This window comes from Ruegeria sp. BE10, assembly GCF_056538905.1.
Map to the genome: position 1 here is coordinate 277,907 of NZ_JBQFTX010000004.1, position 57,671 is coordinate 335,577.

The 57,671-nt window shown below is 54.0% G+C and carries 55 protein-coding genes (2 of these 55 running past the window's edge); 38 read left to right on the plus strand and 17 right to left on the minus strand.

Features of this window, described 5'->3' with window-relative positions:
- The 12 genes from dctP to ACR0M2_RS11855 all read left to right on the plus strand — a co-directional run.
- A protein-coding gene (dctP, locus tag ACR0M2_RS11800) for a TRAP transporter substrate-binding protein DctP (protein WP_480705197.1) crosses the window boundary here: on the plus strand, positions 1–785 show its 3' portion. Its footprint begins 226 nt before the window's first position; the window shows 785 of its 1,011 coding nt (coding positions 227–1,011); the start codon falls outside the window, past its left edge; it ends in the stop codon at positions 783–785.
- Positions 786–815: 30 nt separating this feature from the next.
- Positions 816–1,391, plus strand: coding sequence for a TRAP transporter small permease (locus ACR0M2_RS11805; protein ID WP_170414485.1), 576 nt, complete (start codon positions 816–818; stop codon positions 1,389–1,391).
- A complete protein-coding gene (locus ACR0M2_RS11810) occupies positions 1,388–2,683 on the plus strand; it encodes a TRAP transporter large permease (RefSeq protein WP_170473842.1) in 1,296 nt (431 codons plus the stop codon). The genes ACR0M2_RS11805 and ACR0M2_RS11810 overlap by 4 nt, the downstream gene beginning before the upstream one ends.
- Positions 2,683–4,575, plus strand: a complete 1,893-nt coding sequence (locus ACR0M2_RS11815) for a bifunctional sugar phosphate isomerase/epimerase/4-hydroxyphenylpyruvate dioxygenase family protein (protein ID WP_480571343.1) — start codon at positions 2,683–2,685, stop codon at positions 4,573–4,575. Before ACR0M2_RS11810 ends, ACR0M2_RS11815 begins: the two co-directional genes overlap by 1 nt.
- Positions 4,572–5,408 carry a citryl-CoA lyase gene (locus ACR0M2_RS11820; RefSeq protein WP_480571346.1) on the plus strand — a complete coding sequence of 279 codons (837 nt, stop codon included), beginning with the start codon at positions 4,572–4,574 and terminating at the stop codon, positions 5,406–5,408. Before ACR0M2_RS11815 ends, ACR0M2_RS11820 begins: the two co-directional genes overlap by 4 nt.
- A complete protein-coding gene (locus ACR0M2_RS11825; protein ID WP_480705199.1) occupies positions 5,398–6,585 on the plus strand; it encodes a Gfo/Idh/MocA family protein in 1,188 nt (395 codons plus the stop codon). The genes ACR0M2_RS11820 and ACR0M2_RS11825 overlap by 11 nt, the downstream gene beginning before the upstream one ends.
- Positions 6,575–7,249, plus strand: coding sequence for a hypothetical protein (locus ACR0M2_RS11830; RefSeq protein ID WP_480705201.1), 675 nt, complete (start codon positions 6,575–6,577; stop codon positions 7,247–7,249). Before ACR0M2_RS11825 ends, ACR0M2_RS11830 begins: the two co-directional genes overlap by 11 nt.
- Positions 7,242–8,432 carry a Gfo/Idh/MocA family protein gene (locus ACR0M2_RS11835; RefSeq protein WP_480705203.1) on the plus strand — a complete coding sequence of 397 codons (1,191 nt, stop codon included), beginning with the start codon at positions 7,242–7,244 and terminating at the stop codon, positions 8,430–8,432. The genes ACR0M2_RS11830 and ACR0M2_RS11835 overlap by 8 nt, the downstream gene beginning before the upstream one ends.
- Before the next feature lie 154 nt (positions 8,433–8,586).
- Positions 8,587–9,501, plus strand: a complete 915-nt coding sequence (locus ACR0M2_RS11840; RefSeq protein WP_480705205.1) for a sugar phosphate isomerase/epimerase family protein — start codon at positions 8,587–8,589, stop codon at positions 9,499–9,501.
- Positions 9,482–10,891 (plus strand): aldehyde dehydrogenase family protein, encoded by a 1,410-nt coding sequence (locus tag ACR0M2_RS11845; protein ID WP_480705207.1) that lies wholly within the window; start codon positions 9,482–9,484, stop codon positions 10,889–10,891. The genes ACR0M2_RS11840 and ACR0M2_RS11845 overlap by 20 nt, the downstream gene beginning before the upstream one ends.
- Positions 10,891–12,672, plus strand: coding sequence for a thiamine pyrophosphate-binding protein (locus tag ACR0M2_RS11850; RefSeq protein ID WP_480705209.1), 1,782 nt, complete (start codon positions 10,891–10,893; stop codon positions 12,670–12,672). Before ACR0M2_RS11845 ends, ACR0M2_RS11850 begins: the two co-directional genes overlap by 1 nt.
- Positions 12,673–12,789: 117 nt before the next feature.
- Positions 12,790–13,011 carry a hypothetical protein gene (locus ACR0M2_RS11855; protein WP_170553409.1) on the plus strand — a complete coding sequence of 74 codons (222 nt, stop codon included), beginning with the start codon at positions 12,790–12,792 and terminating at the stop codon, positions 13,009–13,011.
- A 497-nt stretch (positions 13,012–13,508) separates the two neighbouring features.
- Here ACR0M2_RS11855 and ACR0M2_RS11860 read toward each other — a convergent pair whose 3' ends face one another.
- From ACR0M2_RS11860 to ACR0M2_RS11905, 10 genes are all read right to left on the minus strand, one after another.
- Positions 13,509–14,663: a Gfo/Idh/MocA family protein gene (locus ACR0M2_RS11860; protein ID WP_480705316.1), complete on the minus strand. Its 1,155-nt coding sequence runs from the start codon at positions 14,661–14,663 to the stop codon at positions 13,509–13,511.
- Positions 14,663–15,718 (minus strand): sugar phosphate isomerase/epimerase family protein, encoded by a 1,056-nt coding sequence (locus tag ACR0M2_RS11865; protein WP_170553415.1) that lies wholly within the window; start codon positions 15,716–15,718, stop codon positions 14,663–14,665. The genes ACR0M2_RS11860 and ACR0M2_RS11865 overlap by 1 nt, the downstream gene beginning before the upstream one ends.
- A 27-nt stretch (positions 15,719–15,745) precedes the next feature.
- Entirely contained in the window at positions 15,746–16,804 is a 1,059-nt protein-coding gene (locus tag ACR0M2_RS11870) for a LacI family DNA-binding transcriptional regulator (RefSeq protein WP_480705211.1), read from the minus strand.
- Positions 16,805–16,811: 7 nt separating this feature from the next.
- Entirely contained in the window at positions 16,812–18,434 is a 1,623-nt protein-coding gene (locus ACR0M2_RS11875; protein WP_480705212.1) for a dihydroxyacetone kinase subunit DhaK, read from the minus strand.
- Positions 18,435–18,445: 11 nt separating this feature from the next.
- Positions 18,446–19,438: an ABC transporter ATP-binding protein gene (locus tag ACR0M2_RS11880; RefSeq protein ID WP_480705214.1), complete on the minus strand. Its 993-nt coding sequence runs from the start codon at positions 19,436–19,438 to the stop codon at positions 18,446–18,448.
- The gene (locus tag ACR0M2_RS11885) at positions 19,431–20,528 is read right to left on the minus strand and encodes an ABC transporter ATP-binding protein (RefSeq protein ID WP_480705216.1); all 1,098 of its coding nucleotides are present in this window, start codon (positions 20,526–20,528) and stop codon (positions 19,431–19,433) included. The genes ACR0M2_RS11880 and ACR0M2_RS11885 overlap by 8 nt, the downstream gene beginning before the upstream one ends.
- Before the next feature lie 2 nt (positions 20,529–20,530).
- Positions 20,531–20,719, minus strand: a complete 189-nt coding sequence (locus ACR0M2_RS11890; RefSeq protein WP_480705218.1) for a hypothetical protein — start codon at positions 20,717–20,719, stop codon at positions 20,531–20,533.
- The gene (locus ACR0M2_RS11895) at positions 20,716–21,654 is read right to left on the minus strand and encodes a carbohydrate ABC transporter permease (protein ID WP_010442361.1); all 939 of its coding nucleotides are present in this window, start codon (positions 21,652–21,654) and stop codon (positions 20,716–20,718) included. Before ACR0M2_RS11895 ends, ACR0M2_RS11890 begins: the two co-directional genes overlap by 4 nt.
- The gene (locus ACR0M2_RS11900; protein WP_170332156.1) at positions 21,651–22,598 is read right to left on the minus strand and encodes a carbohydrate ABC transporter permease; all 948 of its coding nucleotides are present in this window, start codon (positions 22,596–22,598) and stop codon (positions 21,651–21,653) included. The genes ACR0M2_RS11895 and ACR0M2_RS11900 overlap by 4 nt, the downstream gene beginning before the upstream one ends.
- 79 nt (positions 22,599–22,677) lie before the next feature.
- Positions 22,678–23,997 carry an ABC transporter substrate-binding protein gene (locus ACR0M2_RS11905; RefSeq protein WP_480705220.1) on the minus strand — a complete coding sequence of 440 codons (1,320 nt, stop codon included), beginning with the start codon at positions 23,995–23,997 and terminating at the stop codon, positions 22,678–22,680.
- A 387-nt stretch (positions 23,998–24,384) separates the two neighbouring features.
- Here ACR0M2_RS11905 and ACR0M2_RS11910 point away from each other — a divergent pair, with 387 nt between their 5' ends.
- The 4 genes from ACR0M2_RS11910 (at position 24,385) to ACR0M2_RS11925 (ending at position 29,100) form a co-directional block, all read left to right on the plus strand.
- A complete protein-coding gene (locus ACR0M2_RS11910) occupies positions 24,385–25,164 on the plus strand; it encodes an MOSC domain-containing protein (protein ID WP_480705222.1) in 780 nt (259 codons plus the stop codon).
- Between the two features lie 231 nt (positions 25,165–25,395).
- On the plus strand, positions 25,396–26,853 hold the full coding sequence (xylB, locus tag ACR0M2_RS11915) for a xylulokinase (protein ID WP_480705224.1): 1,458 nt from the start codon (positions 25,396–25,398) through the stop codon (positions 26,851–26,853).
- Entirely contained in the window at positions 26,850–27,797 is a 948-nt protein-coding gene (locus ACR0M2_RS11920; RefSeq protein WP_480705226.1) for an aldose epimerase family protein, read from the plus strand. The genes xylB and ACR0M2_RS11920 overlap by 4 nt, the downstream gene beginning before the upstream one ends.
- Position 27,798: 1 nt before the next feature.
- Positions 27,799–29,100, plus strand: coding sequence for a cytochrome-c peroxidase (locus ACR0M2_RS11925; protein WP_480705228.1), 1,302 nt, complete (start codon positions 27,799–27,801; stop codon positions 29,098–29,100).
- Here the strand turns inward: ACR0M2_RS11925 and ACR0M2_RS11930 are convergent, their stop codons facing one another.
- Both ACR0M2_RS11930 and ACR0M2_RS11935 read right to left on the minus strand, forming a co-directional pair.
- A complete protein-coding gene (locus ACR0M2_RS11930) occupies positions 29,101–30,612 on the minus strand; it encodes a CRTAC1 family protein (protein ID WP_480705230.1) in 1,512 nt (503 codons plus the stop codon). It lies immediately after the preceding gene.
- Entirely contained in the window at positions 30,602–31,819 is a 1,218-nt protein-coding gene (locus ACR0M2_RS11935) for an ROK family transcriptional regulator (protein WP_226689166.1), read from the minus strand. The genes ACR0M2_RS11930 and ACR0M2_RS11935 overlap by 11 nt, the downstream gene beginning before the upstream one ends.
- 151 nt (positions 31,820–31,970) lie before the next feature.
- Between ACR0M2_RS11935 and xylF the strand changes: the two genes are divergently transcribed.
- The 4 genes from xylF to xylA all read left to right on the plus strand — a co-directional run bounded on the left by xylF (position 31,971) and on the right by xylA (position 36,472).
- Positions 31,971–32,990 (plus strand): D-xylose ABC transporter substrate-binding protein, encoded by a 1,020-nt coding sequence (xylF, locus tag ACR0M2_RS11940; RefSeq protein WP_155150139.1) that lies wholly within the window; start codon positions 31,971–31,973, stop codon positions 32,988–32,990.
- Between the two features lie 63 nt (positions 32,991–33,053).
- Positions 33,054–34,352, plus strand: a complete 1,299-nt coding sequence (locus ACR0M2_RS11945) for a sugar ABC transporter permease (protein WP_170332141.1) — start codon at positions 33,054–33,056, stop codon at positions 34,350–34,352.
- Positions 34,352–35,155 carry an ATP-binding cassette domain-containing protein gene (locus ACR0M2_RS11950; protein ID WP_170351985.1) on the plus strand — a complete coding sequence of 268 codons (804 nt, stop codon included), beginning with the start codon at positions 34,352–34,354 and terminating at the stop codon, positions 35,153–35,155. The genes ACR0M2_RS11945 and ACR0M2_RS11950 overlap by 1 nt, the downstream gene beginning before the upstream one ends.
- A 9-nt stretch (positions 35,156–35,164) precedes the next feature.
- Positions 35,165–36,472, plus strand: coding sequence for a xylose isomerase (xylA, locus tag ACR0M2_RS11955; protein ID WP_170362199.1), 1,308 nt, complete (start codon positions 35,165–35,167; stop codon positions 36,470–36,472).
- Between the two features lie 903 nt (positions 36,473–37,375).
- On the opposite strand, the gene ACR0M2_RS11960 is transcribed toward xylA, so the two are convergent.
- Positions 37,376–38,710, minus strand: coding sequence for a tetratricopeptide repeat protein (locus ACR0M2_RS11960; RefSeq protein WP_480705232.1), 1,335 nt, complete (start codon positions 38,708–38,710; stop codon positions 37,376–37,378).
- Positions 38,711–38,809: 99 nt separating this feature from the next.
- On the opposite strand from ACR0M2_RS11960, the gene ACR0M2_RS11965 reads away from it, so the two are divergent.
- From ACR0M2_RS11965 to ACR0M2_RS11980, 4 genes are all read left to right on the plus strand, one after another.
- Complete coding sequence (locus ACR0M2_RS11965; RefSeq protein WP_170350274.1) at positions 38,810–39,028, plus strand: hypothetical protein; 219 nt, start codon at positions 38,810–38,812, stop codon at positions 39,026–39,028.
- 25 nt (positions 39,029–39,053) lie between these two features.
- Positions 39,054–40,520: a guanitoxin biosynthesis MBL fold metallo-hydrolase GntH gene (gene gntH, locus ACR0M2_RS11970; protein ID WP_425082620.1), complete on the plus strand. Its 1,467-nt coding sequence runs from the start codon at positions 39,054–39,056 to the stop codon at positions 40,518–40,520.
- 14 nt (positions 40,521–40,534) lie between these two features.
- Positions 40,535–41,515, plus strand: coding sequence for a CobW family GTP-binding protein (locus ACR0M2_RS11975; RefSeq protein ID WP_480705234.1), 981 nt, complete (start codon positions 40,535–40,537; stop codon positions 41,513–41,515).
- Positions 41,516–41,680: 165 nt separating this feature from the next.
- Positions 41,681–42,445, plus strand: coding sequence for a transporter (locus ACR0M2_RS11980; protein WP_480705236.1), 765 nt, complete (start codon positions 41,681–41,683; stop codon positions 42,443–42,445).
- 455 nt (positions 42,446–42,900) lie between these two features.
- Here the strand turns inward: ACR0M2_RS11980 and ACR0M2_RS11985 are convergent, their stop codons facing one another.
- Complete coding sequence (locus tag ACR0M2_RS11985) at positions 42,901–43,455, minus strand: TetR/AcrR family transcriptional regulator (protein WP_170351294.1); 555 nt, start codon at positions 43,453–43,455, stop codon at positions 42,901–42,903.
- Between the two features lie 126 nt (positions 43,456–43,581).
- Between ACR0M2_RS11985 and gntH (ACR0M2_RS11990) the strand changes: the two genes are divergently transcribed.
- The 3 genes from gntH (ACR0M2_RS11990) to ACR0M2_RS12000 all read left to right on the plus strand — a co-directional run bounded on the left by gntH (ACR0M2_RS11990) (position 43,582) and on the right by ACR0M2_RS12000 (position 48,013).
- Positions 43,582–44,775 (plus strand): guanitoxin biosynthesis MBL fold metallo-hydrolase GntH, encoded by a 1,194-nt coding sequence (gene gntH, locus ACR0M2_RS11990; RefSeq protein ID WP_480705237.1) that lies wholly within the window; start codon positions 43,582–43,584, stop codon positions 44,773–44,775.
- Positions 44,776–44,928: 153 nt separating this feature from the next.
- On the plus strand, positions 44,929–46,737 hold the full coding sequence (locus tag ACR0M2_RS11995; RefSeq protein ID WP_480705238.1) for a hypothetical protein: 1,809 nt from the start codon (positions 44,929–44,931) through the stop codon (positions 46,735–46,737).
- 19 nt (positions 46,738–46,756) lie between these two features.
- Positions 46,757–48,013, plus strand: a complete 1,257-nt coding sequence (locus tag ACR0M2_RS12000) for a HupE/UreJ family protein (RefSeq protein WP_480705240.1) — start codon at positions 46,757–46,759, stop codon at positions 48,011–48,013.
- A 135-nt stretch (positions 48,014–48,148) separates the two neighbouring features.
- On the opposite strand, the gene ACR0M2_RS12005 is transcribed toward ACR0M2_RS12000, so the two are convergent.
- Together ACR0M2_RS12005 and ACR0M2_RS12010 are read right to left on the minus strand one after the other, a co-directional pair.
- Positions 48,149–49,015, minus strand: coding sequence for a DMT family transporter (locus tag ACR0M2_RS12005; RefSeq protein ID WP_480705242.1), 867 nt, complete (start codon positions 49,013–49,015; stop codon positions 48,149–48,151).
- A 340-nt stretch (positions 49,016–49,355) separates the two neighbouring features.
- Entirely contained in the window at positions 49,356–49,814 is a 459-nt protein-coding gene (locus tag ACR0M2_RS12010) for a MarR family winged helix-turn-helix transcriptional regulator (protein WP_170351589.1), read from the minus strand.
- Between the two features lie 97 nt (positions 49,815–49,911).
- Between ACR0M2_RS12010 and ACR0M2_RS12015 the strand changes: the two genes are divergently transcribed.
- The 10 genes from ACR0M2_RS12015 to ACR0M2_RS12060 all read left to right on the plus strand — a co-directional run bounded on the left by ACR0M2_RS12015 (position 49,912) and on the right by ACR0M2_RS12060 (position 56,997).
- Positions 49,912–50,868, plus strand: coding sequence for a catalase (locus tag ACR0M2_RS12015; protein ID WP_480705244.1), 957 nt, complete (start codon positions 49,912–49,914; stop codon positions 50,866–50,868).
- 152 nt (positions 50,869–51,020) lie between these two features.
- Entirely contained in the window at positions 51,021–51,917 is an 897-nt protein-coding gene (locus ACR0M2_RS12020; protein ID WP_480705246.1) for a catalase, read from the plus strand.
- Positions 51,918–52,022: 105 nt separating this feature from the next.
- Entirely contained in the window at positions 52,023–52,442 is a 420-nt protein-coding gene (locus tag ACR0M2_RS12025; protein ID WP_170362191.1) for a group III truncated hemoglobin, read from the plus strand.
- Positions 52,439–53,182 (plus strand): DUF2189 domain-containing protein, encoded by a 744-nt coding sequence (locus ACR0M2_RS12030; RefSeq protein WP_480705248.1) that lies wholly within the window; start codon positions 52,439–52,441, stop codon positions 53,180–53,182. Before ACR0M2_RS12025 ends, ACR0M2_RS12030 begins: the two co-directional genes overlap by 4 nt.
- Positions 53,179–53,469, plus strand: a complete 291-nt coding sequence (locus ACR0M2_RS12035; protein ID WP_480705250.1) for a TehB-like domain-containing protein — start codon at positions 53,179–53,181, stop codon at positions 53,467–53,469. Before ACR0M2_RS12030 ends, ACR0M2_RS12035 begins: the two co-directional genes overlap by 4 nt.
- Positions 53,459–55,081 carry a cytochrome-c oxidase, cbb3-type subunit I gene (ccoN, locus tag ACR0M2_RS12040; protein ID WP_170351580.1) on the plus strand — a complete coding sequence of 541 codons (1,623 nt, stop codon included), beginning with the start codon at positions 53,459–53,461 and terminating at the stop codon, positions 55,079–55,081. The genes ACR0M2_RS12035 and ccoN overlap by 11 nt, the downstream gene beginning before the upstream one ends.
- A 6-nt stretch (positions 55,082–55,087) precedes the next feature.
- Complete coding sequence (gene ccoO, locus ACR0M2_RS12045; protein WP_170378521.1) at positions 55,088–55,819, plus strand: cytochrome-c oxidase, cbb3-type subunit II; 732 nt, start codon at positions 55,088–55,090, stop codon at positions 55,817–55,819.
- Positions 55,816–55,983 carry a cbb3-type cytochrome c oxidase subunit 3 gene (locus ACR0M2_RS12050; protein ID WP_170351576.1) on the plus strand — a complete coding sequence of 56 codons (168 nt, stop codon included), beginning with the start codon at positions 55,816–55,818 and terminating at the stop codon, positions 55,981–55,983. The genes ccoO and ACR0M2_RS12050 overlap by 4 nt, the downstream gene beginning before the upstream one ends.
- Positions 55,974–56,846: a cytochrome-c oxidase, cbb3-type subunit III gene (gene ccoP, locus ACR0M2_RS12055; protein WP_480705252.1), complete on the plus strand. Its 873-nt coding sequence runs from the start codon at positions 55,974–55,976 to the stop codon at positions 56,844–56,846. Before ACR0M2_RS12050 ends, ccoP begins: the two co-directional genes overlap by 10 nt.
- A gap of 25 nt (positions 56,847–56,871) precedes the next feature.
- Positions 56,872–56,997, plus strand: coding sequence for a hypothetical protein (locus tag ACR0M2_RS12060; RefSeq protein WP_264187355.1), 126 nt, complete (start codon positions 56,872–56,874; stop codon positions 56,995–56,997).
- 33 nt (positions 56,998–57,030) lie between these two features.
- On the opposite strand, the gene ACR0M2_RS12065 is transcribed toward ACR0M2_RS12060, so the two are convergent.
- Complete coding sequence (locus ACR0M2_RS12065; RefSeq protein ID WP_170347428.1) at positions 57,031–57,495, minus strand: RrF2 family transcriptional regulator; 465 nt, start codon at positions 57,493–57,495, stop codon at positions 57,031–57,033.
- Between the two features lie 106 nt (positions 57,496–57,601).
- Here ACR0M2_RS12065 and ACR0M2_RS12070 point away from each other — a divergent pair, with 106 nt between their 5' ends.
- Positions 57,602–57,671, plus strand: partial view of a cupredoxin domain-containing protein gene (locus ACR0M2_RS12070; RefSeq protein WP_480705254.1) — the 5' portion only. It continues 440 nt past the right edge of the window; only the first 70 of its 510 coding nucleotides appear in the window; the start codon lies at positions 57,602–57,604; its stop codon lies off the right edge, out of view.

The window sequence follows — 57,671 nt, forward strand, 5'->3', positions numbered from 1 at the left end:
AAGGCACTGAGTTGGATGCTATCAGTCGCGGTAACCTGGAAATGTCGATCACCTCGGCGCAGGAACTGGCCCAGTTCTTCCCCGAGTTTTCGATCTTTACCGCAGGCTATGTCCACCAGGACGCCGCGCATCAGGTGGCTGTCTTCAACGATCCCTTGATGGATGCCTTTAAGCAGAAGGCCGAAGAAGAACTGGGCGTTAAACTGCTGTCGGTCATGTATCTGGGCCGTCGTCAGGTGAACCTGCGTCAGCCCAAGGATGAGTTGACGGTCACAACTCCGGCCGATCTGGACGGCGTGAACCTGCGGATGCCGGGCACCGATGCGTGGCAGTTCCTTGGCAAAGCGCTGGGTGCCGCACCGACACCAATGGCCTTCTCCGAGGTTTATACCGCGCTGTCGACCGGTGCCGTTGACGGCCAGGACAACCCATTGCCGACTGTGGTTGATGCCAAGTTTTACGAAGTGACCAATCAGATCGTCCTGACATCGCATCTGGTCGACCTGAACTATATCGCCATCGGCAAAGAGGTTTGGGACGGTTTGACCCCGGAACAACAGGCAAAAGTTCAGGAAGCGGCAGATGCTGCGGCTGAATCGGGGCGCCAGAAACAGCTGCAGAAGGAAGAGGACCTCGTCAGCTTCCTCAAGGAGCAGGGCATTGAGGTCTACGAACCCGATCTCGCAGCGTTCCGTGATCAGGTACAGACCATGTATCTGGAAAGCGAATTTGCCGGGTCATGGCCGGATGGCGTTCTCGAGCAGATCAACGCTCTGGGCAACTAAGGCCACTTGGACAAGGGAGGGAGAACCACAATGAAAAAATTCATCAAGGGGTTCTCCCGATTGACCGAAGCGATTGCCGGCGGGATGCTGGCGGCAATCTTCCTGATCTTCCTTCTGCAAATTCTTTTGCGCTATTTCTTCACCCCTGCCGGGTGGACGCTTGAACTGATTGGCATCCTTTGGGTCTGGGTGATCTTTTTCAGCTGTGCTTTCATCGTGCGTGAGCGGGATCACGTGAAATTCGACATCATCTATTTGTCTGTGCCCCGACGCGTGCGTCAGGTATTTGCGATGCTGGCGGCCGCGGCAATCGTGGTCGGGATGCTCTACAGTTTCCTGCCGACGTGGGATTACATCGACTGGATGAAAATCCGCAAGACCGCGACGGTACGCAATCCCTTTTCGGGTGAGAAGATACCGCTGCGCACCGTGTTTTCGATCTATGCCGTGTTCATGCTGGTCGTTGCTGCGCGGTATGCATGGCTGTTCTTTGACATCATGCGCAACGGCCCGCCAAAAACCGAACTTGAAATGGTCGTGGGATACAACGTGGTCGACGAACACCCCCGCGTTGATGTGGAAGACGACGAGGACGCAAGCAAATGAGTTTTGAACTTCTTTCCTGCCTGCTAACCCTTTTTGTTCTGGCAGGCATCGGGACCCCTATCGGCTATTCTATCCTTTTGGCGTCACTGATGTATCTGGGTGTCGCTGGTCTTGACGTTGCGTTGGCGGGTGAAAAAATCCTGCAAGGCTTCTACAAAAGCACGATCCTGCTTGCCGTGCCTTTGTTCATCGTCGCCGCCAATATCATGAATGCGGGGTCGATCACCGATCGACTGCTGAACTTCTGCGTTGCTGCTGTCGGGCGCTTCAAAGGCGGCCTCGGGCACGTCAACGTTGTGGCCTCGCTGATCTTTTCCGGCATGTCCGGTTCTGCCGTTGCCGACGCTGCGGGGATCGGCAAGATCATCATCGAGATGATGACCAAAGATGGTCGCTATAGCCGAGGCTACGCAGCCGCAATCACTGCGGCGTCGGCCACCATCGGTCCGATCATTCCGCCCTCGATCCCGATGGTCTTGTATGCGCTCGTTTCCAAGGCCTCAATCGGGTCGCTGTTCCTTGCCGGTATTTTGCCGGGCCTGATCATGGGCGTCGTCCTCATGGCGATGAACTACTATCTGGCCGGCAAGCGGAACTTTGCATTGGAAGAACCGATCCCACTGCGCGAATTGCCGGCAAAAACCGCCAACGCATTTCCGGCGCTGCTGATGCCCGCAATCCTGCTCTATGGCATCTACGGGGGCGTTACCACGCCGACAGAGGCCGCCGCTGTTGCCGCATTCTATGCCCTGTTGCTGGCAGCGTTCTTCTATCGCGCGCTTTCGTTCCGTGGCCTCTATCAGGTCTTCGTTGACAGTGCCCGTTCGTCCGCAGCCGTTGGGGTTGTCATCGGTGGCGCGTTCATCCTGAACTTCATTGTTATTCAGGAGCAGATTCCACAGTCGATCTCGGCCCTGCTGGAGGGTTCAGATGTCAGCCCGATTGTTTTCCTGATCCTCGTCAACCTGTTGATCCTCGCGCTGGGTTGCGTCTTGGATGCGACGACGATCATCCTGGTGATCGTGCCCCTGTTCATCCCCACATGCGAAGCGCTTGGGATTGATCTGGTGCATTTCGGAGTACTGGTCGTCGTAAACTCGATGATCGGTCTGATCACACCGCCCTATGGCATTTTGCTCTTTGTGATCAACGCCGTGACGGACATCCCGCTACGTGAAATCATCTCGGAAATCTGGGCTTTCCTGGCGGTGCTTATCTTTGCCTTGATAATCATGATGCTGATGCCCGATCTGGTCCTGTGGTTGCCGCGCATGTTTGGGTACCAGGGGTAATGTGCCTGTCGGTTTCGACAACATCCATCCCCGGTGATTTGGCAGAGAAACTGCATGCCATCGCCGGGGCCGGATTTGACGGGGTTGAACTGCATGAACCGGATTTGACCGCCTTTGACGGGTCACCAACACAGGTCCAGAACATTGCCTCAGACCTCGGGTTGAAAATCTGCCTGCTGCAGCCGTTCCATAATCTCGAAGGTCAATCTGGCGGCGGTAAACAGCGCGCTTTTGACCGGCTGAAGCGCAAACTCGACCTGATGGGCGAGTTGGGCACAGAACTGCTGCTCATTGGCTCTGCTTTTGAGGTGGACGCCGACGCCACCGAAGATCAGGTGATCACGGACCTCGGGGAAGCGACCGAGATTGCAAAGGCGATGGGGGCACGCCTGGCCTATATGGGCTTGCCCTGGTCCGACCTCATCCACTCGGACGCGCAGGCGCTGCGCATTGTCGAGGCGATTGACAGTCCACATTTCGGGTTGGCCTTGAACTCCTTCTTCTCGCTGGCCGACGGGTCCAAGCCCGCCCGCCTTCGGGACATTCCCGGAGAGCGCCTGTTCCATGTGCAACTGTCCGATGCCCCCCGGCTTGAAATGGATATCCGCAGGCTCAAGCGGCATTTCGGGCTCTTGCCAGGGCTTGGGTCGCTGAACCTAGCGGGTTTCGTGCGCGTACTGTCCCGCGCGGGATACAAGGGGCCGTGGTCCATTGCGCGCGTCAACGAGGCAGCGCCGCAACCCGGTGGTCAAACACTGGCACGTGACAGCTTCAGATCGCTGGTCAACCTTTTGGACGAGGTGTCGCGGACCGAGCCGGGAGCCGATTTCGGCATCCCGGACCTGCCCGAGCGCGTTTATGCGTCGGGCTTCGAATTCGTCGAATTTACAGCCGACGAAACAAGCGGCGCGCAGCTGGCCGATATGCTCTCGGCCATGTGTTTTCGCATGGAACGAAAGCATGTCAGCAAGTCTGTCGAGCTGTGGCGGCAGGGTGCCATAAACATCGTCGTGAATACCGAAAAGGAAGGTTTCGCGCATTCGGCATTTCTGGGCCACGGCCCCTCGGTCTGCGACATGGGGTTGCGCGTCAAGGACGCGGATCAGACCGTTCAGCGCGCGACAGCGCTGGGCGCGCCAAATTTCTCGCAGCCGGTGGGCACCGGCGAGCTGGATATTCCCGCAATCCGAGGTGTCGGTGGTAATGTTGTCCATTTCATCGATGAGAAATCCGATCTGCACCGTGTCTGGGACATCGAATTCGAGCCAGTCGCCAAAACAAAAGCAACCCAGCCCGCCGGTCTGCGCCGTATCGACCATCTGGCACAGACGATGCGCCATGATGAGATGCAAAGCTGGTTGCTCTATTACATCTCGACGTTTGAGATGGCGAAATCGCCGATTGTAAACGTCGCCGACCCGTCCGGTGTCGTGCAAAGCCAGGCTATCGAAAGCCCCGAAGGTGAAGTGCGCCTGAACCTGAACGGGGCCGTTGGGCGCCGAACACTGGCGGCTTCGTTCCTTGAAGATGGGTTTGGGGCCGGAGTTCAGCACATTGCGTTCCAGTCGGACGACATTTTCGAAACGTCGGATCAGCTGCGCAAGTCCGGCTTTCCCAGCCTGACGATCCCGGAAAACTACTATGTCGATCTGCAGGCGGCTTTCGGGTTGGATGACGATTTAGTCGCCCAACTGCGCCGGGGTAACATTCTCTACGACCGGGCAGCGGGTGCCGAGTATTTTCAGATCTACAGCCGCCCGATCTTCAACGGACTGTTTTTTGAAATCGTTGAACGCCGCGCCGGCTATGCAGGGTATGGTGCACGGAATGCCCCAATTCGCCTTGCTGCACAAACGAAACAATACCCCGCGAAAGAAACGCAACTCCAATGACCGACTCGGAAGACAAAATCACAAGCGACGAGCGCGCAGTTCGCCATTGGTGGCGCACGTCCATAATCGACATGAAACCCGGACAGATCGCGTTTCGTGGAAATCCCATCGAAGACCTGATCGGGAATGTAACCTTCCCGCAGATGATCTGGCTGATGGTACGGGGCGATCTGCCCAGCGATGCTCAGGCGCGTTTGTTTGAGGCTGCGCTGGTCGCAGGCGTGGATCACGGTCCGCAGGCCCCATCGATCGCGGCGGCGCGCATGGCTGCCACCTGTGGGGTCGGGCTGAACAATGCGATGGCAACTGCGGTGAACATGCTGGGCGACGTACACGGTGGGGCAGGGGAGCAATGTGCCGAGCTATACTATGATATTGCGGCCCGGCTGGATGCTGGCGCATCGCTGAACGACGCTGTGAAGGACGGTCTGAACAACTGGCGCGAAACTTACGGCAAGATCGTCTCGGGCTTTGGTCACAGGTTTCACAAGCCTGTTGATCCGCGCGCGCCACGGTTGATGCAACTGGTTCGCGACGCCGCGAGTGATGGCACCGTTTCTGGTCGCTTTGCCGATATCGGAGAAGAGGTTCAGGCCGAACTTGGTCGCCAACGCGGAGGTCGGCCCATTGCAATGAACATCGATGGCGCAACAGCTGTCATCTTCTGCGAGCTTGGCTTTCCCGCGCCCTTGTCGCGCGGGTTGTTCTGCCTGTCCCGCTCGGTCGGAATTCTCGCCCACGCCTGGGAGCAGATGGGCCAGGGCGGGCGCAACAAAGGGCCAATGCCCCCGAACTACTTACCCCTCTACGAAGACAGGAATGATGACACGTGAGACATCGAAATCCTTCCGGGTCGGCCTTATCGGCTGTGGTCGTATCAGCGATATCTATCTAAAAACACTATCCAAATTCTCAAACGTCGAGGTCGTGGCCTGCGCAAGCCTCGATCCTTCGGAAAGCCGCGCCAAGGCGGATCAATACGGCATTGCCAAGGCCTGCACGCCAGATGAAGTGTTCGCCGATCCGACGATTGACTGCGTTTTGAACCTGACAATTCCGGCGGCGCATGCGGAAATCAGTTTACGCGCGTTAGAGGCGGGCAAACACGTCTATTCCGAGAAGCCACTGGTTATGAATCGAACGGATGGTAAGGCGATCCTGCACATGGCCTCTGAAAAGGGGTTACTGGTCGGCTGCGCACCCGACACGTTTCTGGGCGGTCGCTGGCAGACCGTTCGGCGCTTGATCGACGAGGGTGCTATTGGCAAACCGACAGGGGTTTTTGCCCATGTCGGGACCCACGGGACGGAGCGCCACCATCCCAACCCGGATTTCTACTACCAGGCCGGTGGCGGGCCCTTGCTGGACCTTGGCCCATACTACCTGACCGCGATGATCTGCTGTCTTGGACCAATTGATGGGGTCGCTGGAATGGCACGGCGGACCTTTGAGCAGCGTATGATCGAAAACGGCCCGCGCAACGGCGAATGGATGGATGTCGAGGTCGACACGCACTCCCTGAGCCTGATGCAGTTCTCATCCGGAGCTATAGGGTCGATGACCATGAGCTTCGACATTTGGGACAGCGAAACCCCACGGTTCGAAATCTATGGTGAAAACGGAACCATCAGCATCCCGGACCCTGATCCGGTTCATGGAGCCAACATTTTTCAGGGGGATGTCTGGTTGAAGACACGGGACACTTCGCGCTGGTCTCATCAGCCCCGTCCAACTGGTCGCGAGGACTGGCAGGTGGTCCAAAACAAACACGGGTTCAATGAAGACAGTCGCGGGCTCGGCCTTCTGGACCTGGCCCTTGCGGCACAAGAAGGACGCCAACCGCGCGCGAGTGGAGCGCTTGCCTACCATGTGTTTGAAGTCATGGACGCGATTGAACGGGCGCCGAAATTTGGTGCTTACCAGACAATAGAAAGCCGTTGCGCAGCACCGGAACCTCTGCCGGTCGATTTCCTGAACGATGAGAGGAAGGAGTTGGCGCATGCCGATTGAGACACTCGACTTTGCCCAGCCATTCTTTCGCGTCCAGCACATCATCGATGAAGGTAGAATATCCGTCGAGGGTCGCGCCATTGTTCTGAACCTTGGGGGGAGGGGCATCACGGTCGAGAATCAGACCGTTGCGCCACTTTCATCGGTGATCGTGCAAAACAGCTCCATCCAAAACGTACAACGCGCAGTCACTGTCCACGGTTTCGACACCCATGCCGATGACGACGCGTTGTTCGCACAGGTGAAAGAGACATGGCCCTCTGCTTTTGACGTCCGCCAAGAGGAGCGTCTGCGCGGTGTCAGCCACTACATGTCGCCAAAGGTCTTCGTGGGTAACGTTGGACTGACCATGTACCACTCGGGCTCGGTTCCGCTGAATGTCGGTTTGCACAAGGAACATCCGTTCTGTCCGGTGCCGGGGTTCCGCGAAGTGCACACGCAAATTGTTGGCTTCGGTAAAATGCAGCAATGTCGTGAGCGGGACGTTGAGACGCTCTATCTCGAAGAATTCATGGCCCCGGGCGCGACGCACAAGCCAATGTATGACGCCGAGGGCAACTATCCCTGGCATCAATACGAGACGATTACCCCCAGCATTTTCATGGCGGTTGAAATGCTGCCCGAAGGCGTGTGGGTTCCCGGAATGGAGGTTCAGAATGGCTGAGAAGCTTCTACCTGAAAACCTGAACTTTGACGGTTCTTTCCCCCGATTGTCACGCCGTCTGCGGCTGGGCGTTGTCGGTGGTGGACGTATCTCTGTCACGCAAGCAACGGCCGCGCGAATGACCGACCGGTGGGAGGTCGTCGCAGGTGCGCTCAGTTCCGACGCCGATCGCAGCAAGGCGCGGGGGGCCGAGTGGTATCTGCCAGCAGACAGGTGTTATGCGTCGTTCGAAGAGATGGCACAGGCCGAGGCGGCGCGCCCGGACGGCGTAGATGCCGTCATGATCACCACCCCGAACCACGTTCATTTCGATGCGGCCAAAGCGTTTCTAGAAGCAGGCATTGATGTGCTGTGTGACAAGCCCCTGACCAACGAAGTCGCTGAAGCCGAGGGGCTTGAGGAGATTACCGCGCGCACAGGGCAGGTTTTTGCCGTCGGTTATGCGATGTCGTGTTTTCCGGTCATCCGTCAGGCCAAACAAATCGTGGCCGAGGGCGGCATCGGCAAGATCAACCAAATCCATGTCGAGTTCATGCAAGACTGGATGACGCCCGAAGATGTGGCTGATGCGCCTCATGTCAAATGGCGGCTGGACCCAAAGATTTCTGGCCCGACCAGTTGTGTCGGCGATATCGGCACCCATGCCGCGCATCTCGCCAGTTTTGTCTCGGGCCTTCCCATGACCGATCTGCGGGCCGAGTTCCATGTTTGCGGCGCGCCAAAGCCTTTAGAAGACACAGCATTCATGTTCACCCGCTATCAAAACGAGGTTCCGGGAACCCTGATGGCGACACGCCTTGCCCCCGGAAATCGAGGCGGTTTGCGCCTGCGGATGTTCGGGAGCGAAGGGGGTCTCGAGTGGGATTTGGAGAATTCGGAGCAGCTGAAGTTCAATCGTTTTGGCGAGCCGGATCGTATCATCAGCCGAGGTCACGGGCATGGCATTGGCCCCGGCGCGGAACGTCTGATCCGTACCGCGCGCGGCTTCCCCGAAGGGATTATCGAAGCCTGGGCTAATCTCTATACGGAATTTGCCATGGCCGTAGCCGCGCGCCGGGATGGCGCTGCTGTTCCGGCGGATTGGGTTGCCTACCCCAGTGTCGAACAAGGCGCAGACGGTGTTCGATTCATTGATGCCTCTGTGCGCTCTCACCAGTCCAAAGGCGACTGGGTCACTATCTAAAGCTTTGCCAAAACGAAGGTTAAACACGCCCGGGCCATTGCCCGGGCGTTTTCATTTCCTGCTCAGTATTAAAAGTTGATATTTTAAATAATATCAGATATTTTTTATTACGTGTGATGAAAATAAGATTCGCAGACGCTTGGAGCTGTCGTTCATGGTGAAACCCGAAGAGGCTGGCGCAAGCCCCTCTCTCTATTCCTTGGCGCATCTGACGCTGATCGGCTGCACGCCGCCCGAGTTGGTCTATATCGCCGCGCGGGCCGGTTACGATGCTGTCAGTCCTCGGTTCATTCCGATGCATGTGCCCGGTGAATTCACTCAATCTCCAATCGACAAGACACAGGTCCAGGCCACCAAAACTGCTCTCTCTACCACCGGCTTGAAGGTCCTTGATGTCGAGCTTGCGCGCATCACTGAAGATGTCGACCCGCGCAGCTTTGAGCCTTCTCTGGAGATCGGCGGAGAACTGGGTGCCAAGCGCATGATCATGAGCGCGTGGACCAATACCCGTGATGATCGTGATTTTCTGATCGACGTCTATTCAGAGACCTGCGAACTGGCCGTGCCCTATGGGCTGACGGTGGATCTGGAGTTCCCAAGCTTCTCTCGCTTGCGCACTCTGGATGAGACTCTGGACATCGTCCGTGCCGCAGATCAGCCGAATGGTGGTATTCTGGTCGATACGCTTTATCTGCACCTCAGCCGAGTGGATCTTGGAGAGCTGTTGCACGTCCCCTCGGACCTGTTTCACTTCCTGCATATCTCAGATTGCCTGCCTGGCATCGCTGATACGCGTGAGGGCATGATCCAACTGGCCCGTGATGCAAGGTTGTACCCCGGCGAAGGCTGGATCGATTTCATCGGCATCATCGAACGGATGCCGCCCGTCGACTATTCCATTGAACTGCCCAACCAAAGCCGCGTTGCCGAGTTGGGATATGAAGAACACGCGCGTCGCTGTCTCAGCCACGCCAAGCGGACATTCGGCGCGGCGCGATCTCAGCGTCGTATGACCGATGCAGCAATTCCAAAACACCAAGAGGATCATCATGGGCAAAGAGCTCACTGAGAACGACCGCAACATGGCGGCCGATATGCTGGCGCGCGCCCGCGCTGCCATGGCCGAAATCGAGGATTGGGATCAGGACAGGCTGAACCGCCTGTCTCAGGCCATCGCGTGGTATGCGGGGAACGAGAAAACTTTCACGCGTCTGGCCCAGCAAGGGGTGGACGAAAGCGGTATCGGAGATCGCGAAGGGCGTCCTGCGAAGCGTTTCAAGATTCACATGGTACTACGTGATGTCTTGCGTACGCCTTCGACGGGGATCGTCGAAGTCGACGAAGAAAAGGGGCTGGTGAAATATGCCAAACCTGCCGGTGTGATCGCGTCACTGATCCCCATGACTAACCCAGCGATGACACCACCGGTGACCGGCGTTTCCGCCGCCAACGCCCGGAATGCGGTCATCTTCAGTCCACATCCGCGAACCGCCCATACCACCTTTGAAATGGTCGAGGTCATGCGCGCAGCTTGTCGTGCTGCCGGTGCCCCCGAGGACTTGTTTCAATCCATTCGCAAACCGTCGATCCCATTAACGCAACATCTGATGGAGATTTGTGACCTGACGCTGGCGACGGGTGGCAAGCCCATGGTCAAAGCAGCCTACAGCTCGGGACGTCCGGCTTATGGCGTCGGCGCGGGCAATTCTTCCATCGTCATCGATGAGACAGCCGATCTGGATGTCGCCGCTCAAAACACTCGTATTTCCAAGACCTCCGACTTTGGGTCAGGCTGTTCGGCCGACGGCAATATCATCATCCAGCGCTCGGTTTACGACGATATGGTCAAGGCACTTCAAGCCGAAGGCGGTTACCTGTGTTCGGACGAAGAGAAGGCAATGCTAGAAGCGGCCATGTGGGATGAGAAGGGCAACCGTACCTTCCCGACTATCGCCTGTCCGCCTCAGCAAACGGCCAAGGTCGCCGGTTTCTCGATCCCCGAAGATCGCAAATTCCTGATGGTTGAAAATCAGGGGCAAATCGGCCCGCAGCACAAGTTCTCCAGGGAAAAACTGACCACGCTGATGGCGCTATATCACTTCGACACATTTGATGACGCGCTGGAAACGGTCAGCCAGATTTACAACACCGGGGGCAAGGGCCATTCCTGCGGCATTTACAGCCACAATGACGATCACATTGACCGGTTGGCGCGTCTGGCTCCGGTCAGCCGCATGATGGTGCGACAGCCACAATCCAAGGCCAACGCAGGTGCCTGGACCAACGGGATGCCCATGACCAGCAGCCTGGGTTGCGGCATCTGGGGCGGCAACATCACCAATGAAAACGTCACCATGAAACACATGATGAACTACACCTGGGTCAGCCGTCCTATCCCCGAGGATCGCCCCTCGGAGCCGGACCTGTTCGGTGAGTTCTTCGGGCAGGAGGTCGCGTGATGGACGGAGCGAAACTGGACGGAAAAACCGTAGCTGAACACATTGTCGACTTCCTTGAACGCCGTGAGGTGAAGCATGTGTTCGGCCTATGCGGCCATACCAATATCGCGATTTTAGCTGCATTGGCGGAAAGCCCAATTGACTTTGTAACGGTGCGTCATGAACAAATCGCCAGCCACGCGGCGGACGCATATGCCCGCGTGACGGGCAAGGCCTCGGTGGTGTTGTCCCATCTCTCCCCGGGGCTGACCAATTGCGCCACCGGGGTCGCCAACGCCGCACTGGACTGTGTCCCGATGGTTGTGATCGCAGGCGACATTCCCACGCATTACTACGGCAAGCATCCGCATCAGGAAGTGAACCTGCACGCGGATGCGGCCCAGTGGGAGATCTACCGCCCGTTTGTTAAACGTGCATGGCGAGTAGATCGGGCAGACCTGATGGCCGAGATTTTGGAAAAGGCATTCCATCTGGCAGAAAGCGGCCAACCCGGACCGGTTCTGGTCAATGTGCCCATGGACATTTTTTCAGAGGTGATCCCATCGGACAGCTTTGATCGTATCCGCGACAACACCCGCGCGCTCAAGAAACCGTCTATAGACGATGAAACCGCGCGTGAAATCATTGAGGCTCTGGCACAGGCCGAAAACCCGGTCGCCTATGTCGGCGGAGGTATCCTGCTGGCGCAAGCCAGCGAAGAGTTGCGCGAATTCGTTGAACATATGGGCCTGCCAGTCGCGCATTCCCTGATGGGTAAAGGTGCGTTGCGGGACGACCATCCGCTTGTGCTGGGCATGACTGGTTTTTGGGGCACCGAGCTGGTTAATCAGACCTGCCTGAATGCCGACTACATTTTTGCCGTTGGGACCCGTTTCAAGGAAGCTGATTGCTCCAGTTGGTATCCCGGCTACACGTTCAACATTCCCGGCTCCAAGGTTATTCATATCGACATCGAACCGCAGGAGATCGGGCGGAACTATCCGACCGAGATCGGCGTAATCGCGGACGCCAAGGCCGCGCTTCGTGTGCTTATTCGGGTGGCCTGCGAGATGTATCCAGAGGGTTTCAGACGCCCCGCGTTGGAAAAAAAGATCGCTGGCTTCCGAACAAACTTCAAAACGCGCAATGTGGAAATGGCAACTTCATCTGCGTTTCCGATGATGCCCGAGCGCATTCTTGCAGATACCCGAAAAGCGCTGCCTGAAGATGCCATCATCACGACGGACGTTGGGTGGAACAAAAACGGTGTCGGACAACAGTTCGATATCCTGACCCCTGGCTCAATCCTGACCCCGGGTGGTTTTGCCACGATGGGTTTTGGCCCTCCGGGTGCGATCGGCGCGAAACTGGCGGCACCTGATCGTGTGGTGATCAGCCTGGTTGGCGATGGTGGTTTCGGTCAGAACCCGTCAATGCTGGCAACGGCCGTTGAACTTGATCTGGGCATCATCTGGCTGGTGATGAACAACAACGCTTTCGGAACTATCGCCGGCCTTCAAAAAGCGCATTACGGTCTGACCTATGGAACCACTTTCCCCGGATCAGCCGCCGCACCCGCAAACGGACCGGGCTATGCCGACATTGCGCGAGCCTACGGCGCGGAAGGGCACAGACTCAGCGCTGCCGACGAACTGTTGCCCGCACTGGAAACGGCAATCGCCAGTGGCAAGCCAACCGTGCTCGATGTGCCAATGATCAACAACCCGACACCAACGACCGGACATTGGAACATCCTCGACATCTATTCGCCAGACAGGGATGTTTCGCACGTTGCAACCTAAAGCAATTTAGAGTGTGCGATCCGCCTATGCATACGGCTTTTGCCTGTATCGGTTAAACAGAAGGGCAATTGCCGCTGTGCGATGGTTTTAGCTTGATGGAAAACCTTTGAGTCGCAAATGGCAAGACTCGTGCGTCGTGCTTTTTTAGGGAAATTAAAAATTAAAGACTTAGATGTCGCCGAATGGCAAAACTATGTGTCGCCTGACATTCCTGTTGAACGTCACACGAACCTGACCCAACCGTCACAGTTGGACCAGAAACTAGGTGAACGTTCGACATCAGAAGGCACCCCCCAACGTTGGACATCAGTTGAATTTGACCTATGCGCCATCAACTAACACGCCGTCCCGATTTCATACTCCCGCAGACATTTTGGTTTGATCTGACTTCCATATCGGAAAATCAGAGCTGATTTGCAGGTCGACAGCGAAGCTGGCTGTTCGTGCTAATCTGCCACGTGGCGAACGCGGGAAGGGGCGAGGCAACGCTATTCGGCAGGAGTGGTGCGGCCCGCATGCACAGCCGAGGACTCGGCCCTGTCTAAAAGGGTCGCCTGAAGGGGAGGGCGGCGCCCTCACCCTGACGGCCAGGGGCGTTTGACTTGTCTAAATCCCGCTGGTCCACGAAGGGAAAGTGAGGGGAAGAAGGCCCGCCGCCATTAGCGATTGTATAATTCTGCCAAACTGCAAAAAACAATAGGGCCACATAGCTGCCATTCAGAGACGTTCGCGGTTTGTTGTTCCGGAGTGTTCCTCTGGAGGTTGGGTGCGCTTCGGTTTTTGGCAGATAGCCGTGCTGCCTTCCAAGATTTCTGCCTTATGCCCACAATCAGATTTTAAGTTAAGCTGACCCAAGCCGCATTCCTTGAAGAGCTTTGCACGCATGCGGCCACAAATTTAACACCATTGAGTCCGTCATGAACCGTTGGATAAACAACCGACCCGTCAGGTGAAATCCCATTTCGGAAGGCTTGGATTGCCTCTGCGGCCTCTCCATAGATATTCGCAAACCCCTCAAGATATCCCTCTGGATGTCCCGGAGGGATTCTACTCAACCGATTGGCTGCGTCACCAGCACCAGCACCATTTCGGGTGATCAAACGCTTGGGTTCGTTGTATGGCGTAAACCAAAGATAATTGGGATCTTCCTGAGACCACTCAAACCCACCTTTTTCGCCATAGACGCGTAAACGAAGTGCGTTTTCATTGCCGGGGGCCACCTGAGACGACCACAGCATACCGCGCGCTCCACCTTCGAATCGAAGCAACACGTGCGCGTTGTCATCGACTTTGCGCCCCGGCACAAAGGCCTGCAAGTCCGCCGCCAAGCTTTCCGCCTTCAGCCCGGTTACAAAGCAAGCGAGGTTGTAAGCATGAGTCCCGATGTCACCGGTTGATCCACCCGCGCCCGAGCGTTCGGGATCGGTTCGCCACTCAGCCTGTTTGAAATCCTGCTGCTCGGTCAGCCAGTCCTGGGGGTATTCAACCTGAACCACGCGGATCTTGCCAATTTCTCCGTTAGCAACCATTTCACGTGCCTGCCGGACCATTGGATAGCCCGTATAGTTATGTGTCAGTATGAATAGGGCATTCGCGCTTTCCGCTGCTTTGACCAGCTTTTTTGCATCGGCAAGGGTCGAGGTGAGTGGCTTGTCACAAATTACGTGAATACCGCGTTTCAGGAACTCGCGCGCGGATGCATAGTGGACGTGATTTGGCGTGACAATTGAGACCGCCTCAATCCCGGATTTCAGTCGGGCTTCCCTTATCGCCATTTGTTTGAAGTCTTCATAGACCCGTTCGAGCCCCAACGCCCGACCACTTTCAAGAGATTTCTCTGGCGTCGAAGACAAAGCACCGGCAACCAATTCAAACTTGTCGTCCAGTCGCGCCGCTATTCGATGAACGCCACCTATGAAGGCGTCGTTCCCGCCGCCAACCATGCCAAGTCGAATGCGGCCTGAGGTTTCTTCATTGCGTCCTGTGACCATCATTCAATCCCCAGCATTTTACGATTGGCTGCTTCGTCTGCGCCACCATCAGCGAAATCATCAAAGGCTTTCTCGGTCACACGGATAATGTGATCTGACACAAACTTAGCGCCTTCACGCGCTCCATCCTCGGGGTGTTTGAGGCAGCATTCCCATTCGACAACTGCCCAACCATCAAAGCCATTCGCCGCCATTTTTGAAAAGACCGCCCCGAAATCCACCTGGCCATCACCAAGCGACCGGAAGCGCCCGGCACGATCGACCCAGCTTTGATACCCGGAATAAACACCCTGCCGGCCGGTCGGGTTAAACTCGGCATCTTTGACATGGAACATCCGGATCCGATCTTTGTAGATGTCGATATTGTCCAGATAGTCGAGGCATTGCAGCACGTAGTGCGACGGGTCGTACAACATGCAAGCGCGTGGGTGATTGCCTGTCCGTTCAAGAAACATCTCGTACGTCACGCCGTCGTGGAGGTCCTCACCTGGGTGAATTTCGTAACAGACGTCAACGCCGCATTCCTCGGCGTGATCCAGTATTGGCACCCAACGACGAGCAAGCTCCTCGAATGCCGTTTCGATCAAGCCAGCAGGGCGCTGCGGCCAAGGATAGACATAGGGCCATGCCAATGCGCCTGAGAATGTCGCATGCGCTGTAATACCCAAGTTTTTCGAAGCAGATAGCGCTTTTTTAACTTGGTCTACTGCCCATTCTTGCCGGGCTTTCGGGTTTCCTCTGACGCTTTCGGCTGCAAAACCATCAAACGCGCTGTCATAGGCCGGGTGAACGGCCACAAGTTGGCCCTGAAGGTGGGTTGAAAGTTCAGTGACTTCGACGCCATTTTCCTTGGCTTTGCCTTTGAAGTCATCGCAATAACTGGCGCTGGATGCAGCTTGTTCCAGGTCGAACAACCGGCCATCCCAACTAGGAACCTGAACGCCCTTGTATCCACAGTCAGCCGCCCATTTAGTGATTGCGTCCCACGAATTGAACGGCGCTTCGTCCCCCGCGAATTGCGCAAGAAACAAAGCTGGACCTTTGATTGTTTTCATAAAATTTCCTCCCCAAAACCTGAGCCTCTATGGCGGTAAATTTTCCTTCAGATAGATATCGATACGGATACGTTCCTGTGCTTTGTTGAACGGAACCTTGTCCGAAGTTGCGCGCAATAAACGGACGGCAGAACGAACAATGTGCCCGGTATCTTGCGAGATTAAGGCGTCAAATGTGCCAAGCCTAAGCGCCTCACGACTGAGCGGAGTAAGCTCATGAGCTATGATCACCAGATCTTTGCTGAGTTTGTTCTCTGAAAGAAATTGAATCAGGCCCGCATTGCCCGCTGCTGACGAGTATATTCCGACCAGATCCGGATAGATTTCAAAGATTTCGGGCATCATCCTGTAAATCAGATCCGGGTCATCCCGGCCCTCGACAGACGCTACGACTTCCAGGTTCGGAAATTCCTCAGCCACAACAAGGTCAAAGCCTTGACGACGCTCCAAGTGGTCACGCGCCAAACGGGACCCTGTAAGAACCAAGACCTTGCCTTCGCGATGGACAAATCTTCCCATCAGCTGAGCGGCGGTTCGTCCTGCTGAAACGTTATCAATTCCGACAAAGTGGTCTCGCTCAGAACTTGGCAAGTCAGACACCAAGGCAACAACCGGAACGCCTTTGTCCCTGAGCCTTTTTACAGCGTCGCGGACAGAAGGCGTTTCGGGCCCGAAAACGGCGACTCCGTCAACGTCCAAACTGTCGACAGCATCTAAAATGTTGACGATATCTTGCGGCTCGAACGGAGCGACGTTCTTTACTGCAATGCGCGTCCGTTGGATAAATTGGTCACGTGTTTGTTCAGCGATCTGACTGCTTATTGCCTCCACAAACTCGTTGTCCGTGTCTGGTAAAACAAAGAGGAAATTGTAGACGCGGTTTCGCGCCAGGTTGGCCGCGGCGGTGTCGCGCACATACCCCAGCTGATCAATCGCCTTCTGTACTTTCTGTACAGTCACTGCTCGCACGCCGGGGCGCCTGTTCAAAACCCGATCAACGGTCGCCAGGCTGACACCCGCCACGCGAGCGATGTCATTAACGGTTGGCTTTTTCACCAATTCTAGTTTTTGTTTTTGATCTTCCACGTGTTCTTCAGCCCTCAATCTCCCGAGCTAAGCCTTCAAACAACAAAGCAACAGCTTCAGCGCCGGGATCGTTATGTCCAACTAGGTTTTCTTCGGGAACATAGGCCGCGCGGCCCGCCTTCGCACGACGAATATTTGCGGTGTTGTTTGCGCCTTCGCGGGCAGCTTTGGCTGCATGCGTCAAACCAGATGGCAGCGCGGCAAGTGCTGGTGCCAGGGCGTCAATCATTGTCCTGTCACCGACCTTGGCACCCCCAACCTGGCTGACACGATTCAGGCCTTCGACCAGAGACTTCGATACCGAAGCCCCGCTCGCACAGGCATCGCCAGCTGCGTTGAAGAAAATTGCGAGTATCACGCCAGAAGAACCACCCATTGTCTGGCTTAACTCATTACCTAATGCCGGAAACAGTTGCGTCAGATCAGCAAGCGGCATGCGGTCAAGGCTGCCTTGCAATGCTCTTGCGGCCGTCGCCAATGTGCTTCCTGTATCGCCATCTCCGGATTTCGCGTCCAGCTCGTTCAGGTTCTTCTCTGCGTTGATGAGCAGTTCAGACAACCGGGTGATCGTTTCCCTTGTGGCGGGATTGTTCGAAGGAATTGGATCGATAGGAGTCAGCCCATCAGGCAGAGGTGCGACTTTTATCGGGTCGATAGAATTGACGCCGGGCCAAGCCGCCAGGTCAACAGGCGCTTTAAGCGCCGATAAATCGTCCTGATCTACCGGCAGAATGGAAACAGAAAACCCATGCATATCCAGCGATGTCATCATTGGGGCCGGGCCCATGATGTGATGGGCAATACCAGTTTCGGACAAGGCATGCGTGAGGACAGCCATTTCCAACGGCGTTGTAGAACCCAGGTTGTTGACCAACGCCACACAATCCCCGGACCCCACCCGTTGTTTCAGCTTCTCCACAACTGTGGACATGGCCGATACAGCATTTGAGAATTCGACTTGCTGTACACCGGGCTCGCCATGGATACCCAAGCCAAGCTCTGCTTTCCCGGGGGCGATCCTGTCTTCTTTCGGAGATCCCGGAACGGTACAGGTGTCCAGGCTCATACCGATGCTGACGACCTTGGCTATGGTGCGTCTTGCTGCGGCGGTGACGGTGTCCAGATCAGCACCACTTTCTGCAAGCGCTCCGGCTATTTTGTGCACGAACAACGTACCTGCCACGCCACGTGGTTGCGGAAGGTCGGGCAGGGCGATGTCATCATCAACGACGACCATCTCTACCTTGCGACCCAATGCACGGGCGCGTTCAGCCGCTAGTCCAAAGTTCAGCCGGTCACCGGTGTAATTCTTAACGATCAGCAGGCACCCAGCTTCACCCGTGACCGCAAGAATGCCCGCCAAAACCGCTTCGACTGATGGGGATGCAAAGACTTCCCCGCAGACCGCGGCCGTAAGCATACCAGCACCAACAAAGCCCGCATGGGCGGGTTCGTGGCCAGACCCTCCACCAGAAACCAAGGCGACTTTCGACTTGTCCCAATCCGACCGGTAGACAACCTTGATATGCGGGTATCCGTCCAATCGGGTAAGTTGCCCTCCGGAGGAGGCTAGAAGACCATCAATGGCCTCTGTCACCAGGGTTTCTTTTGTGTTGAGGAACTGGGCCATGCTTTTGCTCCTTAATTCACTCGCGCGCCGGACGCGTCAAAATACAATGGGTTGTGTGGGCGGATTTTTATAGATTTTCCAGATGGATAGTCCTGATGGACATCAATCAAGGTCACAACCGGGTGACCGTTTAAGTCCAGGTGCAACCGCGTTTGATCCCCAAGATGTTCAGCGCGTATCACACGCGCTTCACTGCCTTCGCCTTCAATGATGTTTTCCGGGCGCAGGCCAATCTGCGGGCCTTTGTGATCGCCTCCGAACAACTCGGACGGCAAGATGTTGATCCGAGGCAGACCCAACCGGCTGGCTACGTAAACACTGCCCGGGTTTTCATAAATGTCCCGGGGTGTTCCGTACTGCACCAACCGGCCGTTTTCCAAAACCCCGATATGTGTCGCCATTGTCATGGCTTCGACCTGATCATGGGTCACGTACAGCAAAGTCGATCCCAGATCTGCCTGAATTCTCTTCAGTTCTACCCGCAAATCCGCCCGTAACTTGGCGTCTAGAGAGCTGAGCGGTTCGTCCATCAGAAATATCTGGGGGTCGCGCACAAGCGCCCGTCCAATTGAAACGCGCTGCATTTCACCGCCAGACAATTCAGTGGCTTTGTTGTCCAGTTTGTGCGGGATCTGGAGGATCTCAGCGACTTCGTTTACCTTCCTCGTGATCTCATCCTCTGGTGTTTTCAGGATCGGCGACCGCAGAGGGAAAGACAGGTTTTCCCGCACTGTCATATGCGGGTACAGCGAGTATTGCTGGAAGACCATTGCTACATCGCGCTGAGCGGGAGTGTCTATTCCAACGTCACGCCCGGCGATGCGCACTGTTCCTGAATCCAGTTTCTCAAGCCCCGAAATCAATCTCAGTGTCGTTGTTTTTCCCGCGCCAGTCGGACCCAACAACACCACAAAGGCACCGTTGGGGATCGTCATTGAGATATCATCCACCGCTGTGACGTTGCCGAATGACTTCGAGATGTTCTCCAAAACAACTTCAGCCATTGCTTAGTACCTCGTCGTTCAGAGCGGACCTCAACGCGCGCCCGGTAGATTTTTCAAACAAAGTTACTGCGGGGGAGCGGAACTCCAATCCCACTGTCTCACCGGGACTGACGACCTCGCGTGCATCAATGCGGGCTTTCAGTTCTCCGTTCGGACTTTGCAATGTTACGATCTGGGTGGTTCCAAGGTATTCTGCGGCCAGAACCTTGGCCCTGTATTCGCTCGCATCCGACAGAAAAACATGTTCGGGGCGAACGCCAAAAACCAAGTCACCTTCCGCCCCTTCCATCAATCTCGGTACAGCTTCGTCATGACCGTTCAGTCGAACCGTTTCCGAGCCGGGTTCGACCTTTCCCTGAAACGGCAGGAAGTTCATTGAAGGAGACCCGATAAAATCCGCCACAAACATCGTCGCCGGTTTGTCGTAGATTTCCTGAGGTGTGCCAAATTGCTCGATCACAGCATTATTCATCACCACGATCTTGTCGCCCATTTGCATGGCTTCCAGCTGATCATGCGTGACGTACACAGTGGTCGCCCCCATGCGATCATGAAGCGCACGCAACTCTTCGGCCATGTGTTCCCGAAACTCAGCATCCAAGGCACCAAGGGGTTCGTCCATCATGAACGCCTTGGGCTCCCGAACAATCGCGCGACCCAGCGCTACGCGCTGTCTATCGCCACCTGAAAGTCCCCCCACTGGGCTATCGAGTATGTCGTTGATCCCCAGAATTCCCGCGACTTCCTCTACTTTGGCTTTGATAGCAGCACGCGGCATGCCCTGCGATATCAGGGGGTAGCTGATATTCTTGCGCACGTTCATGTGGGGATACAGCGCGAACATCTGGAACACGAAGGCAATGTCCCGTTCTGATGGCGGCCGCTGGCTGATTTCTTCACCGTCCAGATAGATTTCACCCGACGTTGGAAGCTCCAACCCTGCGATCATCCGCAGCGTCGTCGTCTTTCCGCAGCCGGATGGCCCCAGCAGCATGAAAAACTCACCATCCTCGATCGTGAACGAGCTTTCGCGAACAGCCGTGAAATCGCCAAACATCTTCTTTACGTTTTTGACTACGATCTGGGCCATTTCTACTCCGGGAAATGGCTGACGATGATGAACATGACGGTTCCGATCAGCGTGATGATGAAAGAGTAGGTGAAGGCCCAAAGGACAAAGGGCTGCATCAGCATAAAGACACCCAGTGCGATAAGGATGGTTGCGACCATCTCCCATGGGCCGCGGCGGAGCCGCATCAATCCGGTTAGAAAGTCGCTCATTTGCGCACGGCTCCGAATGTGATCCCACGCAGCAAATGTTTGCGCATCAGGATGGTGAAAATCATGACGGGGATGAGGAAGATCGTTGCACCGGCCGCCACGGCTGGCCAGTCCAGACCGCCGATACCGATAATGGTCGGTATGAACGGTGGTGCAGTCTGTGCGTTCGCGGATGTCAGCAGCACGGCAAACGCGTACTCATTCCAGGCGAAGATCAGGCAAAAGATAGCTGTTGAGGCTATGCCGGTCGCGGCTTGCGGCAGTACCACTTTGTAGAATGCCTGAAACCTCGTGTAGCCATCTATGAGGGCGGCCTCTTCGTACTCTCTTGGGATTTCGTCGATGAAACCCTTCAGCAACCAGACCGCCAGGGAAATATTCACACCCGTATACAGCAGGATCATTCCCAGATGCGTGTCGCTCAGCCCAAGGTTTCTGAACATCAAGAAGATTGGGATGGCAACAGCGACCGGGGGCATCATCCTTGTACTGAGGATGAAGAACAGCAGGTCGTCCTTTAGTGGGACTTTGAACCTGCTGAACGCGTAGGCGGCCAGCGTGCCAAGAAAGATACTCAAGAACGTCGAGCCGAATCCGATGATAACTGAATTCATGAAGCGCTCACCGAATTTGGATGGTCCGACAATCACCATGTCGTATTGGCGCACGATCTCATCGGCCCAGTTCTGCGGTGGGTTCGCTTCCAGAAATTCCTGCGTCTGCCGCGTGCGTGTGGTGAAGAGATTGACGTAGCCTTCAAGCGTTGGGTCAAAGACAACCTTGGGCGGGTAGCTGATCGCGTCGGCTGGAGACTTGAAGCCAGTTAGCAAAATCCAAACCAGCGGGATCATCGTGATCAGCGCGTAAGTAATAACCAAGAAGCCTGCGATCCACTTGGACCGGTTCGAAGGTTCAGTGACGGAAAAACTACTCATCTCTGTTTCACCTTGTTCAGGGCTTTGACGTAAATCGACGCAAGGCCGAACACGGTGACGAAAAGGATGATCGCATAGGCCGAGGCATAGCCCGTACGCCACTTTTCAAAAGCCTCCCGCTTGAGATTGATTGAAGTGAGTTCCGTAACAGAACCGGGCCCTCCACCGGTTAGCTGAACCACTAGGTCGAACATCTTGAAGTTCTCGATCCCTCTAAACAGCACGGCTAGCATCAGGAACGGCAACACCATCGGGATGGTGATCGTAAAGAACTGCCGCAGCTTGCTGGCTCGGTCGATCTCAGCTGCCTCGTAGATGTAGTCCGGAATGCTGCGCAGACCGGCCAGACAGATCAGCATCACGAAGGGGGTCCACATCCAGGTGTCGACAATCACGATTGCCCACGGGGCCAACGTGACCGATCCCAGCATTTCAAAGCTCGATGGGTCCTTGCCGGTAAACCAGGACACGATGTAGTTAAACAGGCCGATTTGAGGTTGATACAGGAACTTCCAGAAGTTCCCGACGACTGCAGGAGACAGCATCATCGGCAGCACGATAATCGTGGTCCAAAGATCGTTGCCCTTAAATTTCTTGTTGATCAACCATGCCAGAGTAAACCCGATCAGGACCTGGAAAAAAATTGTCCAGAACAGGAAATGCGCCGTCGCCTGCATATTCAGCCATGTGTCCGAGTCTGTCAGGATACGCTCGTAATTCCTGAGCCCGACATCTTTGACTTCACGCCCGATCCGGTTGGCCTTGTAGTTGGTAAAGCTTAGTTGGATGGTCCAAATCAACGGAAAGATGTTGATCGCCAGCAATAAGAAAATCGTTGGTGAGATGAATATCCAGGCGATCGCGCGGTCGGACAACCCTCGGATTTTTCGCGCAACTCGCTCGGGCGTTGCCTGCGCAACGCGATCTACGGTCCTGTCAGACATCTCTTTGCCAGTTCTTTTTGGTTTCGGACTCACGGGTGAAGGTGGAGCGGGAGTGCACCCGCTCCTAGCTGCCTCCAGACTACAGCTTGCCTTCGTCTTCGAAGACTTCCGTCCAATCTTCGATCAGAAGATCTAGCGCTTCTTGAGCTGTGCCTTGGTCGGCAACCACGTAGTCGTGGATGCGCTTCTGCATTGCCAGCAGCAGTTCCGCATAGGCGGGCTCTTGCCAGAAATCCTGAACTCCAGCCATTGCTTCCAGAAAGTCACCGGCAAACGGTTGGCTGTCTACGAAACCAGGATCTTGTAGCACCGAGTTATGTGCCGAATAGCCTCCAAGTTCCCACCATTTGGCCTGAACTTCCGGCTGTGCAAACCACTTAATGTACTCAAGTGCGGCGTCCTGTTTGTCAGAGTAGCTGACGACAGAAATACCTTGTCCGCCGAGTGTCGAGCCTGGCTGATTTTGTGGTGGGTTCACGAAGAAGTCGATCTTGTCACCGCCTGTATTGGGATCGGCATATAGACCAGGAAAGAACGCAAACCAGTTCATAGCCATAGCGACCTGACCGGACTTAAATGCATCCAAGCTCTCACCCATGTAGGAGTTGGTATATCCAGGAGGCGTCGCCGTTTTGTAGAATTCTTTATAGAACTCCAGCGCCTCAACCGCTTCCGGTGAGTTTACTGCGCCTTCCATATCATATGAGCCCGGGGTGTTTTCGTATTTGAAGCCCCAAGGATACAGTGCTCCGGTCACACCCATGGTGATCCCTTCCGAGCCGCGCTCGGTAAAGATTGCTGCCCCATAGACGGTCTTGCCGTCGATCTCACGACCTTGGAAGAACTGCGCGATCTGCAATAGTTCTTTTTGAGACTCGGGCTCGCGTAAATCCTGACCAGTTGCTTCTTTGTATGCGGCTTGGATTTCAGGATTTTCGAACCAATCCTTGCGATAGAACCAGCCATTTGCGTCACCCATCGCAGGCAGCGCGTAGTAATTTGGTGTACCCTTGGGCCAGGTTGAATAAGCGTAAACTGTGGCAGGTGCGAAGTCGTCCATGCTGATGCCTTCAGCGTCGAAAAAGTCGTTCAGTTGGACATAATGACCGTTTTCGGCGCCGCCGCCGATCCATTGGCTGTCACCAATCAGCAGGTCGCAGAGCTTACCTCCAGAGTTCAGTTCATTCAGCATCCGGTCCGCAAAATTTGGCCAGGGAACAAATTCGAAGTTCATCGAGTGGCCGGATTCTGCTTCAAATTCTTTTGATAGCTCAACAAGCGCGTTGGCCGGGTCCCATGCAGCCCAACAGAGTGTCAGATCTTCAGCATTTGCCTTGGTAGAAAGAGTAGTAGCGGCAAAGACTATTGCGCTGGCCGAGGCCAGTTTTGTGTAAGTCATCCATTCCTCCCTTTTTTGCGCCGTCAATCGAGGATGTGCGAATCGCGGCATACATCCAAGGCTATTTGAGGTACGCACCTCAAGTCCAGATATTTTTGAGGTTCGTACCTCAAGAGACCAGCAGAGATCGCAAATTTTGTCTCTTAGCTATTGATTCCTAAAGAAATTGTTCTTTGAACTTGATGCGCATGTATTTTGGGCAGCGAGGTATTGAATGGTCATATCGACTTAAATGGGCGCAGCCGTCATGCGGCCAACAGGTTCAGCGAACCCGCTTCTGAAGCGTTCAAAGATTATTTGGTCGATACCTTTGAGAATTCGAGATAGCGTCAAACAGCGCGGACAACTCGGGACCGTGCATAACTCTTTTTGGTTAGGTGTTGACGTATGAGCAATCTCTCCATCGTCCGATTGAACCGCTACCCTATAAAAGGCTTGAGTTCCGAGCCTATGCGAACTGTGACGCTGCGAGCAGGAGAGGGCATTCCGGGCGATCGCCTGTTCGGATTTTCTCGCTACAACTCCGGTTTCGACATGCAGAACCCAATGCCTCTGCCGAAAGATCGTTTTGTCGTATTGTTGAACGAGGCTGCACTGGCAGGCATTCAGACCGGTTTTGAAATTGAATCTCAGGCACTTGAGATCAATGCGAACGGAAAGACACGACGCTTTGATATGCGAGAGTCTGAAGATCGGGAGAAGGCGGCAGAGTTCCTTTCTTCAGAGATCGACTTAAAAGATCCAGAGCTGCCAAAGTTTGTTTCTTCTACTCCTCATAGGTTTACAGATGTATCTGTCGTATCGCCGCAAATGATGAACGCGATATCCGTTTTGAATCTGGCCTCTGTGAAAAAGTTGGGCGAACAACTGAACGCAGAAATTCACCCGGCGCGCTTCCGAGCGAATATTGAGATAGACGGATTACCTTCGTTTGCTGAGCTGGATGCAGTTGGATCAGTTTTAAGATTTGGCGATGTCGAGTTGAAGATACTCTCACGTACGAAAAGGTGTGCAGCAACTGAAGTGAACCCGAAAACGGCCGAGCGCGACTTGAAAGTACCCTACCTTATTCGGAAATTGATGGGCCATATGGATATGGGCGTCTATGTCGAAGTGTTTAGTGGTGGAACGCTAACGGTCGGTCAAACCGGGGAAATACTCGCTTAAACCTTGCCTCCTGCCAAAGTGGCTTTTCTAAGAGGTTTGAGCCATGTTCGGTCAGACGATTAAACTCAACTCTTGCTTTGACTTTCTTTTGGCTATCCGGGGTATCGAAGGACGTCGCGTTCGAGCGTTCTGATCCAGAAACGATTGGAAGGCACTCCTTTGACGGAGCCTTGACAAGATCTCTGTTTCAAATAATTTTAGTCATTAAAATATTTAGACAGGTGGTGCTCAATGTATCTGGGCTTAGATTTGGGAACGTCAGGTCTCCGCGGGATTCTGGTAGATGACTCAGGACACGTTGTCGGTGATGCCGAAGTCAGCATTTCCACCTCGACGCCCAAGCCTGGTTGGTCTGAGCAGGATCCTTTGGATTGGACCAACGCTTGCGACGAGGTTGTTGGGAAGCTTCGCGTCGGCAACCAGCAAGCATTCTCAAAATTGCGAGGTATTGGCCTAAGCGGACACATGCACGGCGCTACACTACTGGATTCTGATGGCGAAATATTGAGGCCCTGTATTCTTTGGAACGATACACGGTCAGCTGATGAGGCGAGGATACTGGATCAATCGCCAGAGATGCGCGCAATATCGGGAAACATCGTATTCCCCGGGTTTACGGCGCCGAAACTCGAGTGGTTGCGCAGCCATGAGTCGGATGTGTTTTCAAAGGTAGACAAGGTACTGCTGCCGAAAGATTATTTGCGGTTTTGGCTTACTGGCGAATATATCTCAGACATGTCTGACAGCGCAGGAACATCCTGGCTGAACGTTGACACTCGGCAGTGGTCCGAAAGGGCGCTGGCCATAGGTCACATGCGTGTCGAGCAGATGCCAAGCTTGGTCGAAGGCAGTGATCCGGGTGGAGAGTTGAAGGTCCGTTTGAGGCAGAAGTGGGGGCTTTCGAATCCGGTTGTCGTGGCTGGAGGTGCTGGCGACAATGCTGCCGCTGCCTGCGGGATCGGGAGCATCAACGACGGCACCGGTTTTGTCTCACTCGGAACGTCTGGCGTGTTGCTTGTTGCGCGGGAAGCCTATGCTCCTGATCCAGATACAGCCGTACACTGTTTTTGTCATGCGGTTCCTGATCGGTGGATACAAATGGGTGTCATGCTTTCGGCAACGAACAGCATGAACTGGCTTGCTCGCAATCTAGGCGAACCCGTGGAAAGACTTGCTGCAGCTATGCCAGGAGAATTAAATGGACCTTCTGCGATCACCTTCCTGCCATATCTGTCAGGAGAACGGACACCGCATAACAATAGCCATATCCGAGGTGCGTTTTTGGGCGTGGACATCTCGTCGGAACCCGCTGAGTTGACCCAGTCCGTAATGGAGGGTGTTTCTTTCGGAATGAGAGATTGCCTGGAAGCACTGAAGAGCACCGGAACCCAGCCAAATAGCCTTATGGCAGTTGGAGGAGGTGCGCGATCTCGGTTCTGGCTGGAAACCTTGGCTACTGTTTTGCAAGTTCCGCTGGAATTGCCAAAAGGCAGCGAATTCGGTGCCGCAATGGGCGCTGCACGACTCGCGATATGTGCTGCCAACGGCGCTGAACCGGCGCAAGTCATGACGCCGCCGGAAATTCAGGAACGCATTGAACCACGCGGCGATCTGATTGACGCCTACGAAAACGAATACCGGAGATACAAGCAATTCTATCAGGCGCTTGCGCCGCTGACAGTAAGATGAAACCAGAAACGGGTAAAGCCTCTGGCATTGAAAATGCTATTCTCATCGATGGAAACATGCGTGTTTCGATCCTGAACTATGGGGCTATCACGCAGGGTTGGTGGTACAAGGACGTCCCGCTCATCCTTGGGTTCGAGGACCCAAATGAGTATCTCACCGATACGCGTTACCTGGGCGCAATTGTTGGGCGCGTAGCCAACCGGATCAGTGGCGCGACGTTTGAATTGGATGGTACCAGTTTTGAACTGAACGCCAATGAGGGCAAAAACACCCTGCATGGCGGCGACGATGGGCTGTCTAAACAGTTCTGGGAATTCGAACAGATTGCACAGAACGAGGTTTTGCTGAGCTACGTTTCTCACGACGGAGAGGGCGGCTTTCCAGGGAATATCAGGTTCGAGGTCAGGATCTGCCTACAGGGTTCACGCTTGGTCTATTCAGTAGCCGCACAACCTGACCGGCCGACGCCGATAAGCATTGCGCAACACAACTACTACACTTTGGGTGCCGCAGAAGGCGTAGACCAGCATACGCTTAAACTAACTTCAAATCGGTATCTAGAAATCGACGATCAGGGTATTCCGTCGGGCAGAGTGCTTGCGACCAACGAAAGCGGGTTGGATTTTTCAACGCCTAATATGATTGGAAGTGTGCCTGATGGGATTGATCACTATTTCTGCTTTGATCATGATCGCGGCCCAAAGGCTCCGGTGGCGGAACTCACTTCACCCTCTGGCCTTGCGTTGACAGTCTACTCTGACCAGCCCGGAGCACAGGTTTATTCGGGCTATGAGCTGAAAAAACCGCGGCGCACTTCGCGTGGTGTGTGTATCGAGCCATCGGGTTATCCCAACGCACCGAATATCTCTTCGTTTCCCTCAATAATCTATACTCCGGAGAACCCGTATCGGCAGGAACTTATTCTAGAAGTTTCTAAGGAATGACATGAGAGCAGCTTCGCTATTCTTGATTATAGGCTCAACAATCTCAATGGTGGACGGTGCGCGTGCCCAATCGCTTGGTCCTTTGCCAGAGTTCCTCGATCCTGACTTTGGAAGTGCTGAGCTGGGGCGTTTGCTGTTCTATGACCCGATTTTGTCTGGCAACAAGAATATCAGCTGCGCGACCTGTCATCATCCCAGGCTTGGCACGTCCGACGGTGTTTCCCTTGGTATAGGGGAAGGGGGAATTGGGTTGGGTCCAGAGCGGACATTGGACCCAGAGAATACCCCGGAACAACGTATTCCTCGAAACTCACCGGGGCTTTGGAACCTTGGAGCCACTGAGTTCACAACGTTTTTTCATGATGGGCGACTAGAGGTAGACACAACGCAACCTGATGGTATCAGAACCCCGTTGGGTACTCATATGCGGTCTGGTTTCAAGTCCGCGCTGGCCGCACAGGCGATGTTCCCGGTTTTGTCGCCAGACGAAATGGCGGGTCACTATTCTGAGAATGACGTGAGCAAAGCGGTTCGCCTCGGATTTCTGACACAGCAAGGCGGTGCGTGGGATTTGATTGCAGAACGTGTTGCGGCTATTCCAGAGTACGAGCAGAGGTTTGAGGACTTAGCGCCGGATGATGAAATTACGTTCACGGCAATTGCCAACGTAATCGCGGACTTTATCGCGTTCGAGTGGCGCGCGGATAACAGCCTCTTCGATCGCGCGATGCGAGGTGAGGCTGAATTGCCAGAAGAGGCCGAAGTTGGCATGGGCCTGTTCTACGGAAAAGCTGGCTGCAGCAACTGCCATTCGGGCTGGTTTCAGACGGATCACAAGTTTCATTCGATGGCACTGCCGCAGATCGGTCCGGGAAAGGCGGCGCGATTTGAAAACCATGTCAGGGACGACGGGCGTCTTCGCGTGACCGGTGATCCCGGCGACGCGTTTGCTTTCCGCACGCCATCTTTGCGCAACGTGACTCTGACAGCTCCGTACGGACACAACGGAGCCTACGCTGAACTTGAGGATATAGTACGCCATCATCTGGACCCGGTGGCGTCATTGCGAAACTACTCGATCGAGATGGCCACCTTGCCGGACTTCCCCGGCTCTGACGACCAAAGGGCAATGTCGGATAATCAGCACTTGGGTGCGATTGCCCAAAGCAAAAGCTTGTCGAAAGTAAGCCTGACGGATCAGGAAATCGACGCTCTTCTCAGATTTCTGGCAAGCCTTGAAGACCCGGCAGAGCGGTTAGGTGTGCCCGACCAAGTTCCAAGTGGGTTACCGGTTGAAAGGTAATCAGCGGTGAAGACTAATGATTTGGTTGGGCTGATAGTCCAACCACTCGCCTTTCGAACCATCCGGCCAGATCATACGAACCTGCACCTGGTCCTCACTCCCAAGCCCAAAATGCTGAAACCCAGCGGTGCCACCAGCGTGACCGCCGCCGATTGTTAGCTCGCGGGTCTGAACACCCAGCGAGGTTTTGACTTCAACAAATCCACCAATCGCTGCGTGATTGGATTGATCCTGAGTGACATCCAGCAATAGCCAGTTGCCACCTTGAGAAGTGTTCTGGCTGACTTCTAGCTCAGAACCTCGGTTGACGACCACCAGATCCAGCTTTCCATCGTTGTTCAGGTCAGCAATCGCCGCACCACGAGACTTAGCCATCGAGGCAGCACCGGCATCTGCTGCAGCTTCAATAAACTGTCCGTCGGAGTTCTGTAGTAGTAGGTTATTGGGGTCGTTCAGAGCTGCATCGGGCATCTGTTCTACGTTTCCCTTGGCCACGAAAATATCGTCCCGGCCGTCGTTGTTGACGTCGCCAAACTGTGCGTGCCACCCGGTGGATGGCCTTCCGTCTCCGCCGATATGCGGTCTATGAGCGGTCGTACCCTTTTCGTAAGTTGCATCGAGCCAGGTCGGGCCGTTTGTCACTGGGTCAAAAATCTGGAGTTTCTGGTCACCCATCGAGGTCAGATAAACTTCGGGAAATCCGTCTCCTGTAAGGTCGCGAGAGGCGATCCCCATTCCCCAGATCGAAAATGGAAGCCAGCCTTCGTCTTCCGAGTATTGCCGAGGCTCGGGTTCCATCGCCCATAACTGCTCGTGACCGCCACGAACATAGTAGTGACGGTCGTTGCTGACGCGAAGATCAGCGCGGCCAGTTCGGGCCCAGTCCGAAAACAAAATAGAAAGTGAGCAGTAGCCGGGTTCAAGATGCAACGGCTCGTGATACAAGTCGCCTTCTGGGCGGTACAAAAGGATTGGCCCGCAGGATTCAAAAGGACCTTCGGGATCAAATCGATCAACATAGGTGCCAAACGCCAAGGTCGGTAAAGTTTGCCCGCTTTCCCATGTTGCCGAGAAACCTGTGGTCCAGTGATCCTCGGACTGAAACCCGAGTTCAGTGAAAGGGCTGAATTGGCAGTCGGTATCGCCCCGAAGAAGCAGGTCTGGGCCAACACGCAAAATCGCCAAATCCACTATGCCGTCGCTATCAACGTCGAGAGGGTAGGCGCCGGTCACACCGGCCAGCGAAAGACCTTCAGGCGTCTTTGCCTGAAATGCTATCTGTTCCTTCGAGGTATTGATGAACAGTTGAGACCGGTTGGAACCGCCAGCCAAAAAGAGTTCTGGCAGCGAGTCCCCATTGCAATCGAAAACGGCCACACCACCGCCGACAAAATGCTCCCACCCGCCATCATAGACATGTTTTGGTACATCCACATTTGTAAACTGGGGAATAACAGTGTCCGCATTCGCAACTGTGCCCAAAGTCGCAAATATCGCAAACTCAAGACGCATTCGCCGTCAGCTCCTTGACCTTGAGAATTGAGATTTGTTCAATTCCATAGGCCGCCGCCCCCTTGGCCCACATCATGTCACCCCAGTGATGAACTTTGATCTGGGGCAAAGGTGCATCGACATTCACAACGCCGTTTTGAATGCGGGTCATAACTTCGTTGGAACACAAATGCTCAAAGCTCATTTGTGCCCCCGAGACGATAATGCACTCTGGGTCATACAAGTTGATCAGGTTGGAAATCCCGAGGCCAAACATCTGACCTGCGCGGGCAAGCACTGACGAAGCTCTGTCGTCACCTGAGTTGGCGCGGTCATGTATGTCGGAAACGGTTTCCATGTCGTTGGTATGACCGGTGACTGTCATCTCGCGGATCAAAGCATAGTCGCCCACATAGGCTTCTAGACATCCGCGTTGACCGCATTGGCAAAGGGCTCCGTCAAGTTGAACTTTGGTGTGCCCAAATTCAGCGCCGCAGCCTCGTTCTCCACGGTATAGTTTGCCATCCAATACGATGCCAAGGCCAACACCGTGTTCGATCGTAACAACGAGGAAGTTCTTTAAACCCTTACCCAAGCCAAAAAGCTGTTCGGCCTTGGCGACAAGATTGGCGTCGTTGTCGACGAATACGGGGCAGGGCAGCTCATTTGAAAGCAAGTGGCTGAAATCAATATTTCTCTCAGCAATCGAGGATGACCAGTGGACAAAATTCTTGTTTGCATCGACCAGTCCAGCCACCCCGATAGAAACACCTGCCAAATGAGCGACAGTACGATCGATCTGACTGCAGGTTTCTTCAAGAGCTTCGCGGATCGCCGAAACAAATACTTGCGGCGACATTCTGGCGTGATCCAGAGCATATTTATGGGATGCGACTTCGTTACCTTCAAAGTCGACCAAGATAACGGAGATTACTTGCCGAGCCACCTTGAGGCCGGCCACAAGGTGCATCTGGCCGTCCAATTGCAGCAATACTCTGGGTCTGCCTCTCTTCCCCGACTTTGACTGTGCTTGGCTTTCAGTCTCCTTCACCAGCCCGGCCGAGATGAGATCAGCCGTGGCGGCGGTGACAGTCGCAGGGCTGGTTTGCAAGGCGGATGCAATATCGATCCGCGAGACGGACCCCTTGGCTCTGATGTGCTCCAATACCCGTAAGCGGGTCGTATTTCTTTGTTCCAAAGAAACCGGAGAGGCTTTGCTTTTCAGCATCTTGTCCTCGCGAATCTTGCTGTTGATCCAATCTATTTGAATTTGGGTGCGTCTTGTAGAGTAAATATTTTACCGACTGAAATAAATATGGTATTCAAATTTGTGAGAGCCGCGAATCGAAATGCGATGGCTCGGCAAATGGGAGGAAATCATGAAGAGAATTCTCAGCTTTTCGGCTGTGGCCACTTTGTTGGCTTCGACCGCATTCGCAGAGCCAGTGGTCGGCGTAAGCTGGTCGAACTTTCAGGAAGAGCGTTGGAAAACAGACGAAGCGGCCATCAAATCGGCGCTTGAAGCAGGGGGTGCCGAGTACATCTCGGCAGACGCGCAGTCGTCTTCCGCAAAGCAGCTTTCGGACATTGAAAGCCTGATCGCCCAAGGTGTAGACGCGCTTATTATTCTGGCCCAGGACGCGCAGGCAATCGGACCGGCTGTTCAGGCTGCGGCGGACGAAGGTATTCCAGTCATTGCCTATGATCGCCTGATTGAGGACGACCGTGCGTTCTATCTGACCTTTGACAATGTGGAAGTCGGCAGAATGCAGGCCCGGGCTGTTTTTGAAGCCATGCCCAAGGGCAACTACGTGATGATCAAAGGCTCTCCTACTGATCCGAACGCAGATTTCCTGCGCGGTGGTCAGCAAGAGATCATCGGAGCAGCCGTCGACAGCGGTGACATCGTAATCGTTGGTGAGGCCTATACGGATGGCTGGTTGCCGGCTAACGCGCAGCGAAACATGGAGCAGATCCTGACCGCGAATGAGAACAACGTGGATGCGGTTGTTGCGTCAAATGACGGTACTGCAGGCGGTGTTGTTGCTGCGCTGACCGCACAGGGCATGGAAGGCATTCCGGTGTCCGGTCAGGACGGCGACCACGCAGCATTGAACCGTGTCGCACTGGGAACGCAGACGGTTTCGGTTTGGAAGGATGCTCGCGAACTTGGAAAGGCCGCTGGCGAAATCGCTGTCGCATTGAGCGGTGGGACAAGCCCTGCTGATGTCGAAGGCGCAGTGAGCTGGACATCACCGGGTGGGACCGAGATGAACTCGGTTTTCCTAGCGCCTGTTCCAATCACTAAGGACAACTTGTCCGTGGTTGTTGATGCCGGATGGATCCCGCTGGAAGATCTTTGCCAAGGCGTTGAAAACGGACCTGCCCCTTGTAACTAAACCACCCAGCCCTGGGCCTCTTAGTCTGGGCCTGGGGCAAATGCTGAATATGAAAGATCGGAAATGACCGAAACTTCGTCTCAGCCGATACCTGAAAAAGCGAAACCCAGCCTGTTCCAGCAGCTGGAACTGGACATGCGACTTTTGGGAATGATCGGCGCGTTTGTCATCCTGTGCATCGGATTCAACATCTTCACAGATGGAAGGTTCCTGACGCCGCGCAATCTATTCAACCTGTCCATTCAGACAGTTTCGGTTGCCATTATGGCATGTGGGATGGTGTTCATTATCGTCACGCGACACATCGACTTGTCGGTTGGCGCGCTATTGGCAACAACCTCGGCTGTGATGGCAATGACGCAAACCGAGCTTTTGCCGCAAATACTTGGGATGGGTTTGAACAACCCGGCAACCTGGGCGATCACAATCGTTGTCGGGTTGTTTGTCGGCACACTGATTGGTGCGTTTCATGGCTGGATGGTTGGTTATCTGACGATACCAGCGTTCATCGTTACGCTTGGTGGATTTCTGGTTTGGCGAAACGTGGCGTGGTATTTGACCAGCGGCCAGACGATTGGTCCTCTGGATAGTACATTCCTGATGTTTGGCGGCACCAACGGAACATTGGGAACGACGACAAGCTGGCTGTTCGGCTTGTTTGCTACCGCAATCGCGATCTGGGCTTTGTGGAGTGGTCGCCGCGCAAAAGCGTCACATGGTTTCCCGGTAAAACCTGTTTGGGCTGAGGCCACTCTGGCCGGAATAATCGCAATTGCTATCCTTGGGTACGTTTACATCGTAAACAGCTACGCCATTCCGACGCGCCGGCTGCAACGTATGTTCGAAGCACGCGGCGAGACAATGCCAGAAGGGCTGGTTGTAGGATACGGCATACCGATTTCTGTCCTCATACTAATCATAGTAGCGGTTACCCTGACGATCGTGGCACGGAAAACCCGGTTTGGTCGATACATCTTTGCCACTGGTGGCAACCCGGATGCGGCAGAGCTTTCAGGTATCAACACTCGGCTGCTGACCGTGAAAATCTTTGCTTTGATGGGTTTTCTGTGCGCCGTGTCCGCGGTGGTCGCCTCGGCCCGCTTGGCAAACCACTCGAACGACATTGGTACGCTCGACGAACTTCGGGTCATCGCCGCTGCAGTGATCGGAGGAACCGCATTGTCGGGCGGCATCGGTACCATCTATGGCGCGATCCTTGGTGCATTGATCATGCAGGCGCTGCAATCGGGCATGGCAATGGTTGGCGTTGACGCGCCGTTTCAGAACATCGTCGTCGGCAGCGTCCTCGTGTTGGCCGTCTATATCGACATCGTTTACCGCAAGCGACTGGGGGCCAAGTGATGCAAGCTCAGGATACTCAGAAAAAAACTTCCGGCACTGGGCGTGGGTCAGGCGCGCCGCCATTGGTCGAGATGCGCGATATTTCGATTTCCTTCGGTGGGATCAAGGCCGTCGACCATGTGTCGGTCGATCTCTATCCGGGTGAAGTCGTTGGCCTGCTTGGCCATAACGGGGCCGGGAAGTCCACTCTGATCAAGGTTCTGTCCGGCGCCTATCAGATGGATCACGGTGAGATCCTGATTGATGGCAAGCCAGTCGAGATTGGCAATCCCCGTGACGCCCGGGCGAATAACATCGAAACGATATATCAGACGCTCGCCTTGGCCGACAATCTGGACGCGACATCGAACCTGTTCCTGGGGCGCGAGATGACGACGCCTTTTGGTTTGGTCAACGACGCAGCCATGGAGGCCGAGTGCCGAAAGATCATGGCTCAGCTCAACCCGAACTTTCAGAAGTTCAATGACCCGGTCTCCGCCTTGTCGGGCGGGCAAAGACAATCAGTGGCGATCGCTCGGGCTGTCTACTTCAACGCACGTATTCTGATCATGGATGAGCCGACAGCAGCGCTTGGGCCGCATGAAACTCAGATGGTGGCGGATCTGATCCACCAGCTAAAGGCGCAAGGCATCGGGATATTTCTGATCGATCACGACGTGCATGCCGTCATGGAACTGTGCGACCGCGCCTCGGTCATGAAGAACGGAAAACTGGTTGGGACGGTCGATATCGCAGACGTAACTGATGACGATCTATTGTCGATGATCATTCTCGGCAAGCAGCCAGCACAAAAAGCAGAGTAGGGGGCAGAAATGCCAAGTGGATTTTTTGAAGGGATCGAGAAGGTCCAGTTTGAAGGCGTGGACAGCAAGAACCCGTTGGCCTTTCGTCACTACGACCCGGATGAAATCATCATGGGCAAGCGTATGGAGGACCATCTGCGGTTTGCGGTGGCCTGGTGGCATTCATTCGCGTGGGAGGGTGGAGACCCCTTTGGTGGACCTACGTTCGAACGCCCATGGTATCCTCAGGACGATATGGGCCGGGCCCGCCAGAAGGCAGATATTGCATTCGAATTGTTTGAGCTTTTGGGGCAGCCATTCTTTTGCTGGCACGACGCTGATATCCGGCCTGAACAGGGAAATTTTGCCGATAACCTGCGCACATTGGAAGAAATCACCGATTATATCGGTGAAAAGATGCAAGTTTCTGGCACGAAACTGCTTTGGGGTACGGCCAATATGTTCAGTCATCGTCGCTGGATGTCTGGCGCCAGTACCAATCCTGATCCCGACGTTTTTGCGTTCGCTGCAGCGACAGTGAAATCCTGTATGGATGCAACTCACAAACTAGGCGGTGAAAACTATGTTCTGTGGGGTGGTCGTGAGGGCTACGAAACCCTTCTGAACACGGACCTGAAAACTGAATTGGACCACATGGGCCGTTTTCTGAACATGGTCGTAGAGTACAAACATAAGATCGGGTTCAAAGGCACCATTCTTGTGGAGCCGAAACCTCAGGAGCCTTCCAAGCACCAATACGACTATGACGCAGCTACTTGCATCGGTTTTCTCAGGAAGTATGGGTTGGAGAACGAAGTGAAACTAAATCTCGAGCAGGGCCACGCGGTCCTTGCCGGGCATAGTTTTGAGCACGAAATTGCGGTTGCGGCTGCTGAAGGGATGCTGGGTTCGATTGATATGAACCGCAACGACTACCAATCCGGATGGGATACAGACCAGTTCCCGAACAATACACCGGAAGTTGCACTAGCTTACTATTACATTCTGAAAGCTGGTGGTTTTACCACCGGCGGCACAAATTTCGACGCCAAAATTCGCCGGCAATCGATTGACGCTGTCGATCTGGCGGCGGCTCATATCGGCGGAATGGATATATGCGCACGTGGTTTGAAAGCAGCGGCTGCAATGATTGAAGATGGAGGATTGGAAAACGCGCTTTCGCAACGCTACTCCGGTTGGAAGTCTCCCAAAGCGGAGTCCATGTTAGGCAGTAGTCTGGATGAAATTTCCGCTCGCGTTTTAAATGAAGGAATAAACCCAGAGCCGCAATCTGGACGCCAGGAAATACTAGAGAATTATGTGAACAGATTTGTCTAACTGCCAAACTTGGGTGTTTTCCACTGCTGTCAAAAGTCATGCCAGGCCGTCTTTGGTGCTGAGGGCACGAATGGAGGTTTTGTTCATAACCCGTCCATATAGACAAAACCCCTCCTTATTATGGTCGAATGGCCTCAATTCGTTTTGGGTCACAAATGCTTGACGTTTGGGACGCAAATGAGTGACGTAAATGACCGATTTATTGAAGTTTTGACCGTCGATTGAGTCAATTATCAGTGGCGTTCCACATTTCCAGTTGAACGTCACACGAACCTGACCCAACCGTCATAGTTGGACCAGAAAAGCAGTGAATGTTCGACATCAGAAGGCGCCCCCCAAAATTGGACATCAGTTGAATTTGATCTGACTTCCCTTTCGGAAAATCAGAGCTGATTTGCAGGTCAGACAGCGAAGCTGCCTGTTCCTGCTAATCTGCCACGTGGCGAACGCGGGAGGGGGCGAGGCAACGCTATTCGACAGGGGTGGTGCGGCCCGCAGGCGCAGCCGAGGACTAGGTCTTGTCTAATAGGGTTGCCCGAGGGGGAGGGTCGCGCCCTCACCCAGACGGCAAAGGGCGTTTGGTTTGTCCAAATCCCGCTGGCCCACGAAAGGAAATTGATGGGATGGAGGGCCCGCGGCCATTTGCGATTGAACCCTTTTGTCAAACTTTAAAAAGTAATAGTGGCCACCAAGCTGCCGTTCGCCGCGGCAGCAGCACTGCACCTCACGAGCGGCGGCTATAGCGCATAAACAGACTTTGCAAATCTGCGAAGCCCACCCTCAATCCACAGACGGCGTGGTCCGACTACATCGCCGATTTTATCAACCCCGTGTGCTTTCAAAGCGGAATTATATGAATAGATTTTGACGCTCGTTTCTAGGCAATAGGCGAGATACGTTTCGTCAGTATCTACTCAGCGTCTCCAGTATTATATTCCGTGTATTGACGTCGTTGTGGAAAATCCTGCCGGCGAGAAACTCGGACGGAAACTCAGGCCATGTCCTGCGCATTTCAGCGACGAGCCGTCGTGCTTCTTCTGAATTTCCCAACTGATCATACGCAACGGCTTGGAATAAGAGCGATGGCGCACTGACTGGCGCTCCGGCAGCTGGTGCTCCCTGAAAGGCTTCAACAACACTTTCGTAGTTCCCGAGCATAAGTTGTGAAACGCCCCAGATGTTTCTCGCACCAAACCTACCAGATCCTGATTTGGGTCTCTCCGGGTTGCTAACCTCGGCAGCAAGTTCCGGGGCGTTAGCCAAGATGGCGGTCATACCTGCAACGTCGAGAATATGGCCATCCTTCGGCGCCAGTTCGACGGACATTCTAGCGTATTTCAATGCCTCGTTTGGCTGGTTTTTGACAGCCAGCACCCAACCATTTGCGCCGTTTGCCCACGCATCAGAGGGGGACAATTCAAGCGCTTTTTCAGACATTTCCGAGGCTTGATTGAAGAGATCATCCCTTTGTGCTTCATCCGGCGACAACACTGCCAGGATCGCCAAGACCTGCGCTGATCCGGCATAGCCGTCGGACAGAGCCGGGTCGAGTTCCCTAGCGTGCTGGAACATTCCCAGCGCTATTTGCTGACGCTTGATATCAAAAACGGGGAAAAACATGCCGCGGGCTTGATCCGCAAGGTTGACCGCCTGGAGTCGTGTCAATGATTGTTCACCAAGCGCCACACGTTCTGCTTGTTCGATGGATCGAGTTGTTGGCACAACCTCCCTGTTATCCTGGCTCATCCAGATGCCAAGCACAGCGACCAATGCAAGAACACCCAGTCCAGCATGCAGCAGTTGCCGCGAACGCCAACGGCCAACTGGATTGTCGCTCTTCAGTTCACTTGATGCGCGGTCTTCGATTGTAGGTTCGAATGAAAACCGCGGCTTGTATCCGCCGGGGTCAACAAAAATGCGAACTCCATTGCCGTCCCAGTGATCTTCGTAGAACTGATGCAAAAGACGACGCAGCCGCCTTGCCTCAACGCGAACCAGGTTTTGACCACCAGTACCATCTATGCGCCGCCCATAGACCTCAACAGCGATAGCTTTGCCTCTAATCTGAGTGCTTCGACCAGATAGAGATTCCTCGACTATATAGGTGAGAAATTGCGTGAGTCGGGGTGAAGCTTGAAACCCGTCGCTTGATACGATTCGACTCAGAGCTTCCCGGATGAGTTCCGGAGAAGGCTGTTCAACATGTTGATTTACTAGCAAATCGTTGGATTTGTTCAATGTCAACTCACCCCCAACTCACGGTGACTCACTTGGCCTTTGCGGTCAACCGCACTCATCTTGATTTGAGAATGGATAGTGGGCGTTGGGATTTTTCCAATGACGGTGGACCTGATTGAAGAAATTCCAGAACTTTCCGATGTGCTGTCGAGGCGCATGGAAACCGATGCGCTACTCGGCGAGGTCATCGAAGACCTGAAGAAAGCATCTGCGTTTTCGAAAGACGCATCGATCACGGCCTCAGAACGCGCCGAATGGGCCCACATCAAATCTGAACTCATCAATGAGCTTCGCCGCATGTTGAAGCGCAATATGTGAGACACTTCTAACTGAGGACCAATCCATGACCAAGGAAGACAATAGAAAAGACCAAAACGACAAACAGGTTCAGGCGTCAGATCAAATTGAAGACCCGTCGCGACGGAGTGTTCTTAAGGGCTTGGCCACAGGAGCGGCTGCGACAGGGGCGGCTGGGTTAGCGGCAGGGAGTGCTGAGGCTCACCAAGGAGACGGCCCCTTGGGAGAAACACTCAAGAACCCATACGGTGGTCGGCCCGCAGGCGGCATCTCGTTGCCGGAGTACTTCCGTCCGACGAAGTACATGACTGGTTCAAATGCGAACTATTTTCCACTTAGTGAGGAGTTGGGGCCAGATGAGATGCGCATCTCATTCTGTGGCTCAACACCATATCCGCCGCGTGAAGATCAGGCGGGTACTTGCATCATGGTGGAGTTGGGGAATGGAAAAAGGTTCTTCTTTGACTTTGGATCCGGTTGTGTCCGCAACATAATTGCCATGCAAGTGCCGGGGCAACTGATCAACGATATCTTCATCTCTCATTTGCATGTCGACCACTACGCCGACATTCCTTATATCTATCCGTTCCGGGCCTGGTCTGGAGGGTATACACCATTGCGCATCCATGGTCCTTCTGGTCGGACGCCCGAACTTGGCACAGCCGGAATGGTTAAAGGTATGCAACAGATGCTCAAATGGCATCTTGAAGCTTTCGACGTGTTCCCAATTGGTGACGGCTATGAGATCGAGGTCAACGAGTTCGATTTCCGCCAAGAAGGTGGCATCGTTTATGACCAAGACGGTGTGACTGTTCGGTCCTGGCCGCGCAGTCATGCCAAGGACGGCGCAGTTGGTTATCGGCTCGATTGGAACGGTCTGAGCTTTGTATGGACCGGCGATGGACGCCCGGATGAGCTTTCACGGAAATACGGCGAAGGTGTTGATGTCTTTGTAACCGAAATGTCGGGACAGGATATTGGTCAGTTGATGACCTACAAATACGGTATCCCACAGGATCTATTTAATTACACTATCGATACGCATCACACCTCCCACTATGCCGTGGGTAAGCTCTTTGCTGACACAAGGCCGCGTTTGGGAATGGTGACACACTATACCCAGGACGAAGACATCGACGCTGAAATGCTGGCTGGTATTCGCGCCCACTACGACGGTCTGTTCCAATGGGGCCTCGATGTAGCCGTTGTGAACGTGACCAAGGATGCAATCTGGTACAGGAAAGCTGCACTGCCCGGAAAATCCGGTACTGTGCCACCATTTCGTGAACTGGCTGCGGCAGCCGAGGCCGGGCGTATTGAGCTTCCGGATGAAATCACATTACCGAATCCGAGGCTCACCCGAGCAGATCAGCAAGACCAGAAGTACCGTGATATGGAGATCGATCCACGCGAATACTACCCAACTGACGTTTTCCGAGCACCCGGCGGGGACTGGCCGCAGGACTTTACCATCAAAGTTTCGGATGTAATCGGCTCGCGGGATGAAGACTGAGAGGAGATCGAACAATGATTGAATTTGGTTCGACTTCTGCGATCCCCGTAACGATCCTTACCGGCTTTCTAGGAGCCGGTAAGACTACACTTTTGAACCGGATCCTAACAGGCAATCACGGGTTGCGGGTTGCGGTTCTTGTAAATGACTTTGGATCCATAAACGTCGATGCAGACTTGGTGGTCGGCCTCGAAGATGACGTCATGAGCCTCGCGAATGGGTGCGTTTGCTGCTCGATACGAGATGACTTGATCGAAACGGTGGAAGCCGTTCTCGCCCGGCCCGAGAAACCGGAATACATCGTCCTTGAAGCAAGTGGAGTGTCGGATCCGTCATCAATTGCGATGACGTTTACTGATCAAAAGTTTCGGGACATGATCCGCTTGGACAGCCTTATGTGTCTGGTCGATGCGGAACAGTTATTTGCCGCGCCGGAACAAATGGAGTTGAAGCTCCGTCAAATTGCGTTCTCGGACATGGTTATTTTAAACAAGGTCGACCTCGTCGACAGGGCCGCTGTTCAAAGGGTGCACGATTGGCTCGGGTCTCGCTTCCGTCGGTATCGTCTGGTCGAAGCTGTCAATGCGGACGTCCCATTGGATATACTTCTTTCAGTCGGTCGCTTTGCCGCCGAACAGCTACAAATAGAAATACCCGAACATCATGAACATGGACCGGATTGTGGTTGCCACGCCTCTGATCACTCAGACAGCTTCTCAACAACCATGATGAAAGCTGAACACCCGATAAGCTTATCTTCTCTCCGGAGCGCAATTCGAAAGCTTCCGGGCGATGTGTATCGTCTCAAGGGCTTTGTTTTTAGCGAGGAGGATCCAGATCATCGCATTCTCGTTCAGGTCGTTGGAAAACGTATGGACATCGCACGGGATGGAACATGGGGTGACCGCAAACCCGAAACAAGGCTTGTCGCAATAGGCGCACCGGGGGCCCTCTCCGAGGATGTACTTTCGGATACGCTTATGGAGACAGTCTGAAAGCCATGTTCGATCAAGTATTTTGGCTATAAGTCAACCGTGCTGGATAATTTCATCCAGTTCGGCGGCGGCGGACTGAGAGTGGGCCATTGACGTCATTGCCAACCTGGTGGTCTCAAGTGCAAGCCACCCATGAGAAAACGGCCAGCTAAGAGGAGACCGCCTATGAACCTTAGGTTGCTACGCTGCTCCATACTTGCCGGGATTGGTGCCCTTTCTGGTACTGCGTGGGCAGAATCCCAGGAAGAAGAACTAGCAAAGCTACTTGCTAACCCCGTGGCCGCTCTCATTAGTGTACCATTCCAGCTGAACCATGATCAGAATTTGGGTGCCGACAGAAATGGTTCGCATTGGATATTAAACGTACAACCGGTTGTTCCCTTTCATCTTGCGGATGATTGGAACCTCATATCCCGAACAATTCTTCCAATTGCCTCCATAGATGGTGGCCTGCCGGATTCTGGATCCGAGACTGGGCTAGGAGATACTGTTCAAAGCTTATTTCTTTCGCCCAAAAAACCAAGTGCGGGCGGTTGGATCTGGGGGGCTGGCCCCGTTTTTCTGCTGCCAAAGTCGACAGATAACAGCTTAGGTCTCGGAGAGTGGGGTGCTGGGGTTACCGGCGTGGCACTCAAACAGCAGGGTCAGTGGACATATGGTGGCCTGACAAATCACATCTGGGACATTGATGGTGATACCGACATCAACCAGACGTTCTTACAGCCATTTATTTCCTACACAAATTCGAACGCGTGGACGTTCACTTTAAACACTGAGTCCACCTACAGCTGGGAAACCGATCAATGGTCTGTGCCAATCAACGGTGTTGTCACCAAAGTACCCAACTCGGGGATCAACTTATCAGCGTGGGCGGGGGAGTACGCTACTGGGCCGACGGCCCAGATAGTGGACCTGACGGTTGGGGCGTAAGACTTGTAGCTACCTTGCTATTTCCCAAATAGTTGAGCTTTTCCTGAGAGAATACCGCTTACCGGATGCAGGCATTGCGCTGATGAATGCGAACGGCGGTTTGCTCCGCATCTCGGAGGATGTAGAGCTCATAATGAAGGTCCGGTTTGGGCTGCGACCGGTCATTGATGTAAAAAGTAGCGAAAGGCGGCAACGAGCCCAAAGTGCAAATTGCTGCACCGTGCATCAAGGCCGGCAATGCGCAGGAAGCGGACTATGCAAAGTTGAGTGGTCCACTCCCAACTGAACTATCAGACCCGTCGGCTGCGAGCTCGTTTTCATCTAAAACCGGTGAATTCTGGGCGGCGGTAGCTTTCGAGACCAACGACGGGGTAAATGCTCCAATAGCCCAAATAAACCGATCAGTTTGAAATCGGATTTGCAAACGAGGTGGCTATTGAAACCTACTTAGAAGACTACGCTACCAAAACGCGCCAGTGTCGGTCGAGAATACCTTCCCAACCGTCAGAATTCTTTAACCCGTTGGTTGTTTCACCCATCAGCGTCATTACCATCATACGACCGCGAATTTCAGCGTCTTGAGGCCCGAAACCGGCCTGTTCGAACAACCAGGCTGAAAACTCGAACCGCCGGTCCATAGCGCGCTTATAACTCAATGCAGCGTCCGCATCAGACTTCGCCCAGACCGCAATGGCCCCGTCTGGTCTGGAAGCGTCTTCGCGAATGACCTGTTGCATCAAGAGCCTGATCCGCTCTTTCGCGGGACCTTCAAACTTTATTGCATCCTCAATGATGTGCCCGGTCAAAGCTTCTTCCCAATAGGTTAAAACGGCGTCGAGTAAATCTTTTAAATTCTTGAAGTGCCAATAGAAACTTCCGCTCGTCAACCCCAACCTACGCGCAATAGCGACGACCTTTACGCCTTCTATTCCGCGCTCTCTCAAAACGTCCAGCGTCGCAAGCAACCAATCCTCGCGCGACGCTTTTTCCTTTTTTTCGATTACTGCCATTCCGCTTTCCATAGAGACCTCTATTGACATAGAGAAGTCTATGGTACTACCGTAGAGATGTCTATGGTTGACTTGAGAATCACGCTTTTGTGACATGCTTAGCCACGTCTAAAGGGAGGGGGAACTATGAATAGATTACTCATTTCCACGACAAGTGCAGTTTTAGCGCTTGGGCTTGCGGTCAGTGGATCTGCGTTGGCGCAGAATATGCTTCCAAAAGGTCGAACGGCTGCAGCAATCGAAGACGGAACCTATCCGGCGTCCTATTTCCCAAACACTGAAATTCTCGGTGAAAGCGAGATGCGGATCACCGCATTGGGCACGGGGATGCCAAACCAAACAAAAGCGGCCGTTTCCATTTCGTTCCTAGTCGAGTTGGGCAATGGGGATACCTTTCTTTTCGACGTTGGCACCGGATCTACTGGCAACCTTTTTTCATTGCGACCAGATTTCTCAAAGATCGATAAAGTCTTTTTCAGCCATCTGCATGTAGACCATGTCGGTGACTTCATGGGTCTTCACGTTGGAGGCTGGCTCTCTGGCCGCTACACCCCGCTTCGTATTTTCGGTCCGTCTGGATCCGAGGAAGAACTGGGCACCAAGGCATATGTAGACGGTATGTCGAAGGCTTATGCTTGGGACCTTGCGACCAGAACCGGTGCTTTGCCGGATGAGGGTGCGAAACTTGATGTCACCGAATTCGATTACATGCAGGAGAACGAGATCGTTTACCAAGAAAACGATGTCACCATTCGTTCCTGGCCGGCGATCCACAGCCTCGATGGCTCGGTCAGTTATTCCCTTGAATGGAACGGGCTAAAGTACGTCTTTGGCGGAGATACCTACCCGAATAAATGGTATGTCGAGTATGCCAAAGACGCAGACTTAGCGTCTCACGAAGCGTTTTTGCCGCCAGATGCGTTGGCACCCTACTTTGGCTGGGACATGAAGCAGGCAACTTATGTCGCCACCCGCGTCCACACCGAACCCGCGGCTTTTGGCAAGGTCATGTCAGCGGTCAAGCCTCGCATGGCACTGGGATACCATTCTGTTCTTTCACCAGAAAACTACCAGGCGATTTTGGAAGGCGTTCGTTCGACGTATGACGGGCCGCTGACGCTAGCGCGCGATCTTCAGGTAATCAATGTCACCAAGGATCAGATTGTTGTCCGGGAGGCCAGCGTAGATGACTATGCCCTGCCACCGGCAGTCGGCGACGAATATATCAAGGCACCTCGCTCGAAGGAAAAAGAGCCATCTGACAAGGTGACTGCTGGCAAGTGGGAAGGATACACCCCGCCGCCGATGCCGGATCAATAACAACAACTTCGCTGTATCCGCGCGGCTAGATCACAGGTCGCGCGGGACAAAACGGCAAATACCTTCCCATGAGAATGGCGGCTAGAGCACAGGCACGTGTCGAGAGCTGGGGAACTCATTGCCCAGGCAAGTGATGGAACGAAAGCACTGCCAATGAACTTGTCACGGAACACAATTAGCAAACCACCGGGCAATGTCAGATGCCTGCTGGCACTTGTGACGGCAATGGTTTTGCCGATTGGGGCGCATGGAGATGTGACGCCTTACAGCGGGGCGGAAGTCGCTGACAACATAGCCGTCTTACGAATTGAAGACGAAGGTATTCACCTGGATCTGGAAATATTTCCTCGGGACTTAACGGCCTTCGCCGCGACACTGTCATCTGGAGAATGGTCGGAACCACGGCCGGAACTGGTCACCTATGACGTGGCATCCGACAAAGGCCTTGAAAATTTCTTGATAGTTCGGGGCGACGGAACTCCGTTGCCATTGCAATTCCTAACTGCGGAGCGACGCAAAAGGATCGACCGCGCATCTCCTCTTGCCGGAATGACCGATCCTATCACCGGCAGCAAAATTCCGGCACCTCCTGATGATCCTGAAGTAATCTACGTTAGAGCATTCTATGACTTTGAGGGCCTGAAACCCGAGAAATTGATCATCCGCCCTCCGCTGGCCAAAGACGAAAACACTGCGGTATCGATTGGCTTCATGGTCTTTGATCGCGCCGTTCCGGTCACCCGATTCAGTTTTCTCAGCAAAGAATCGCGATTTACGATCAACTGGTCGGACCCCTGGTTTACTGCATTTGCCAACGCTAACCTCAACCGCTCAGCCCAAAGCGGGACGACATCCTATCTGTATGTCGCTCCACGCGAACTCCGCCACGAGGTCCTGATCCGGTCTCGTGATCTTGCACCCTGGATCGATCAAACCCTGGGTACCGGATCAAATCTGGATCCTGCGTTACAGTCACAGATTCTTGCGGATGCACTGAACGAATTCGCAACCAAGAACCCAGTCGCCATCGAGGGCGAGCAGGTAATGCCTTCGAACGTGCGCGGTTCGTTCCTGACGCTCGGGGAACGCGGGTTTCAGGTTGTTGATGGCCCCTCAACGCTTAATGCTGATACGACGTTCATCGGCGTGATATCGTCTTATCCTATTCCAACTTTGCCAAAGGAGGCGTCTGTCACCTGGGACATGTTCGGCGATACGATCAACGAAGTTCCTGTGACGCTGACGGATGTTGCTGGTCCGTTCCTGGATTGGGCGACGCCTGAGAATGCCAAGATCACGTGGGAAAATCACCTGAAACGATATGCCGAGCCTGAGGTTTCACGGGTGAAGGCTCAAGGTGTTGTGTTTGTGCCTCTGTGGACACTGTTTACCGTTGGCCTTTCAGCTCTGGTCGGCCTGATCGCCATACTAACTTCCCAGAAGCACCTGCGAATTGGATTATCCGTGCTTACAATCGGCTGTCTTCTTATCGGGTCGGTATTTTGGAATTCACGATCCATCTCATTGATAAGCCCGACTTCTGATCAAGCCGCAGATCATGTCGCTGCGGATGCTTTTTCCCAGCTCATAGCCAACGTGTATGTTGCAGCCCTCGAAGTGTCGCCAGAAAAACGCAGCGAGGCGCTAGCCCCAATCGTTCTGAATGTTGACCTTGTTGAGGTGTCTGCAGAACTGGAAGCAAGCTTGGGGATCCGGGTACCCGGTGGTGGCCTCGCGCAGATCGCTGAGGTCACGGATGTCGTCATAGTAGACGGTGGATTGAATAGATACGGAGCGTTTGAAGGCGTTGCGCAATGGCGGGTCGACGCGCGCGCGGGCCATTGGGGTCATGATCACCGTCGAAGGGTGGAATACCGCGCAAGGGTCGAGTTCCGACCTGAGCGAGGTCACTGGAAACTTGGGGCAATCACTGTGTTGGAGGCGCGTGCACCGGATGTCTAAGCGGATAAGCAGAGCTTTGTTGGTTTTTGTCACGACCTGCCTGATTGTGTTCGCGGTTGCGAGCCACGCGCATTTTCTACTGAACCTGAACGTTCGGGTGTTCCACGTTGAACACACCAGCGACGGGTTACGTATCCATCTTCGACTGCCGATGCCTTACCTTGTCGCGGACAAAACGGGAGCAATTGGAACAGATGGCCTTCCGTCCGCTGCTCCGTTTACGACAAATGCCCTTGAGGACGGCAATGTCGTGCATTTTGCCGACCCCGCTCAACTGGATGCTGACCCGCTCGGGCTAGGTCGAATCGCTGAGGCCGGAACAATTGTCGAAGTGCAAGGTCAGCGCGTAGCGGGCAACGTGGAGTCTGTGGCAATCCATCGGGTGGGCGAAGAACCGGGATTTGCTACTCTGAACGAGGCCCAAAAAGCGGTGTTTGAGGGATCAACTCTGTCGCTCGATCTGCCTGTATTTGTTGGCGATGTCATCGTCGATGTCACCGTACGGTATGACCTGAAAACCACCCCGTCTACCTATGCGCTGTCAAACGCTCTGAACCCCGGATTGCCAGACCAGGAAATGACCGCGAACCTCATCCTCGACTACGGCTCCAGCGACCCACTTGTCTTTCGAACGCGGGGTCTGATGGAAGATCCGGTTGAGATTTCAAGGTCGAGTTTCGCAGGAATCGTGACTTTCATTTGGGAGGGTGTGCGCCACATTCTCGAAGGCATCGATCATGTATTGTTTGTTGTTTGCCTTGTCATCGGCGCGCCTGAATTGCGGGCGCTACTCTGGCGTGTCACCGGGTTTACAGTTGGCCACAGCGTAACACTTTCGCTTGGCTTCTTTGGCTATGTTCCATCCGGTGCATGGTTTGTCCCTTTGGTAGAAACAGGGATTGCGCTCTCAATCATCTACGCGGCTGTTCTGGCCATAAAACGAGAAGATTCGGGGCCAAACGCCAACAGAAAGGTTTTCGTAGTGACGGTCCTGATGGGACTGCTTCACGGCCTGGGCTTTAGTTTCGTGCTGCATGAAATCCTGCAAGTGACTTCGCCCAATATTTGGCAGAGCCTATTGGCATTCAACATCGGCGTGGAAGTTGGTCAAGTCGCAATCGTTCTGGTGACGTGGCCGCTCCTAAATTCGATTTCAAAATTTGGCCCAACTCCAGAGTTTACGCTCAGAGTTTCGATAGCTATCGGCTGCGGAGCTATCGCGAGTTGGTGGACATTCGAGCGTGGGAAAAACTTTCTGGACTTACTTTCAATTTAGCCGGTTACGAACGACAGCTTTGGGCTGCGACCTGCCGACTGCGACTGCAGGAGACAGATAGCCTCGGGATGGCCGGTTTGGGCTCAATCTGCTTGTCCAAACTCGCCATAGAGAAAGTCGGCAACGAGACCAAAGCTACCTCTCAGGCTCCTTGCTGATCACGGTCGTCACAGTTCGAGTTGAGCGACTTTGAGTGAGAGCTATCGCGCCCAAAACCAGCGCGCAGGCCAGCGCCTGTGTACCCGTGATTACTTCACCGAATGCAAGAACGCCAACAGCAAACATCGTGGGTAGTTCAATACTTCCGACTACAGCAGTGCGCGCTGCCCCAATAATAGGCGAACAGATCGTGTAAATCAGTTGCGGAATTAGCGCCGTCACAAGGCCCAACCCGACAACTAGAACCCAGTCGTCCCCACCTTCTGGTAGAATTTCGCCGACCTCGGATGAAAGAATGAGGGGGGCAAGGCCAATGACCGACCCAAGCGAGACTGACGCCATTCTGGCCAAAGGCGCAATACGTGACAGGCGGTGCACGAGAACACATATGCCGAAGCCAAAACCGAAAGGTGCCGCTAATGAGACGAGAAGGATTGGAATTTGGTCCGGTGGCACAGATGCCGGAGAACCTGCGAATATCGCAGCAGCGACGATCAATCCAGCCGCAACAAAGCTGCGCCGCGTTGGTTGATCACCAAAAAGCGCCCATGCGATGGCAATCGTAAACACCGGATAGGTCATGTAGAGTACGCCAACCGTCGATGCAGGAACAGTCTCAAGAGCAGTAACATAGCCGACCCAGCCAAGACCCATCACTGCGCCCGCAACCATACCCCAGACGATTTCTCGCCACTTTGAGTGATGCATTACAAGTGCGGGCAAAAGGACAACCGCTGCCAAAATGTACCGATAGAAGGCAACCGCATAGGGAGCGAGACCCTGATCGGTGAGCCCACGGCTAAAATAGGGTACAAGGCCAAAACAGATGGATGCAAAAAGCACACCAACGACCGCAAGGGCATAGGGTATGGCGTTCCGCTTGGCTGAGGTTAGTTGGTTCATTGCTGACAACTAACACGCTATGCTGCGGTTGACATCGTCAAGACATATGAACTGCAACTTTGTACGCGTTCGCGACCTGTTGCATGAGCGAAAGACCGAGGTGTGATCAAGGTCTGGTAAGGGCTCATCGCAGGTCCGCAATCGTTCTGTGAGCTTAAAGATCTAGCGATCAGTCTCGTGGCGAACATGGCAAAGAGCGAATGCTGGCTTGGAAGTCCTGGATAAATACCTGGAGAATTTTAGAGAAAATCTGTGATGTCTTTCGCACTTCGATAACGGATTACTTGCTGGCGATCTTCTTGCAAATTCGGATGATGTCGTCTGCCTCATGTTGAGTAAGGCCAATTTGGGAAAAGACTTCAGATGATATCCCGCAGCTTTTTATCCAGATGCTGCGTCCTGTTTCAGTTAGAGTGACAATCTTCTGGCGCTCGTTCCCGTCCCGCGTCTCACGCCGTAACAGATCTTTTTCCTCAAGGCGCCGCAACAACGGCGTCATTGTTGCTCCGGATACGTCAAGCCGTTTTGCCAAAGTGGAAATGGAGACACCATCCTCTTCGGACAATGCCATCAAGACCAAATACTGGGTGTAAGTTAGTCCCTGGGCTTTCAGAAGTATCTGGTAAAGCTGCTCTATCTTGTGCGAGGCCGCGTAGACCGCAAAACACAACTGATTGTCTAGCCGAACATCTTCGTCGGTCTCAGGCTTTTTCGTCTTGGGCACGATGGCGACTTTCATTTTTGATCTCGGGCACCTTTTAGCATCTGAAGTTTTTACTTGCAAATAATTAGGAAGCTAAATATTTGCTAGCAAATAAATACAAATGGAGGATGTAATGATCAGACGCAGCATTATAGCTATTGGCATTTCTGTGGTGGCGACACCTGCCGTCGCAGAAGGTGACTTTGACTTTGAGAAGGGTTTCGCTGCCTTCGAAGACTTGTTTGGTGTGACTGAAGGTAAACGCCGCAATCACACCAAAGGATTTTGCGTTGAGGGCACGCTTACACCCTTAGACGAGACGATTGAAACGTACTCCAACAGCACTTTGTTCACTAGTGAATCTTCGGTTATTGCTCGGGTGTCCCACAAGGGTGGTAAGGCGAATCCAGCAGACGACAAATACGGGCTACTTGGGCTATCGATGGAGATCACGACGCCGGATGATGACCTGCACGTGATTGCCATGAACACGGAACACTTCTTTCCGGTGCCGACGAGCAAAGCGTTCATCGAACTTTTGCGTTCCAAGGCTGCTGGAGCGGACGCAACCAAGGCGTTTGCTGCCGCTAATCCTTCATTGAAGACCTACAGCGAGTATCATGGCGCGTTGGATAAATCGCTTCGACCCCATGAGGGTACAACCTACTACAGCGTGAATTCTTTCCTCCTTGTAAATGACGCGGGTCAAGAAACTGCGATGCGATTCTATTTCCGCCCATCGGGGCAGGAGGATATCGTTGTTGACACTCACCCCGACTTCTTCATTGAAAACATGCAGGCCAATATCGCCAACGGGGGCGTGTCCTGGGACATGGTTATCGTTCTGGCTAACGCTGATGACAATGTCGAAGATCCCTCTGTTCAGTGGACCGGCGATCACACAGAAATCGTTGCTGCGCGTTTCACAGCGAATGCTGCGATGACTGAGACTGATGGGCAGTGTGACGAAATCAACTTTGACCCGCTGATCTTGAGCGACGGCTTTGCACCATCCAATGATCCCATGTTGAAAGCACGATCGTTGATCTACGCACATGGTGTGGGAAAACGGCTGTCTGAAAAAGAATAACTTCGAATCCACTGAATCAGCGGATCAATCGATTTCCTGTGATGCTCTGCGCTGCCGGAAATACGAATTCTCAATGAGCAAAATGCATGGGCAGTAAAGCCATCTCAAAGAGGGTTTCCCGGCCTGCTCGATAACTGATCAAGGAGGACGTCATGTCACAGGCAATAAAACTGATCGACGCATTGAATGGAACGTTTGGCCGTCACAATGGCTATCGCGCGTCACACGCAAAGGGGTTTACAGCACAGGGGCGTTTCTGTCCTGCTGCGGAGGAGCCGAGAGTTCAAATCCCGATGTTGAACAATGAATGCAAGGTTACGGCGCGCTTCTCCGTTGGGGGTGGAAAACCGGGCATCAGTGACAAAAGCCCTACGGTGCGCGGGATTGGGCTGGAGATCGGAAAAGGATCAGAATCTTGGGTTCTGACGTTAATTTCGAACCCGATTTTCTTTGCCAACTCTGCTGCACAATTCCGGGCTTTTTTTGCCGCTCGTATTCCTGATCCGGACACCGGTGCCCCGGATCCGAAGTTGGTAGAAGCCTTTAATGAGGCAAACCCCAACACGGTGCCACACCAACAATATCTGAAGTCTGTTGTGCCGTGCTGTTGTTATTCGTCTGAACAATACCACTCTGGTCATGTTTATCGGTTTGATTGGAGTGGAAGGGAAATCTCTGCCCGAATTCTGCTGGAGCCGGAGGGTGGGCGTTTGGCATTGAGCAAGGAAGAGATGGAAACCCTTTCGGATGATTTCCTTCATGACAGGTTCCTGGAAAAGCTCTGCGATGGTCCCGCCCGTTGGTCGTTGAAGTTGGTGATCGCGAACGCCGCTGACAATGTGTCTGATCCGACTGTGCCTTGGAGTGGGACACATACCATGGTTGATCTTGGGACAATTCAGGTTGAGTTACCTGATGATCGTTCTGAAAGCACCAAAAAGGTGTTCGACCCAACCCGAATGCCTGAAGGAGTTAGGGCACCCCTGGATGATGTTTTTTCCCTGCGAAGTGGAGCTTACGCGGAATCTGCGGCAAGACGATCCGTCTGAGAGGCGGGTTGAGTATCTGTGGGGTACCAGTGTCCCTTTTAATAGGTATTGACAATGCTTATTAAAGGGAGCAGAAAACGGGAGCCCGAAATGGAGTAGATTCTGATGACAGCTGCGATGGTTGCCAAACCACAGATGTTTGAAATTTCCGCTGAGGAAATTGAGATATTGGTTTGCCGGTTTTACGCGCAGATAAGGGTGCATCCTGTATTGGGGCCCGTGTTCAATGAGGCCATTCAGGATTGGAAAGCGCACGAAGAAAAGATCGCTTCGTTCTGGCGCGGCGCGATCCTGAGAGAGCCCGGGTATTCCGGAAATCCAATGCAGGCTCATCTGGCGAATTCAGACATCCTTCCCGAGCATTTTCCCTTGTGGCTCGATCTGTTTGGCGAAACGGCACATCAGGTTCTGCAGCCAGATACCGCTCAAGCTTTTACTCATTTGACCAACCGGATTGGTAAAGGTTTGACCTTTGGGATCGAGAACTTTCGTCGCGAGGTGGGTGCCCCGCCGGTGTTGTCATGACCATATCAGTATATTCAAAAGCGCAGGTCATTACCGAGCCGCCAATCCAAGTCGTGAAACGTTGGTTGCGAGCGGGATGGCGCGATTTTAGAGCGAACCTTGAGTATTCGCTATGTTACGGCATTGCGCTTGTTCTGTTGGGATGGACATGTGTCGCGGGTCTTTTGCTCAGTGGTCAAGGTTGGGTTCTGCTGCCACTTTTGGCTGGTGGCGTGCTTGTTGGTCCCATTGCAACCGTTGGTTTGTATTCGGTTGCGAGCGGTGGCTATGGACCAGCTGTCGCGAAAGGGCAGATTGCTCTGGTCGGCGCGATCCTCATGGTGTTTGCCCTGACTTGGATACGTGCCGCTACAGTCATGTTCGCCATTGTATATGGTCTACGCCCGTTCTCTGGCTTCGCTGACACGCTGCTGCGGATGATCAGCACACCGTCGGGCTGGGCTTTATTAATCTCTGGATCTTTGATCGGCGGATTGTTTGCATCGTTGGGGTTCGCTGTCTCAGCCTTTTCGCTTCCGATGCTTGTAGACCGCAAGATTGATGGCTTCTCAGCCATGGGGCTGAGTTTTAATGCCACCACTCACAATTTTCGTCTTTGCCTGTATTGGGGCAGTGCGATTACCGCGCTGACTTTGTTGGGGATTTTAACGGGCCTGCTAGGGCTGGCCGTAGTTTTCCCTTTGCTGGGGTACTCAACCTGGCATGCCTATGCAGAGCTTTTCCATGGAGACGCACAATGACCGAAGCCCTTCCAGAAGGCGTGGTGCACTATGCGACTTCGCAATTCACTCACGAAACTCTGCCAGAAAAATTGCGCAATAATCACAGCACGAAAGCCGGTGTCTGGGGCCAATTGGCGGTGCAATCTGGCCAGCTTTTGCTGCGTCGGGACAACAAAGAAGACCTGGTGTTGGCTGCGGGTGATACGGCGGTCTTTGCGCCCCAGGAAACTCACTCTGTGAACCCCATGGGAGAGGTCGCATTGGAAGTGCGTTTCCACCGGCAGGAGCGGCCAGATGCTGAATAACAATACTGTCGAAAACGTTTTGGTCCTGTGTGCTCTTGCCATTGTTCTGATCGGCGGAGTGGCCATTCTTGGTTGGGGTGTACCTATCGCCTATGTGCTGCATGGCTGGATGATCGCCATCTTCGCCGGTTGGGGGTTGATCTGGATGATCACCCGAATGAGTGAAGAAATCCGGGACATCCCGCTTGAGTATAATGACAAGGTCACGCGTTTCGGTGTCATAGCTGCTCTATTTTGGGCCTTGGTTGGTTTTACCGTCGGAGACATTCTAGCTTGGCAACTGGCCTTTCCGGCATTGAACGGGGATATTTTCTGGTCGAACTTTGGCCGGTTGCGTCCGGTACACACGTCTGCGGTCATTTTTGGATTTGGCGGCAATGCCCTAATCGCAACTTCGTTCTACGTGGTGCAGCGCACCTCGCGGGCAAGACTGGCCAGTGAATCGCTGCCTTGGATGGTGTTTTGGGGCTATAACCTTTTCATGGTCCTTGCGGCGACCGGCTACCCCTTGGGGATTACCCAATCCAAGGAATATGCGGAACCGGAATGGTATGCGGATCTTTTGTTGCTGGTTGTATGGGTAGGGTACCTCGCGCTTTATCTAAAGACCCTCTCGCGCCGGGCAGAGCCGCATATCTATGTGGCCAACTGGTACTATCTGGCTTTCATTGTCGTCATCGCGATGCTGCACACGGTGAACAACCTCTCGGTCCCCGTCTCCATCGCTTACCCCAAAAGCTACTCGCTTTTTTCCGGGACACAGGATGCCATGACTCAGTGGTGGTACGGGCATAACGCGGTTGGTTTCCTGCTTACGGCAGGGTTCTTAGGGATGCTCTATTACTTTCTGCCCAAAGCGGTGAACCGACCGATCTATTCATACCGCATGTCGATTGTGGGGTTCTGGGGGATCACTTTTCTCTACCTTTGGGCCGGATCGCATCACCTGCATTATACAGCCCTGCCTGATTGGGTTCAGTACCTTGGTATGACCATGTCGATCATTTTGCTGGTTCCCAGCTGGGCCTCTGTGTTCAACGGCATTCTTACGATCAACGGGGCTTGGGATAAAGTCCGGACGGACCCGGCGGTCCGGTTCATGATGGTCGCAATTCTGTTCTATGGGCTGTCGACATTTGAAGGTTCGTTCATGGCGATCCGCCCGGTAAACTCGCTAAGCCACTATACCGACTGGACGGTTGGGCACGTTCATGCCGGCGCGTTGGGTTGGGTCGCCTTCATCACCTTTGGTGCCTTGTACAAACTGGTGCCCTGGATATGGAAGCGGGACGGCGTGTATTCCTTGCGGCTGGAGGCCTGGCACTTCTGGCTCGCCCTGAGCGGAACGCTGATTTACGTCGGCGCGATGTGGAACAGCGGCATCACGCAATCGCTGATGTGGCAGACCTATGATGCGGACGGCGCTTTCCTCTATTCCTTCCTCGACAGTGTGATCGCGATGCATCCCTACTATGTCGCCCGCGCGATTGGGGGGCTGTTGTATCTGATCGGAGCCTGCATCGGTGCATACAATATTTACATGACTGTAAGTGGGCCGAAGAAGGCCCAAACCCGGGAAGCCGGACCATTGGTCCAGCTGCCAGCGGAGTAAGTCCCAATGAGCACTCAGCACCAAAAACTCGAACGCCATTCACTTGGGTTTGCAATGGCAATCCTGATGGTTGCATCGATCGGTGGAATTGTCGAAATCGCGCCGTTGTTCACGATCGAAAACACAGTGGAAAAGGTCGAAGGTATGCGGCCCTACACGCCGCTGGAACTTGCCGGGCGCGATATCTATGTACGCGAGGGCTGCTATGCCTGCCACAGTCAGATGATCCGGACCCTACGGTCGGACATAGAACGTTATGGGCATTATAGCTTGGCTGCCGAAAGCATGTATGACCATCCGTTTCAATGGGGCTCGAAACGTACAGGGCCGGACTTGGCGCGCATTGGTGGCAAATACTCTGACGCATGGCATGTGGCGCATTTGGAAGCGCCGCGAGACCTCGTCGAGGGTTCAATCATGCCGGGTTATGCGTTTTTGTCCGAGACGCGTCTTGCGACTGGACATTTACCTGCCTCGCTGAAAGCCCTCAGCCGGGCTGGTGTGCCCTATACGGACACCCAGATCGAAAACGCCGAAAAGGACGCCGCATGGCAGGCGGATGCTGAGCAGTACTTTGAAGGAGAGTTGCAGGCAAGTTACGGTGAAAACGTTCAGGTTCGGGATTATGACGGGCAACCGGGCAGGCTGACGGAAATGGATGCCCTTGTAGCCTATCTTCAGGTTCTTGGCACATTGGCCGATCTGGATTCGTTAAACCTTGAGGAGGTCCAGCGATGACACATGATACGGTTCTCGTATTCTCCAAGACTTGGGGCGCAATCTACCTGCTGGCCGTCTTTTTAGCTGCAGCTGTTTGGACCTATTGGCCCTCGCGCCGGAAGGTTTACGACGATGCCGCCCAATCCCCACTCGACAGCCGGGAGGATCAGCCATGTCGATGAGGGAAAAGGATCCCGTTTCCGGCACCGATCTGACTGGCCACGAATGGGACGGTATCAAAGAGTTGGATACACCTGTTCCCTGGGCTGCCCGATGGGCGCTATGGATCAGTATCATCATAGCAGCGCTGTATTGGGTGCTTTACCCATCTTTCCCGAGTGTGCGTGACTACGCGAAGGGGATGCTTGGCTATTCCTCGCGTGCAGAAGTTGCGACGGCACTTCAACAGGCGGATGCGAGTCGAGAAATGACATTCGCGCCTTTCGCGTCCGGGGATATAGAGAAGCTGGCCGCCGATCCGACGCTTGAGGCGCGATATGGCGCGTCGATTTCCAAGCTTTACGCCGACAACTGTGCGGCTTGTCACCGGAATGATCTGAAAGGGCAGGTTGGCTTTCCCAACCTGGTGGACCGTCATTGGCTATGGTCAGGCACGCCGGAAGAGATAGAGGCAACCATACGCTATGGAATCAATGCGCAGCATGACGATACACGGATCGCACAGATGCTTGCCTTTGGTGCGGATGGCATGATCGAAAATCAACAGGTAGAGGAAGTCACGGAATTTGTCTTGTTCCTCTCTGGACAGCAGCATGATGCGACGGCGGCCGAAGCCGGTAAATTGGTTTTTGAAGAAAACTGCGCGGCCTGCCACGGAGATGACGGCCGCGGGGGCTACGAGATCGGCGCGCCAGATTTGGGCGATGAAAGTTGGATCTATGGGGGCGACCGGGACGCCATCTATCACAGCATCCATTTTGGCCGACGGGGGGTGATGCCGGCGTGGGACGGACGTTTGAGTGACGCTCAGATCCGAATGCTGACACTGTACTTACTCTGGAATGCAGAAGATGTACCAAGCTGAAGAGAATCCACGATTCCGAAGGGCAATGTATCTGATGATAATGGTCCTGTTGGCCGGTTACATCGGGTTCAAGGCATGGCACCTGTCGATGGCATTCGAGGCCTGGGAAGGGCAGGCGATTGAGGGTGCCGTGCCTGGTGCAGCTAAATGAAAATCGTGGTTTTATACGATTTCAATTTGCGTATTAATGATCTGAAGCCAGCGCATGACTAACTTCTAGCGCTCGGATCAGGTTTTTCATTCCGCGATTTCCTTCCAAAACATCCTGCAATGTCTTGCTGTCCAAGGCAGTAAAAAACGCCTCCTGAGCTTCAGTCAGGATTGGCAACAACCCACAGGCAGGCGTCATCACACAACAGCCGCCGTCTTCTTTCATACACTCAACCAAAGGGGTGCCGCGTTCGGATTTTCGCAGCAGGCCGCCAATCGAGATCGCATTGGGAGGCAAGGCCATTCGCATTCCTCCGTTGCGTCCACGAACGGATTCTACGTAGCCCTCGTGTGTGAGCCACTGGGAGATCTTGGCCAGGTGATTGAAGGGCAAGTTTTGCATAGCCGCAATCTCGCGGGTCGACATCAACCCCTCTTCGTGGGTGGCAAGATGGATCAGGATGCGCAAGGCATAGTCGGAAAACTTGGTAATTTGCATAGTTATATCTCTCATAAAAAATAGGCTTTGAAAATGCCTATTTCATTGACATCTTTTTCTGATCTTTATAATAGGTATTTAAAATGCTTAATAAAGGAGATGGCTCATGCAGCCTGTTGTACTTTTGATCTCGCTGATCCTGATGGCAGTGCTGTCACTTGTCTTCTGGAGGGCCG

Coding starts and splice junctions, on each gene's coding strand:
- ACR0M2_RS11805 (WP_170414485.1), top strand. CDS start 816: ATGAAAAAATTCATCAAGGGGTTCTCCCGATTGACCGAAGCGATTGCC.
- ACR0M2_RS11810 (WP_170473842.1), top strand. CDS start 1,388: ATGAGTTTTGAACTTCTTTCCTGCCTGCTAACCCTTTTTGTTCTGGCA.
- ACR0M2_RS11815 (WP_480571343.1), top strand. CDS start 2,683: ATGTGCCTGTCGGTTTCGACAACATCCATCCCCGGTGATTTGGCAGAG.
- ACR0M2_RS11820 (WP_480571346.1), top strand. CDS start 4,572: ATGACCGACTCGGAAGACAAAATCACAAGCGACGAGCGCGCAGTTCGC.
- ACR0M2_RS11825 (WP_480705199.1), top strand. CDS start 5,398: ATGACACGTGAGACATCGAAATCCTTCCGGGTCGGCCTTATCGGCTGT.
- ACR0M2_RS11830 (WP_480705201.1), top strand. CDS start 6,575: ATGCCGATTGAGACACTCGACTTTGCCCAGCCATTCTTTCGCGTCCAG.
- ACR0M2_RS11835 (WP_480705203.1), top strand. CDS start 7,242: ATGGCTGAGAAGCTTCTACCTGAAAACCTGAACTTTGACGGTTCTTTC.
- ACR0M2_RS11840 (WP_480705205.1), top strand. CDS start 8,587: ATGGTGAAACCCGAAGAGGCTGGCGCAAGCCCCTCTCTCTATTCCTTG.
- ACR0M2_RS11845 (WP_480705207.1), top strand. CDS start 9,482: ATGGGCAAAGAGCTCACTGAGAACGACCGCAACATGGCGGCCGATATG.
- ACR0M2_RS11850 (WP_480705209.1), top strand. CDS start 10,891: ATGGACGGAGCGAAACTGGACGGAAAAACCGTAGCTGAACACATTGTC.
- ACR0M2_RS11855 (WP_170553409.1), top strand. CDS start 12,790: ATGGCAAGACTCGTGCGTCGTGCTTTTTTAGGGAAATTAAAAATTAAA.
- ACR0M2_RS11860 (WP_480705316.1), bottom strand. CDS start 14,663: ATGGTCACAGGACGCAATGAAGAAACCTCAGGCCGCATTCGACTTGGC.
- ACR0M2_RS11865 (WP_170553415.1), bottom strand. CDS start 15,718: ATGAAAACAATCAAAGGTCCAGCTTTGTTTCTTGCGCAATTCGCGGGG.
- ACR0M2_RS11875 (WP_480705212.1), bottom strand. CDS start 18,434: ATGGCCCAGTTCCTCAACACAAAAGAAACCCTGGTGACAGAGGCCATT.
- ACR0M2_RS11880 (WP_480705214.1), bottom strand. CDS start 19,438: ATGGCTGAAGTTGTTTTGGAGAACATCTCGAAGTCATTCGGCAACGTC.
- ACR0M2_RS11885 (WP_480705216.1), bottom strand. CDS start 20,528: ATGGCCCAGATCGTAGTCAAAAACGTAAAGAAGATGTTTGGCGATTTC.
- ACR0M2_RS11890 (WP_480705218.1), bottom strand. CDS start 20,719: ATGAGCGACTTTCTAACCGGATTGATGCGGCTCCGCCGCGGCCCATGG.
- ACR0M2_RS11895 (WP_010442361.1), bottom strand. CDS start 21,654: ATGAGTAGTTTTTCCGTCACTGAACCTTCGAACCGGTCCAAGTGGATC.
- ACR0M2_RS11900 (WP_170332156.1), bottom strand. CDS start 22,598: ATGTCTGACAGGACCGTAGATCGCGTTGCGCAGGCAACGCCCGAGCGA.
- ACR0M2_RS11905 (WP_480705220.1), bottom strand. CDS start 23,997: ATGACTTACACAAAACTGGCCTCGGCCAGCGCAATAGTCTTTGCCGCT.
- ACR0M2_RS11910 (WP_480705222.1), top strand. CDS start 24,385: ATGAGCAATCTCTCCATCGTCCGATTGAACCGCTACCCTATAAAAGGC.
- xylB (WP_480705224.1), top strand. CDS start 25,396: ATGTATCTGGGCTTAGATTTGGGAACGTCAGGTCTCCGCGGGATTCTG.
- ACR0M2_RS11920 (WP_480705226.1), top strand. CDS start 26,850: ATGAAACCAGAAACGGGTAAAGCCTCTGGCATTGAAAATGCTATTCTC.
- ACR0M2_RS11925 (WP_480705228.1), top strand. CDS start 27,799: ATGAGAGCAGCTTCGCTATTCTTGATTATAGGCTCAACAATCTCAATG.
- ACR0M2_RS11930 (WP_480705230.1), bottom strand. CDS start 30,612: ATGCGTCTTGAGTTTGCGATATTTGCGACTTTGGGCACAGTTGCGAAT.
- ACR0M2_RS11935 (WP_226689166.1), bottom strand. CDS start 31,819: ATGCTGAAAAGCAAAGCCTCTCCGGTTTCTTTGGAACAAAGAAATACG.
- xylF (WP_155150139.1), top strand. CDS start 31,971: ATGAAGAGAATTCTCAGCTTTTCGGCTGTGGCCACTTTGTTGGCTTCG.
- ACR0M2_RS11945 (WP_170332141.1), top strand. CDS start 33,054: ATGACCGAAACTTCGTCTCAGCCGATACCTGAAAAAGCGAAACCCAGC.
- ACR0M2_RS11950 (WP_170351985.1), top strand. CDS start 34,352: ATGCAAGCTCAGGATACTCAGAAAAAAACTTCCGGCACTGGGCGTGGG.
- xylA (WP_170362199.1), top strand. CDS start 35,165: ATGCCAAGTGGATTTTTTGAAGGGATCGAGAAGGTCCAGTTTGAAGGC.
- ACR0M2_RS11965 (WP_170350274.1), top strand. CDS start 38,810: ATGACGGTGGACCTGATTGAAGAAATTCCAGAACTTTCCGATGTGCTG.
- gntH (WP_425082620.1), top strand. CDS start 39,054: ATGACCAAGGAAGACAATAGAAAAGACCAAAACGACAAACAGGTTCAG.
- ACR0M2_RS11975 (WP_480705234.1), top strand. CDS start 40,535: ATGATTGAATTTGGTTCGACTTCTGCGATCCCCGTAACGATCCTTACC.
- ACR0M2_RS11980 (WP_480705236.1), top strand. CDS start 41,681: ATGAACCTTAGGTTGCTACGCTGCTCCATACTTGCCGGGATTGGTGCC.
- ACR0M2_RS11985 (WP_170351294.1), bottom strand. CDS start 43,455: ATGGCAGTAATCGAAAAAAAGGAAAAAGCGTCGCGCGAGGATTGGTTG.
- gntH (WP_480705237.1), top strand. CDS start 43,582: ATGAATAGATTACTCATTTCCACGACAAGTGCAGTTTTAGCGCTTGGG.
- ACR0M2_RS11995 (WP_480705238.1), top strand. CDS start 44,929: ATGAACTTGTCACGGAACACAATTAGCAAACCACCGGGCAATGTCAGA.
- ACR0M2_RS12010 (WP_170351589.1), bottom strand. CDS start 49,814: ATGAAAGTCGCCATCGTGCCCAAGACGAAAAAGCCTGAGACCGACGAA.
- ACR0M2_RS12015 (WP_480705244.1), top strand. CDS start 49,912: ATGATCAGACGCAGCATTATAGCTATTGGCATTTCTGTGGTGGCGACA.
- ACR0M2_RS12020 (WP_480705246.1), top strand. CDS start 51,021: ATGTCACAGGCAATAAAACTGATCGACGCATTGAATGGAACGTTTGGC.
- ACR0M2_RS12025 (WP_170362191.1), top strand. CDS start 52,023: ATGACAGCTGCGATGGTTGCCAAACCACAGATGTTTGAAATTTCCGCT.
- ACR0M2_RS12030 (WP_480705248.1), top strand. CDS start 52,439: ATGACCATATCAGTATATTCAAAAGCGCAGGTCATTACCGAGCCGCCA.
- ACR0M2_RS12035 (WP_480705250.1), top strand. CDS start 53,179: ATGACCGAAGCCCTTCCAGAAGGCGTGGTGCACTATGCGACTTCGCAA.
- ccoN (WP_170351580.1), top strand. CDS start 53,459: ATGCTGAATAACAATACTGTCGAAAACGTTTTGGTCCTGTGTGCTCTT.
- ccoO (WP_170378521.1), top strand. CDS start 55,088: ATGAGCACTCAGCACCAAAAACTCGAACGCCATTCACTTGGGTTTGCA.
- ACR0M2_RS12050 (WP_170351576.1), top strand. CDS start 55,816: ATGACACATGATACGGTTCTCGTATTCTCCAAGACTTGGGGCGCAATC.
- ccoP (WP_480705252.1), top strand. CDS start 55,974: ATGTCGATGAGGGAAAAGGATCCCGTTTCCGGCACCGATCTGACTGGC.
- ACR0M2_RS12060 (WP_264187355.1), top strand. CDS start 56,872: ATGTATCTGATGATAATGGTCCTGTTGGCCGGTTACATCGGGTTCAAG.
- ACR0M2_RS12065 (WP_170347428.1), bottom strand. CDS start 57,495: ATGCAAATTACCAAGTTTTCCGACTATGCCTTGCGCATCCTGATCCAT.